Consider the following 57671-nt stretch of genomic DNA (forward strand, 5'->3'; position numbering starts at 1 on the left):
ATAAGGTTGCTCCTGTCTTGTGTGTTCGCTTTAAAGGCTTTATCAAAAGGGCTAGTGAGATCATTAACCTTATAGCCGTTGTGCATGCTCACCGCATAGTATTGTAAATTCACATCAACGCTAGCAAAAGAACCCCATTTATAGCCCAAGTGCAAGTTAATGGATCTTTCGCTCGCTCTGGTGGCGTAAGTTCCAAAAACAATGGCTCAATTCTACCAAGCCTAACTAATAGGGTTTAAAAAAAGAATTTCACGCTAACTATAAGGTTGCTCCTGTCTTGTGTGTTCGCTTTAAAGGCTTTATCAAAAGGGCTAGTGAGATCATTAACCTTATAGCCAGTGTGCATGCTCACCGCATAGTATTGTAAATTCACATCAACGCTAGCAAAAGAACCCCATTTATAGCCCAAGTTCAAGTTAATGGATCTCTCGCTCGCTCTGGTGGCGTAAGTGTATCTGCCTAAAATACCCCATAAAAACCCTCTATACACCCCCCCACCAAAGACATATCCGCTAACAGAGTCTGCGGTAACAGCGTTACTAAAAACCAAACCATAAATGCTGTTACTTCTTATGTCAAAAGGGATCGGGTTACCATACCAGCCAATCCTTGCGTTAGCGTTGCCAAAATTTTGGTAATAACCAAAGCCAAAGTTAAACTCGTTGTAGTCAAAGCGTTGGTGGATTAAAAGCGATGAACCCCACTCGCCAATCTTAGAGTTACGCCAATACACATCGTATAAATCTTTAGCATAAACGGGGAAAATCACATTGATAAGGGTTTGAGATCGCAACCCTAAACCCCTAAATTTCGGGTTGCTATCAATATGGATTTTAATCCCGGGTGCTTCGTAAGTCTTAGGTGAAAAATAAAAAAAGGGCGTGGCTTTAACATGTTTGCTAGAAAAATAGAGTTGCACCGCATGGATGCCATCATCAACATCTTTTCTGCCGTCTTCAGTAACAATAGGGGCATACCAATCTCGTATCCATTGCCCCGCAGCTAAAGCCCTCCCAAAAGAGCTGAACCATTTTAACGCTACTTTAGAATGGATTTGATAATCCACTTCAAAGCCTTGCGTATAACCGCTCATAAAATCCATGTTAGAAAGGTAACGCCCCAGTTTGATGTGGAATTTATCGCCGTAAGAATAAAACAAATAGGAATTATACAGCACATAATTACGGGTGTGAGCGTCAGATTCTATACGGGAGTCTTTCCAAGGAGCGTTGCCTAAATACCCCCACCAACGCCCTATGAAGTAAAAAAGTTCTGAGCCATAGACTTGGTGCGTGGCTTGGTCTATGAGCGTTTTGGTGGAATCATAAGCGAGCGCTCCTAAAATCCCGCCAACGCCTATTTTTAAGCTGTGTTTTTCTATGTTTTTAGGGAGCAGATTGGAATCCACTTGAAGCTTGATCGTGGCGGTTACAAAAGTGGCTGTAGGGAAAATCCCTTCTTTGGAATTGAGTTTGGAATGGTTAAACCCCACTTTAGAAAAAGATTCCGCTACCCCGCTAAACTTATAATCAAAAGCCAATAAAGGGCTTTGATTGTAAAGAATGGAAACAAACAATAGAGATAATTTTTGAAATTTTAACACAGAATAACCCTTGTTTAATTTTCGCTCGTATCATATTCCAATTTTATTAAAAACCCATTAAAAATAAAAGTATTCAAATAATTATCTCAATATTATTCTTTTTTTGTTCCGCTTTCATTTTTTATCGGCTCAAAAGAATACCCTAAAGCCTGATAAATTTGATTGTGGTAACGGACTTGATTGTCTTCTAAACTCTCTTGAAAAGACTTTTTAAAATGCGGATCCAGTGTGTTTAAAAACACCTCTAGCCCGATTGTGCTGGAATAATTCACCCAATCATGCCTTAAATCGCTCTCCAATAAGGAGGCGTATTCTATAAGCGTTTCATCGCTGTTTTGCAAGGCATTGACAATGAATAAATTCTTTCTGTCTTTAGGCTGGGTGAGTAAGAGTAGAGAGGGGTTGAAATTGATTTGTGTGGAAAGGATTTTAAAGGGCTTGTATTCTAAAAGCCCTATTTGAGAAAGGATCAGGCCGCTTTTAGTGGTGGGGGTGTTTAAAATCAAGATAGAATTTTTAAAAAACGCATCGTTTTTTCTAAAATTTTTAGAAAAGCTCGTGGCTTGCTTGTAAGAGATATTTTCTTGGTGTTTGACTTCAATGTTTAAAGACTCCGTGATTTGCCTCAAGCGTTCGCCTATTAAGCCATCGTCATCGTATTCAATCACGGGCGAATTAGGGTTAATGAAAGTTGTGAGCATGCCTAATTGCTCTTTATAGTCAATCCCCCCAAAATACAAGCGCTCGCTTAAAGAAGGCTCGGTATGATTTGCTAATTGCGTTTTATTCACCGTAGGCACATAAGTAGGGGTGCTGATGGTGGTGTTTTGGAGCAAATTTTCCACGCCCTCTTTAGTCAATAAGGCTATCACAAAAGGGAATTTTTCTTTTTCAATTTCTTTATAGGTTTGCTCTAATTTTTCAGGGCTTTCTTCATCGCTGTCAAAGACTTGGATATTGAAATCGTTGTTTCTGGTGTTCAAATACGCTAAAAGGGTGTTCATCACCGAAATCGCATAACGCCCCACGACCTTTTTAGGCAATAAAACCGCTAATTCAATCTTAGGCTCATAGCTTTCTTTAGCTGGGTTTTGAGAAGCGATGAATGCGGGGTTGAGTTTGTTTAAGATGTCCTTGTAATAAGTTTTAAGGCTCTCATCTTGGTTGTTGTCATCGTATTGAGAAACAAAAGAAAAGATTTGATTTTGCAGCATCAAGTCTTTCAAGCATTCCAAAGAGCAAGGCTCTGTCTTAATGATTTGTTGGTACGCTGGAGGCAAAGGGGAAAACAGATAGCTTTTAGCACTCAAACTTATCGTGCAAAAAGTGGAAACAATCAGCGCAAGGCGTTTGAAAAATCTTTTTCTTAAGGCGTATGGCATTTTTTAATATCTTTAAACTGAATTTCCTAAAATTTTATTATTATAGAATAATTAACCCTAACAAGGGGACTGATTTTACCCCTACAAAACTTGAGAGAACTTTTTTCAAGGCGTGTGGGATTAAACGCACTTTTAAACACTCAAACTCTATAAAATCCCCATTATAAGGGCACAAAGCGAGAACCAAACCCCCACCAACTTTAATTTTCAACCATTAAAGGATTGCATCAAAGGAACAAATGGCGCATGCTCTCATGCTTTGATGATCCCCTAGCGCCAATTATAGATATAAGGCCTTAAGCTAATGCAATAATCCCTAGTGCTTAATATATCCTTACGCATATCCCCTAATTGCCCAGACAACACTTCTTGCACCTTTCTTAATTGGTTAATCTCAGTGTTTTGCGCGCTGATGACTTTTTTTAAATCCCTTATTTCTTTAATCAAATCCGCATTACTGATCGTTTTATTGGCTTGCACTGGATCCGCGCTTAAAAAAGCCAACGCTGCACACCAACTCACAACGATTTTTTTCATCGCCACTCTCCTTTTTTATCCTCTTCCAACACTCAGCCATAGCCAAATAAAAGGGATCACCCCTTTTAATGGAAACAAAACTAGAGCCTGAAATTCTCCATTAAGTTAAAGTTCATGTAGCGATAGATCTTGTCTTTTTGGCTCTCTAGCTTTTCACTCACTAAATTCATGTATTCTTCTTTAGTGGGGATTCTCCCTAGTAAAGCACACGCCGCCCCAAGCTCCGCACTGCCTAAATACACTTTAGCCCCTCTACCCATACGATTATCAAAATTCCGTGTGGAAGTGGAAAAGACAACCGCATTATCTCTAACCCTCGCTTGATTGCCCATGCACAAGCTACAGCCTGGAACTTCAGTCCTTGCCCCGGCAGCCCCAAAAATCGCATAATAGCCCTCATTAATAAGCTCTTGTTCGTCCATTTTACTGGGTGGCACTACCCAAAGGCGTGCTTGACTGGGAGGAGCGTTTTTAACGATTTCACCAAAGGCTCTAAAATGCCCGATATTCGTCATGCAAGATCCAATAAACACTTCATCAATAGCGTGGGGTCTTTTGCCGGTCGTATCCGCTAAAACTTCGCTCAAAGTAGCGACATCATCAGGGTCATTAGGGCAAGCCAAAATAGGCTCCGTGATTTCTGCCACATCAATTTCAATGACAGCGGCGTATTGGGCGTTACTATCTGGCTCTAACAGAACCGGATTATCCACCCAAGCTTGCATCGCATCTCTGCGTTTTTTCAAAGTCTCTTTATCTTCATAACCGCTCGCAATCATCTCATCAATGAGCTTGATATTGGATTTCAAGTATTCAATCATCGGTTCTTTATTCAAACGCACCACGCAAGCTGCTGCGCTCCTTTCTGCGCTCGCATCGCTTAATTCAAAAGCCTGCTCCATTTTAATATCAGGCAAGCCTTCAATCTCTAAAATACGCCCGTTAAAGACATTGATTTTACCCTTTTTCTCCACCGTGAGTAACCCTTTTTTAATCGCATAATAAGGGATCGCATTCACTAAATCCCTTAAGGTGATCCCAGGATTCATTTCCCCTTTAAAACGCACTAACACGGATTCTGGCATGTTCAATGGCATCGTGCCTGTAACCGCTGCAAAAGCGACTAGCCCGCTCCCTGCTGGGAAACTGATGCCTAAAGGGAAACGGGTGTGGCTATCCCCCCCTGTGCCTAAAGTGTCAGGCAATCCCATGCGATTCAGCCATGTATGGATCACGCCATCGCCCGGATGCAACGCCACACCGCCTCTTTGAGTGATGAAGCTAGGCAAGGTTGCATGCAAACTCACATCGCTAGGTTTTGGGTAAGCGGCGGTATGGCAAAAACTCTGCAACACAAAAGGCGCATCAAATTTCAAACTCGCTAATTCTTTAACCTCATCTCTAGTCATCGCCCCTGTGGTGTCTTGACTGCCTACAGTGGTAACCTTTGGCTCACAATAAGCGCCAGGTAAGATCCCTTTTACCCCACAAGCATGGCCTACAATTTTTTGGGCTAAAGTGTAGCCTTTAGCGTCGCTTTTAGGAGCGGATGGCTTTTTAAACGCTTCCGATTCGCCTAGCCCCAAGAATTTACGCGCTTTATTGGTCAAACCCCTACCGATGATTAAAGGGATACGCCCAGAAGCCCTAACTTCATCTAATAAGGTTTCAGGCTCTAGCTTAAAGGTGCTAACTACCTTATCGTTTAGCGTGATTTCGCCTTTATAAGGATAGATTTTAATCAAATCGCCCTCTTTTAGATCCTTAACATCAGCCACAATGGGTAACGCCCCGCTATCTTCACAAGTCGCAAAGAAAATCGGAGCGATCACCCCCCCAATCACAATGCCTCCACTCCTTTTATTAGGCACAAAAGGAATGTTCTTACCAAAATGCCACATGATAGAGTTTGTTGCGCTTTTTCTAGAGCTTCCTGTGCCAACCACATCACCCACATACGCCACAGGAACGCCTTTAGCTTTAATGGCTTTGATGCGTTGTTCGTAATTTTCAATCCGGTTTTTTAGCATGGCTTTGGCGTGTAAAGGAATATCGCTTCGTGTGAAAGCGTCGCTCGCCGGGCTTAAATCATCGGTATTGGTTTCGCCATCAATCTTAAACACGCACGCTTCAATGCATTCACTCAAAGGCTCTTTATTCAAAAACCATTCGGCGTTCGCCCAAGACTCTAACACTTCTTTAGCCAGAGCGTTAGTTTTACTCATTGCAGCGATTTTATCAAACGATCCATAGACTAAAAGGGTGGTTTTTAGAGCTTTCGCACTCTCTTTAGCGATGTTTTTATCTTGACTTTCTAATCCCATAATCAAAGGCTCTACATTATACCCCCCAAGCATCGTGCCTAAAAGAGTGGTCGCTTCTAAAGCGCTAATGTGCGTGCATTCTAGTTTTTTTTGAGACAATTGGGCTAAAAATTCCGCTTTGACTTTCGCCCCCTCATCAACCCCAGGGCTTACCCTATGAATGAGTAACTCTTTAGCGAAAGCGGCGTTTGTGGGATCTTTTGTTAAAATCTCAACGACGGCTTGAACTTGTTTAGCGTTTAAAGGGAGTGGCGGAATATTCTCACTTTCTCGTTCTAAAACGCTTTTTTTATAATCTTCTAAAAAATCTTTCATCATTTCTCCTTTTTAATAGCATTATTGGCTAATGCCATAATCATTTGCCCCATGATAACAAAACTCTTTTTACTTTTAGTTAAGTTGTAAGAAACTTTAGCTACCATGCGATGCAAAAAAGGATTTTAAGTGCGTTTTGGTAAAATTGATTATTTGAACATGCTCCCTTTTGATGTGTTTATCAAATCCTACCCCACCCCTTGTTATTTCAAACAATTCTTACGGCTTAAAAAAACCTACCCCTCCAAACTCAATGAGAGTTTTTTATTCAGGCGCATTGATGCGGGGTTTATTTCTTCTATCGCCGGCCATTCATTCGCTCTTTATCCTTATTCTCTAGGCATTGTCGCTTATAAGGAAGTTTTAAGCGTGCTGGTTGTGGATACAAAAAACGCTTTTGATAAAGAAAGCGCCTCTTCAAACGCCCTCTCTCAAGCGCTAGGATTAAAGGGCGAAGTGTTAATCGGCAATAAAGCGCTGCAATTTTACTATTCCAACCCTAAAAAAGATTTTATAGATTTAGCCGCTCTTTGGTATGAAAAAAAACGCTTGCCGTTTGTTTTTGGGCGTTTGTGTTATTACCAAAACAAGGATTTTTACAAGCGCTTGTCTTTAGCTTTCAAACATCAAAAAACAAAAATCCCTTACTACATCCTTAAAGAAGCCGCTTTAAAAACCAACTTGAAACGCCAAGATATTCTGCATTACTTGCAAAAAATTTACTACACTTTAGGCAAAAAAGAACAATCAGGCCTTAAAGCGTTCTATCGTGAATTGTTATTCAAACGCATTCAAAAACCCAAGCGTTTTTAGTTATTCGCCAAGAACAGAGGCTTAAAAATTGGGTGTTTTTAAGCGAGATTAGGTTACAATCATAAGTTTTATTAAAGTTTTATTAATTAATTAAGAAGGGATCATGCAAGCAAAAATAAAAAACAAACGGGTTTTGGTGAAATTTTCTGGGGAAGCGTTAGCTGGGGACAACCAGTTTGGGATTGACATTCATGTGTTAGATCACATCGCTAAAGAGATCAAAAGTTTAGTGGAAAACGCTATTGAAGTGGGTATTGTGATTGGTGGAGGCAATATCATTAGGGGGGTTAGCGCGGCTCAAGGGGGGATTATCAGGCGCACCAGTGGGGATTATATGGGCATGTTAGCCACCGTGATTAATGCGGTGGCCATGCAAGAAGCTTTAGAGCATATCGGCTTAGACACAAGAGTGCAGAGCGCGATTGAAATTAAAGAAATTTGTGAAAGTTACATTTACAGAAAAGCGATCAGGCATTTAGAAAAGGGTAGGGTGGTGATTTTTGGCGCTGGCACGGGGAACCCGTTTTTCACTACGGATACGGCGGCCACTTTAAGAGCGATTGAAATTGGATCGGATCTAATCATTAAAGCGACTAAAGTGGATGGCATTTATGACAAAGATCCTAACAAGTTTAAAGACGCTAAAAAATTAGACACTTTAAGTTATAACGATGCCTTGATAGGGGATATTGAAGTGATGGACGATACCGCTATTTCTTTAGCTAAAGACAATAAGCTCCCCATTGTGGTGTGTAACATGTTCAAAAAAGGGAATTTGTTGCAAGTGATTAAGCACCAACAAGGCGTGTTTTCTATGGTAAAATAAGCCCTTTAAAATTGGATAGAGCTCAAAATAAAAGGATCAGTTTGAAAAAAGAGAGAACAGAGAGTTTAGTCGCTCAAGCCTTAAAAAATATTGGGAACGACCGCTACATGCTAGATAATTTAGTTTTCGCTCGGGTGAAGCAATTAAACGCCGGAGCCAAAACTTTAGTGAATATGGACCCTAAGCGTCATAAATTAGTGGATATTGCCATTAGAGAAATCGCTGAAGGGAAAATTGATATAGACAGGATAGATGAACGAAATTGATAAATCCGTTGATATCGGATTCTTACGGATTCTTGATGTTATTAAAAAAGTTACGACCCCAAAGGGTGGCATTGAAATTTTAAGGACTTTAATTGATTCCACGCCCAAAATTGAAAACGCCCTAAATTTAGCGGCCAAAAGCCACAAGGGGCAATACAGAAAAAGCGGCGAGCCTTATATTGTCCATCCTATTTGTGTGGCAAGCTTGGTAGCGTTTTGTGGGGGCGATGAGGCGATGGTGTGTGCTGCACTTTTGCATGATGTGGTAGAAGACACGCCCTGTAAAATTGAAACGATTGAGCAAGGATTTGGGCAAGATGTGGCTAATTTAGTGGATGCACTCACTAAAATCACTGAAATCAGGAAAGAAGAGTTAGGAGTGAGCTCTCAAGATCCCAGAATGGTGGTTTCAGCGCTCACTTTCAGAAAGATTTTAATTAGCGCGATACAAGATCCAAGAGCCTTAGTGGTAAAGATTAGCGATAGGTTGCACAACATGCTCACCTTAGACGCCTTGCCTCATGACAAGCAAGTGCGTATTTCTAAAGAAACTCTAGCGGTGTATGCCCCGATAGCGAGCCGATTGGGCATGTCTTCAATCAAAAATGAATTAGAAGACAAGAGCTTTTATTATATTTATCCAGAAGAGTATAAAAATATCAAGGAATATTTGCACAAAAACAAGCAGTCTTTACTCTTAAAACTCAACGCTTTTGCGAGCAAGTTAGAAAAAAAACTTTTTGACAGCGGGTTTAGTCATTCAGATTTCAAACTCGTTACAAGGGTGAAGCGCCCTTATTCTATTTATCTTAAGATGCAACGAAAAGGTGCGGTCAATATTGATGAAATTTTAGACTTGTTAGCCATTAGGATTTTATTGAAAAACCCGATTGATTGCTATAAGGTTTTAGGGATTATCCATTTGAATTTCAAACCCATTGTCTCTCGTTTTAAAGATTACATCGCTTTGCCCAAAGAAAATGGCTATAAGACGATACACACGACCATTTTTGATGAATCTTCTGTTTATGAAGTGCAGATCCGCACCTTTGATATGCATATGGGGGCGGAGTATGGTAATTCAGCCCACTGGAAGTATAAAGCTGGGGGTGTGGACAATGAAGATCATCATGAGGGCATGCGGTGGTTGCAAAATTTTAAATACCATGACAGCGATCTAAAAAACGACCCTAAGGAATTTTACGAACTCGCTAAGAACGATTTGTATCGTGAAGATATTGTCGTTTTTTCGCCTCATGGGGACACTTACACCTTACCGGTGGGAGCGATCGCTTTAGATTTCGCTTACATGGTGCATAGCGATTTGGGCGATAAAGCCACGGACGCTTATATCAATAGTAAAAAAGCCTTACTCAATCAAGAATTAAGAAGCGGAGATGTGGTTAAAATCATTAAAGGCGATAAAGTAATACCTCGTTTCATTTGGATGGATCAGCTTAAAACTTCTAAGGCTAAAAACCATTTGCGCATCCAAAGAAGAAACCGCTTGAAAGAAATTGACACTAAGAGCATGATCAATATCTTAGCGACTTTTTTTGGGCGATCTGTTTTTGAAGACGTGGATTTGAAAGATTATAAAAACTTTGAAGAAAAATTAACAGATTGTGGGGTGGAGACCACCTTAACAGAAGCGATGAAAAGCTTTGAAAATTTGGCCAAACTCACTGAAGAAATTGAAAATAAGGTGTTTTCTTTAAAGGAAGACGCGATTTTAGAATACCAAGAGATGAGTTTATGGACTCGAGGTTTGAGGTATTTGGGTTTTAAAACCAATGTTTTGAATTTTTTAACCCCAAACCGGCAGTGGCAGTGTAAGGAATTAGAACATTTTAGCGTTTGTTCAAGCAACGCTTTAGAAATCAAACAGGTGTTGTTGAATGATTGTTGTTACCCTAAATATGGCGATGAAATCATTGCGATTGTAACGGATTTGAAAGATCCAAAAGCGGTTGCGCACCATAAATTTTGCAAAAAAGCGATAGCGGAAGTGGATGCTAAAGCGCCTATGGTTTATATAGAATGGCACAAGCGGGATCGAACGATTTATAAAATGATGTTTTATTTAGGCGAAAAAAAGTCGGTTTTAGCGGGTTTGTTAACTTTTTTAAACAGGAATGAATGCAATATTGTGGGCGTGTCTTACTTAGGCTATAAAGACAAGTATTCTAGCCATTGTGAAGTGAGTTTTGAAATAGCTACGGATAAGGCAGATTGGATCAGGGCCTTAATCAATCGCAAATATCAAGATAGGATTGTAGAATTATCCAGTCTGGATGATGCTTATGAATTATAATAAGCCCTAATTAAGGAATGAACATGGAACAAAAAATCGCTATCGCCTTAAAAGAGATCGCTAGAGGCGCTAATGAAATCATTGGATTAGAATATATTGAAAAGCTGGTGAGAAAATATTACGAAACCAATGAACGCTTTATCGTTAAAGCCGGGTTTGATCCTACCGCTCCAGATTTGCATTTAGGGCATACGGTATTGATCCAAAAATTGGCTTTATTGCAGCAATATGGGGCTAGGGTTAAGTTTTTGATTGGGGATTTTACCGCTATGATAGGCGATCCTACAGGGAAAAATGAAACCAGAAAACCCTTAAACCGGGAGCAAGTCTTAGAAAACGCTAAAACTTATGAAGAGCAGATCTATAAAATTTTAGATGAAAAACACACCGAAGTGTGCTTTAATTCCACTTGGTTGGATGCTTTAGGTGCAAAGGGCATGATAGAATTGTGTGCAAAGTTTTCAGTCGCTAGAATGCTAGAAAGAGATGATTTTACCAAACGTTATAAAGAAAACCGCCCCATTAGCATCGTGGAATTTTTATACCCTTTATTGCAAGGCTATGATTCAGTGGCGATGGATGCGGATATTGAGCTTGGGGGCAATGATCAAAAGTTTAATTTGCTGGTAGGGCGCTTTTTGCAACGGGCTTATGGCTTGAATAAAGAGCAGTCTATCATTACCATGCCTTTATTAGAGGGGCTTGATGGGGTGCAAAAAATGAGTAAAAGCTTGGGGAATTATGTGGGGATCACTGAAGAGCCTAATGCGATGTTTGGGAAGATCATGAGCGTGAGCGATGATCTCATGTGGCGATACTACACCCTTTTGAGCGCTAAGACTTTAGAAGAAATTGAAGACTTAAAACATGGTATTTTAAATCAAACCTTGCACCCTAAAGCCGTTAAAGAAGATCTCGCTGGTGAAATCGTGGCTCGTTATTACGATAATGATCAAGCCATCAAGGCTAAAGAGCAATTTTCTAAAGTGTTTAGCGCAAACCTTTTGCCTGAAATTTTATTAGAGAGCGATTTTGATGAGGGGGTGGGGATTTTAGATGTTTTAAAACAGATTGGCTTTTGCCCATCCACTTCACAAGCCAGGCGTGATATTCAAGGGGGAGGGGTAAAGATTAATCAAGAAGTGGTAAAAAATGAGAGTTATCGTTTTGTTAAAGGAAATTATGTTATACAGCTTGGTAAGAAAAGATTTATGAAATTAAATATTAATTAAGGAAAGAGCTATGGTATCAACACTCAAACCGCTAAAAATCGGTAAGCACACCATAAAATTCCCTATCTTTCAAGGGGGAATGGGTGTGGGGATTAGCTGGGATGAACTAGCTGGAAATGTTGCCAAAGAAGGGGCTTTAGGAGTGATTTCAGCCGTAGGGACTGGTTATTATAAAAACATGCGTTTTGTAGAAAGGATTGTGGCTAAAAAACCCTTTGAAGTCTTGAATTTTTACTCCAAAAAAGCGTTGAATGAGATTTTTGCAAACGCTAGGAAGATTTGTGGGAACAAGCCTTTAGGAGCGAATATTTTATACGCTTGCAATGACTACGGCCGTATTTTAAGGGATGCTTGTGAAGCGGGAGCGAATATCATTATTACAGGGGCTGGTTTGCCCACTAACATGCCTGAATTCGCTAAGGGTTTTAGCGATGTGGCGCTCATCCCTATTATTTCTTCAGCGAAGGCTTTAAAAATCCTTTGTAAAAGGTGGAGCGATCGGTATAAAAGAATCCCAGATGCGTTTATTGTGGAAGGGCCTTTGAGTGGGGGGCATCAGGGCTTTAAATACGAAGATTGTTTCAAAGAAGAATTCCGATTAGAAAACTTAGTGCCTAAAGTCGTGGAAGCTTCTAAAGAATGGGGGAATATCCCTATCATCGCCGCTGGGGGGATTTGGGACAGGAAAGATATAGACACCATGTTAAGTCTTGGAGCGAGTGGGGTGCAGATGGCGACTCGTTTTTTAGGCACGAAAGAATGCGACGCTAAAGCGTATGCCGATCTTTTGCCCACGCTCAAAAAAGAAGATATTTTACTCATTAAATCGCCTGTAGGCTATCCGGCTAGGGCTATTAACACTGGGGTGATCAAACGCATTGAAGAGGGTAACGCGCCCAAAATCGCATGCGTGAGCAATTGTGTAGCGCCTTGTAACAGGGGTGAAGAGGCTAAAAAGGTGGGCTATTGTATCGCTGATGGTTTGGGGCGCAGTTATTTAGGGAACAGAGAAGAGGGGCTTTATTTTACCGGGGCTAATGGCTATAGAGTGGATAAGATTATCAGCGTGCATGAATTGATTAAAGAGCTTACAGAGGGTTAATTTGTAGTGCTTGTGAGGTTAGGGGTTGTTGCATGTCTTTTGTGGTTGCATTTTGCTTGTGCTACAACCCTTAAAATTACCAACATTGTGCCTTTTGGCTCTAGCAGTGTTAAAATCTTGTTCAATCAAGAGGTTAAAAAATTCAAAGAAGTTTCGCTCAAAAATTTCAAGAGTTATTTGGAATTAGAAGCCGTTTTAACCATTCCTAAAAAGCATTACCAATTTTCCAAGCAATCTTTTATCACGATCGCGCAATTCAGCCCTAAATTAGCGCGAGTGGTTATCGGCTACGCTCCTAAGATGACTTATGAGATTAAAATCCTTAAAAACAAGCTCTATATTTCTATCGTGGAGAAAAAGCCCTTAACAAGGCATCAAATGGTGCCAAAACACCAGGCGCCAAAACCACCCAAACACCGGACGCTAAAACACCAAGCGCCAAAACCTGCCCCTAAATCTATTAAAAAAGAGGCTAAAGAGATTAAAGAGAAAACACCAACTAAGCATGCGTATTCAAAACATGTGCATTCTCAATGGAACGAAAGGAGCGCTAAAAAAGAAATCCCTAAAAAAGAAGCAGAAAATGAGAGTAAGAACCAAGTCTTTATAGCAGAAAAAAATGAAACTCTCATCAAAACCAAGCGCAAAAAACACAAAAAGATCGTTTTAGACGCCGGGCATGGGGGGAAAGATTGTGGGGCGATGAGCGCGAATTTGGTGTGTGAAAAAGACATTGTTTTAGAAGTGGTGAAGTTTTTACATAAAGAGCTTAAAAAAAGAGGCTATAGCGTTTTATTGACAAGGGATAAGGATATTTATATTGATTTAGTGGCTCGCACGGAATTAGCCAATAAAAAAAGCGCGGATTTATTCATCTCAGTGCATGCCAATTCCATTCCCAAGCATTCCACTTCTAACGCTCATGGCATAGAGACTTATTTTTTATCCACCGCAAGGAGTGAAAGGGCTAGGAAAGTGGCTGAGCAAGAAAATAAAGACGATGTGAATTTAATGGATTATTTTTCTAAAAGTTTGTTTTTAAATTCATTGAACACGCAGCGATTGATCGTCTCCAACAAACTAGCGATTGATGTGCAATACGGCATGCTCCAAAGTGTCCGCAAAAATTACCCTGATGTGGTGGATGGGGGTGTTAGGGAGGGGCCTTTTTGGGTGTTGGCCGGGGCTTTAATGCCTTCAATTTTAATAGAAATTGGTTATAATTCCCATGCGATAGAATCTAAACGCATCCAAAGCAAACCGTATCAAAAGATCTTGGCTAAGGGCATTGCTGATGGCATTGATAGTTTCTTCAGCAAGAATGATTAGGCAATGATTAGGTTGTAGATGAATTTTTATCAAAAAATATACACGCATAAAGTCGTTTTTTCTTCATTGTTTTTTTTGTTGTTTTTGTTCAATGTGGAAACTTTGTTGTTTTCGCATTTCAGCGATGATTTTTCGCAATTGTTTTTTTTGTTTGAAAACCATGTTTATGATTTCATTGTCAAATTAGATTACTTGGGGCTAATAAGCGTTTCTTTGATTTATCTGCTTGTGCTTATTCTAAAGCCTTTCACTCTCACGCGCCAAAAATGCGCTTGCGTAGGGATATTATGCCTTTCTTTCTACGCTTGGAATTTTCCTGTTAAACATTCTTTAATCGTGCTTTATCTTTTCTACTTTGCACTGTTAGCGACTTTATTGTGGCGTTTTTTAGGGGCTAGCATGAAGCAATCTTTCTTACCCTCTATGAATATTTGCATCGTGTGGATTTTTGCTTCTTCTTTACAGAGTTTTAGATTTTTAAGCGTGTCTGATTGCGTGGATTTTTCCCTTTTTACACTCGCTCTTATTTTATTGATACTGGTTTTAATCTATCACAAACGCCTTTTTGGGTTGTATGAATACGCTAACACGCTTATTTTGATCGTGGGGCTTTGTGTGGTGGTGCTATGCTCTAGCATGTTCATTCAAACTAAAGAATATTACGGCATGCGGTTGGGTTTTTATTTTTTAGGCTTGTTAGGGTGGCTTTTAGAATATGTGCATAACACTTTAAGGCGTTTGGAGCATAAAATTTAAAGCTCAAGTAGGGATTGTTAAAGTTTTTTGAGTGTCTTTGATTGAGTGTCTTTTTGGGGCTTAAAAGCGGTTTTACAAAAATCTTAAAGAGATTTGATGATCTTTTGTTTTTGGCGTTCTTGTTCTAATTTGGCCACTTGAGCGAAGACAATCGCTACCGCTTCAAACAATTCTTCTGGTATGGCAGCGTTTAATTTCACATCCCTATAAAGCTCTCTAGCGAGCGTTTTATTTTCTATAATTTCTATATCATGCTCTCTGGCGATACCCTTAATCCTAATGGCTAAATAGTCCGTGCCTTTAGCCACCACCACAGGCACAGGGTGTTCTTCATCAAATTTGAGAGCGACGGCGTAATGGGTGGGGTTAGTAACCACAACATTAGCTTTAGGGATTTCTTGCATCATTTTATTCGTGGCGTTTTTTACCATCATCTGGCGGATTTTGGCTTTGATTTCTGGGTTTCCTTCTTGCTGTTTGTATTCGTCCTTAACTTCTTGTTTAGTCATTTTTAAAGAGTTAGTGTATTGGCGGCGTTTGATGATTAAATCCACAAAAGCCAAGACAAAAAATAAAAATAAAAGCGAAGAAATGAGTAATAACGCCTTGCTTTTAAACCACAACAACTGGCCTTGCAAATTCAAAAGAGCCGCATGGTTTAATTCCCCTAAAAATAAAGAAAAGATGAAAAACCCTAGGAAAAAAGCTAAAAAAACTTTTAAAGTGATCAAACTCCCATCAAGGAGCTTTTTTAAAGAAAAAAGGTTTTTGACGCCATTGATAGGGTTGATTTTAGAAAATTTAGGCTCAATGACTTTAGGGGCAAAGAGCCAGCCAAATTGCAAGACATTGGATAAAAACGCCACTACCATTAAAATGATTAAAATCGGTAAAAGCAATAAAAAAGTGTCTTTAGCCAGCTGGTTAAACAGCTCTTGAACGCTTTCTTTACTGAAATCTAGGGAAAAATCTTTCAACACATGGCGATACATTTCGCTAAAGCCATCCACCCACCATATAAAAAAAACAAAAATACTCATTAGCCCGGCCAATAACCCTAAAAACCCCACCACTTCCATGCTCTTAGGCACATTGCCTTCTTCTCTGGCCTTTTGGATTTTTTTCGCGCTAGGGAGTTCGGTTTTTTCTTCTTCAGCCATTGGCCCTCTTTTTTAAAATTTGAACGGCTAATTCATAGTCTTTTAGGGTGTTTAGGTTTAAAAACTCTTCTTCTTTATCAAAATGGATAGCGGTTGAAGAGGCGTTTTTGATAAGATCGCTCAAGCGATAATTTTGTGTTTTAAGGGCGTAATTAAGGGCGTTAAGGATACTTTGATGCCACAAAGAAATCAAATAATGTTCTTTTGTGGGGCTTTTAGCATAGACTACGCTAAAGTTTTTAATTTCACAAAGAGCCTTGATGCTCTCAAAGGACACTAAAGGCGTATCTATGGCGATAAAAAAAATATAAGGGGTTTGCAACGTTAAAAAAGCGTTATGAATGCCAAAAAGGGGTGAAAAAAGACCGCTTTCTCTTTCTAAAAGATAGGGAGCGTTTAATTCATACGATTTCTTAGCACTGATAATGACTTGTTTGAAAAGTTTTAAAAGGCGCGAGTATTGGTATTCTAAAAGGCTAGAATACGACTCAAAAGGCATGAGAGCCTTATTGATTTGAATGTTATTGATGGTAAAACGAGAGCTTTTGCCCCCAGCTAATAAAACGCAAGGAATGTTATCAATGATAGGGTTTTTCAAAAGATCTATCCATGTTGATGTTGTTAAGTCATTGTTTATCATGTTACACTAAAAGATTAAATAAAGGGCATAAGGGATAAAGGGAGTGTTAGTAGATAGTTTTAATAGGGTTATTGACTATATTAGGGTTTCTGTAACCAAGCAATGCAATTTTAGGTGTCAGTATTGCATGCCTGCTACGCCATTAAATTTTTTTGATGATGAAGAATTATTGCCTTTGGATAATGTTTTAGAATTTCTTAAAATCGCTATTGATGAGGGCGTTAAAAAAATTAGAATCACGGGTGGGGAGCCGCTATTACGCAAGGGTTTAGACGAGTTTATCGCTAAACTACACGCTTACAATAAAGAAGTGGCGTTAGTTTTAAGCACTAATGGTTTTTTACTCAAAAAAATGGCTAAGGATTTAAAAAATGCCGGGTTATCACGGGTGAATGTTTCATTGGATTCTTTAAAAAGCGATAGGGTTTTAAAAATCTCTCAAAAAAACGCTCTTAAAAACACGCTAGAAGGGATTGAAGAGTCCTTGAAAGTGGGTTTAAAACTCAAATTAAACACGGTTGTGATGAAAGGCGTTAATGATGATGAAATTTTAGATCTTTTAGAATACGCAAAAAATAGGCGCATACAAATCCGCTACATTGAATTTATGGAAAATACGCATGCTAAGGATTTGGTTAAAGGCTTGAAAGAGGAAGAAATTTTAGATTTGATCGCTCAAAAATACAAAATAATGGAGACAGAAAAACCCAAACAAGGGTCTTCTAAAATCTACACGCTAGAAAATGGCTATCAATTTGGCATTATCGCTCCGCATAGCGATGATTTTTGCCAATCTTGCAATCGTATCCGTTTGGCTTCTGATGGCAAGATTTGCCCATGTTTATACTATCAAGACGCCATAGACGCTAAAGAAGCGATCATAAATAAAGATACAAAAATGATGAAAAGGCTTTTAAAACAATCTGTCATCAATAAACCAGAAAAAAACATGTGGAATGATAAAAATAACGACACTTCCACAAGGGCGTTTTACTACACAGGGGGGTAGGGGAAAATATTTATTATTTTAAATCTTTTTATAAAAATAAGGCGGTTTGTTTAGGATTTTTGGTTATAGTGGCTAGGATCAAACAATAAGGAGTGCCTTGTGGAAAAAGTTCTAGCGTTTTTTATCCCTAGCTTTTTTATTTCCGGCTTTTCTGGGGGGGGGGGTTTATAAGCCTACCCTAAACCTTTTAAAATCCCCAAAATCTCTCGCTTTTTTTAAAACTCACCTATTAACACCGCTAAAGAGAGGGTAATTCATGTTAGAAAACATGCAAGATATTCCGTTACAAAGCTCTCATGAAGCAGGGATGCATGCTTTAGAGCTTGAATTCTTGAATTTTTTTGTTTCATTAAAGAGTATCTATGAATGTCAAAAAAAAAGGAAAAGACTACAAAGAAGCGTTCAAGTGCACCATTAAGACTACTTTAAAGAATGGGGTGCATAGTTATGGTATTGCATTTGGGGGCTCGTTGTTAGGGGATATGATACAAAATAACCCTAACAAATTCATCCAAAGCGTTGGTAATAGTTCAGTGCCTACGATGATTGTAGGGGGTAGTGTGGTAAATTGCAAGGTTTTAATTGATTATTTTCGTGGAAAGCGTAGAGAGATTGATAGGGTGGAGTGTTTGGAGAAACTTGGGAGAGAAAACATTACTTTTTTAAGCGGTATAGCTATGGGGAGCATTGGTCAATTAGCGATCCCCATTCCTGTGGTTGGGGTGCTGGTTGGGGGCTTTGTGGGTGCGATTCTGAGTGAAACTTGTTTTAACGCTTTTCTAAAGGCTCGTGAAGAGACTAAATTGGCGCGCCAAAGGCGTATTGAGATTGAAAGAGAATGCCATGAACTCATCAAGCTGTTAGAGGCGTATCAAAATCAATTTAAGGAGGTGTTTGAGCAACATTTTCATGAAACCACCAAGTTTTTCAATCAGAATTTTGATGCGCTTTGGAGAGCAAGTTATATAGGGGATGCAGATCTAGGTATAGGAGTCAATAATAAGATTCAAGAAAAACTAGGCCAAAAGGCGTTATTTGATAATTCCAAAGAGGGTTGGGATTTCATAACTAGCCGTGGAAGAACAGAAATTTAAAGGAGAAGTGTGATAAAGTCATTTGTAGCCACTGTGATAGAGTCATCTATAACCGCTATGATAGAGTCATTGGAAAATGGTGGTTCTTTCAATCAAAGAGATCGTGAGAAATTCATGCAAACCGCTAGAACGCTTGGGATTGAAGATAGCGTTATTGAAGAAATGATTGATATTTATCAAACGCTTCATTTTACCTATCTCCATGAAGATCTGATTGATGCAAGCGATTTGCCAAGAGAACAAAAGAAAACCGTGCACGCTGAGCTTCAAAAAAGCATTAATGAAAATCTAAAATCTTTAGAGAATATCAAAAATAACATTTAAGGAGAAAACATGCCATTACCATTTATTTTAGGGGGGCTATCCCTAGCGGCAGCAGGATATGGGTTTAAAAAAAGTATTGATGCAAGCGACACTGCTGATGAAATTAATATAGTTATCAAAAAAGCCAACGATTTAAAAGAGGAAGCAATTAAAAAGGCTGAACCTGTGGAGTCTGATTGTAAAAATGCTCTTATGAGATTGGGTGAGAAGAAATCCCATGTCCAAAGTTATAGCATGTCAAGTTTTGTGAAAGAGTTCAATCAATTGAAAGGTCGTGAGTTTGTCGTCAAAGTTGCCGACATGCAAGATCTCTCAAATGCACAAAATTTATTTAGCCAACTTAATACCAATGGTATGACTGATGAGAGTATTATAGAGAAAATGCTTATAGGCTATGGTAGCTTAGGTGTTTCTAGTTTTACTACTGGTGCTATTATGGGTGGAGGGCTTGCTGCCATGGCAGTATTTGGAGGGCTTATAGCCGGACCCGCACTCGCTATTTTGGAGGCTGTGAGAGCTGATGGCATGGAAGAAAAGCTAGAAAACGCCAAGGCTTATTGCTCTCAAGTTGAAGCAGCCGTCAAAAAAGTAGATGTGATGATTGATGATCTCAGATCCGTTGAGAAAATGGCAAAGCTTTTCACTAGGCAAATCACAAAGTTTGATGCGCTGTTTTTCTCGCTTTCTCAAGAGGCAATCGCCACGATGAAAAAGCATAACTATGATACCTATCGTTACAATCAAAAAGAAAAAGATCAACTCAGCGTTACCGTTTCAACGCTCTCGACTTTGAGCGCTTTTTTGAAAGTGCCTATCATGGACGAACACCAAAAGCTCAATGAAGCTACACAAAGTAAGCTAGAGTTTATGCAAAGGGAGATGAGTAGCCTAGAAACTAAACATTATGATTCAGTTAAAATCAAATTTGGATTGGCACGCAGATTATTTGAATTTTTTAGATCGCTTTTGGGAAAAAATGGAAGAATCCAAAAAGCAAACAACCCTTAATCGTTTCCCTTGCACCTCTTGTGGGCTTTGCTGTAAAAATATCGCCGGGATTATTGAGCTTACTGAGTTTGATGCTGGCAATGGGGTGTGCAAGTTTTTGGATTTAGAAACAAATCTGTGCAAGATTTATGAATCGCGTCCGTTAATTTGCAGGGTTGATGAAGCACACAAAAAGCTTTATTCCCATATCCCGCTGAAGGAGTTTTATGCCAAAAACGCAGAGATTTGTAACGCTTTACAAGAAGCGAACCATATGGATAAGAGCTTTAGGGTTATTATTACGGAATAGACTAAAAATAGCTCTATTTTCATTAAATATGAACACTCAAAGTCTTATTATTAAAAAAAGGGGTTTTAGTTATTCTATTTTATGATAAAACTCATTCTCTTAAGGGGATAGGGGTATTTTGAAATAATTCCCCCTACAACCCCCAACTAAAAACCCCTAATTCAAGAAGACCGCTTTTTAGAGCTATCACTTGACTAGCATCAAGCTCTTTACTATTGATTGTAAAAAATGCTAATAACTTTTTAAATTTGGTTATTGATACCCTATAAAAACAAACCCTATTTCACCAATGTGTTCTATAGATTATAAGCAATAATTAATTGAAGCATAAAAAATCTATAAGTTTGACTTCTTACAAAAAATTTATTATAATAGACAGCATATTACTCAACTAGGGCATTCTTTCTTTAATCCTGTAACCCTAGTTGTCCACATAAAAAGGATAAAAATTATGAACCATACACAAAAAACAGCAATTTTCGTTGATTTTGAAAATTTGAGAATAGGTGTTTTTGACAAAACATGGAAAAAGAAAAAACTCTTTTTTGATTACAACAATAATCCACAGAAAGTTGTAGATTTTTGTAATTTATGTGTTTTTGACAGTTACCATGATAAAGACTTGTTAAATCTATATAGAATATTCTTTTACACAGCAAAACCACTAGATAGCCATTCTAAAAAGAAAGATATACTGAATTTTTTGTCAACACTAGAATGTTTAAATCATACTGCTTTGAGACTTGGGAAACTTGTTAAGCGTGGTGATGTAGAAGTTCAAAAACAAGTAGATATGCTCCTTGGGATAGACATGCTAGAAATTTCCTTAAAACATTTTGTAGAAAAAGTAGTTTTAATAGGATATGACTCTGATATGTCTCCGGCTTTAAAATTGGCTAGAACAAATGGAATTCAAACAGAAATTATCCTTTTTGAAGATCTCGAACAAAAAATAGAAAGTAGCCTTACTAAACATTGTGATTTTATCAAAAAAGTAAGAATAGAAGATATATATAATAAATTAGGCATTAAAAACGACAATATTAATTAATAGGTGCTCAGAATAAGGTTATAGGAGTTTAAAACTCCTATTTTACTATATTGGTAATAACTTCTATATTATTTTTGCAATGTTTTAATCTTAATTCTTCGAATAAATCTTTCAAAAGGTGCTTTATCATCGCTCTTATAGAAAACATTGAACTCATCATAAAGTTACTTGACCATACTGTTTATGTTATACTCCATGTTCCTGGCATGGTTGTATTTTTTATTGTTCCACAAACACCGCATCAACCAAGTCTTCTATAAAGCGTTCTTCATCAAAAGCGATCAAATCGTCTTCTTTTTCGCCCATTCCTAAATAAAGAATGGGTAATTTCAACTCATACAGCACGCTTAAAATCGCTCCGCCTTTAGAAGTGCCATCAAGCTTAGTCATGATCACGCCGTCTAACGCCAAAGTCTCATGGAAAATTTTGGCTTGCGTTAGCCCAGAACTCCCTTGCGTGCCGTCTAAAATAAGGAATTTATAAAAGGGGGCGTCTTTTAAAACTTTAGAGCAGGTGCGCGCGATTTTAGAAAGCTCGTTTTTAAGGTTGGTCTGGTTGTGTAACCTCCCGGCGGTGTCTATAAAAACTTCATCTATATTTTTAGCGATCGCGCTTTCTATGGTGTTATAAGCTAGAGAGCTTGGATCGCTCCCTTCTTTAGCGCTAATGACTTGAATGTTAAGCTTTTCGCCCCATAGCTGGAGCTGTTTGACCGCGGCCGCTCTAAAGGTATCGCCTGCCCCTAAAAGCGCTTTTTTATGCTGTTTTAAAGAGAGCTTGGCGAGTTTGGCGATCGTTGTGGTTTTGCCCGCCCCATTAACCCCCACGATTAAATGCACTAAGGGTTTTGTGGTGATGGTTTTTAGGCGGGTTTTATCATAATAGCTTTCCCCACGCACGAAACGCAACAAAGCGACTTCTAATTGCTTGGGCGTAACTAAATCGCCTAAATGATTTAACAAGCTCTCTATCAAATCGTATTGAATGTCAAAGCCAATCAAGATTTCTTCTAATTCCTCTTTAGGAACGCTTTGGCGCTTTTTCTCTTTAGCCTCTTCTTTAACCTCTTCACCCTTAATTTTATTGACAATTTTTTTGAAAAAATTAAACATGGTTTTTTAATCCTTTAAATTGGAAATATCAAATTGGAGCATTTCTATTGGCACGATCCCCTGATACATTTTGATCAATTGGTGTTTGTGATATAAGAGCATGTTAAAAGAATGGTTTAAAGAGTCATGCTTTAAAGGATCAAAAAGAGCGGTATCTTTAGGGTTTAAAATCATAAAATCAGCTTGAGAATGCGTATTAAAGTCTTTGATTTCATCGCTTGAATAGGGTTTATTGAGTAAAATAAGCACCCTCAAACGATCTTTAAAAGTTTTTTTTAAGATGTTAAAGCTGGGGGTGTAATCTTTTAAAAAATTATCTAAAGCGCTTAAAACTAATAGGGTAGGGGCGTTAGAATCCGGGCTGATATTTAGAGAATCTAAATCTCCTGTGATGGTGTATTCTTGGTTATTCAAATCCATAGCGGTGTAGGTTTTGGGGCTATCTTGTTGGGTGGTATTGTTTTGAGAATCTTGAGATTTTTGAGAATTTTTACAAGCACTAAAACCTAACAAAACGATCAAAACCAGCGCGATAAAACGCAAAAAATAAGCCTTAATTCTCATTATAAACACATCCTTAAGAATAATAAAATGGTAACTAATAACCTAAAATTATACTATAATGTAGGTCTAAAATTTAAGGATTATAACCATTAAAACGATTTTTAGAGATTTTTGTAAAGAACGCTTGAAAAGGGCTAAACCAACCAAAGATAAAGCGCTCAAGGACAAATTGGCTTGCAAGCTTTTATTTTTGAAACTCAAAGATTATCAAAATATTTTATTGTATAGCCCATTAGGGCATGAGCTTGACATTAGGCCTTTGATTTTGAAGTTAAGACAAAAAAATAAGCGCGTGTGGTTGCCTAAAAGCATCAAAAAAGGCGCTAATTTTTCTAAAGAGGGTTTCACTATCGCGCCCTTTAGGTTGCCCTTAAGGCGTTTGGGGTGGTTTGATGAGCCGAGCTTGTCGCGCTATTATAAGCAGGAATTAGATTGTATTGTCGTGCCGATTTTAGGGATGGATACAAGCTTTAGGCGCGTGGGTTTTGGGCTAGGCATGTATGATAGGAGTTTGCCCCAATTATTCAAAAGGCGGCTAAAACGCCCCTTAATCGTGTTTGTGAGTAGGGAATTAGCTCTAGCTAATGGTGTTCTTACAGACGCCTATGACATTGAAGCGGATCTTTATATGAATGCTCGTATCGTTATGAAGAATAATAAAAGGAAACATTATGAGCAGCGGGTTAATTTACATTTCATTAGAAGTCTTAGTAGCGTGTTTGATTACCGCTCTAATCATGTATTATGTGATGAAAAAGATCTATTATGCTAGAGAGCAAACCATTTTAAAAGGCGCTTCAGCTAAAGCCAAATTAATGGAGTTTCAAGCGAAATCTTTTGTGGAAGCTGAAGAGATACGCATGAAAAGCCGAGAATGCAAATTGCAGAAACAATACGAAAACAAAAATTTGCAACTTCAAACCCATTTTGAAAAAAAAGAAGCGCATTTGAAACATTTAGAAGCGCAGCACAAAGAATTTGTAAGAGATGAAAAACGCTATTTGGAAAAGGAAAAACAAGAGCTTGAAAAAGAACGCCAAATTTTAGAACAAGAGAGGGAAAATTTTAAAAAACAGCGCGCTGTTTGCAAAGAAGCTCAAGCCAAAGCGCTAGATGCGATGCTCAATTACATGGCTTACACCAAAGATGAAATTAAAAACATGATTTTAGAGCAGTTAGAAGAAGAATTAGAAGCCCAAAAAAGCGCGTTAATCAGGCGTTATGAAAAAGAAGCCAAAGAAGAGGGCAAGAAAAAATCGTATGCCATTTTAGCGGAAGCGACAGCCCGTTTTGCGGGTAATTATGCGGCAGAGAATTTAACAACTCGCATTGCTTTGCCTTGCTCAGATTATATCGGTCGTGTGATAGGCAAAGACGGGAAAAATATTGAAGCGTTTAAAAAGGTCAGCGGGGTGGATATAGAATTTAGCGAAGATAGCAGCGAATTGTGCTTGTCCAGTTTCAATATTTATCGGCGTGAAGTAGCGAGCGAGACGCTTAAGATTTTAATAGAAGACGGCCGTATCCAGCCTAACAGGATTGAAGAGATTTATCATAGAGTCGCACGCAACATGGAAAAAGAATTGCTTTCTGAAGGGGAGAGTGTGGTGTTGGAATTAGAGCTTGGAGCTATGGAAGATGAGCTTAAAATTTTAATAGGCAAAATGCGTTATCGTTCTAGTTTCGGGCAAAACGCCTTACAGCATTCTAAAGAAGTCGCCCTTTTAGCCGGCTTGATTGCAGAGCAGCTTGGGGGGGATAAAAAACTCGCTAGAAGAGCGGGTATTTTGCATGATATTGGTAAAGCGCTCACCCAAGAGCTTGGGAGAGACCATGTGAATTTAGGGGTTGAGGTGTGCAAGCGCCATAAAGAAGACCCGGTTGTGATTAATGCGATTTATGCCCACCATGGGCATGAAGAAATCATGAGCGTGGAGTGCGCGAGCGTGTGCGCGGCTGATGCGCTTTCAGCAGGGCGTCCTGGGGCTAGGAGAAAGAGCGATGAAGAATACGCTAAACGCATGCAAGCTTTAGAAGAGATCGCGTTAGAATTTGATGGGGTGGAAAAGGCGTATGCGATGGAGAGTGGGCGAGAATTAAGAGTGATTGTCAAATCCAACCAAGTTAGGGACAATCAAGTGCCAATTATTGCCAGAAAGATCGCTAAAAAGATAGAAGAGAGCACTCAGTATGTGGGCGAAGTGGGCGTGCAAGTGGTGCGAGAAAATCGTTTCAAAACGACCGCTACGCTCAAGCAATGATTAAGCCTTTTTCCCGCACCTTTTCCAAATGCCTTTAGAAAAAACTTTATAGTAGATGAATGAGCGCAAAAAAGTTTCTAATGCGATCACTACAAAAATAAATTCCACCTTAAAATGATAGATTAAAAGCAAGTAAATAGGCATGATCCTTAACCCCCATAAGCTTAGGGTGTTAATGTATAGTGAGACTTTAGAAATGCCAGCCCCTCTAAAAACTCCATCTAGCACAAAATACCCAATTAAGGGGGCTTGAGAGAGGCCCACAGCGATCAAATAAGATCGCGCCACTTCCAAGACTTCTTCATCTTGAGAAAAAAGGCTCGCAAATTCTTTAGCGAATAAGACTAAAACAATCCCTAAAACCCCCATTAAACCCATAGAGATTTTTAAAATCAAATGCGCGTATTCTGTGGCGATCTTTGGCTTGTTCGCCCCTAAATTTTGCCCTGTTAAAACCATCGCTGCGATCATAAACCCAAATCCAGGCATGAACGAAAAGGTTTCAACCCTAATGCCTATTTGCATGCCCGCTAACACCTTATCCCCATAGCTCGCTACAAATTTGGATAAGAGGATTAAAGAAAATAAACTCAATAAGCGCTCAAACCCGGCCGGCCAACCCACTCTAAACATGGTTTTTAAAAAAGAAAAATGAAAGGTTATTTTGAATTTTAAAGGGATTTTTTTGATTTGTATCCAAACGCCAAGCGCGAGTAATTCCCAATAAGAGACAACCACATTCGCTAAAGCAGAGCCTACAATCCCCATTTTTTTAAAACCAAAATCCCCAAAAATCAAGGCTTGATTCAAAAAAATGCATGCGATGACCATGATGATTTTAACAATAAAGGGGGTTAGGGTGTCTGAAAAGCTAGCGAGCGCTGAAACTAAAACATTTTTTAAAAAAACACTCGGTAGTGCGATAACTAAGACTTCTAAATAATCTTGCGTCAATTGGCGCGAAGGATCTTGTAATTGCATCCAATTTAAAAAAGGCTCAATCAAAAAATAAGAAACAAACAGCACGCCTAAACAGATCACAAACGCCCCTATAAAAATACTGGAAAAAGCGTGGTTGATTTGAGTAAAATCCCTAGCCCCCACAAGCCTAGAAAGAATGGCGTTAGTGCCGGTGTATAAAATCGTGTTGATGCCATAAAAAAGCATCAAAAATTGCAAGCCCACCCCTAAAGCCACGATGTGATGGTGCGAAATCTTACCCACAAAAAAAACCGAGAGCGCGACCACCAGCACATCTAAAAAAGCATTGACCCCAGAGGGTAAGGCTAAAGAAAAGATTTTCTTAACTTGATAGATTAGCCTAATAGTAACGCTCCAAGAACTCCAAAAACAATCAAAGGAAGGTTATAGACTAGAAAAGTCGGCACGCATGTGTCATAGATATGATTGTGTTGGTTGTCTGCGTTAAGCCCGCAAGTAGGCCCCATGGTGCTATCGCTAGCTGGTGAGCCTGCATCGCCTAAGGCTGCGGCTATGCCGATGAGTAAAATCGTAGATTCTATGCTGAATCCTAATTTTGTGCATAAAGGGACATAAAACACAGCGATGATAGGGATAGTGCCAAAAGAAGTCCCTATCCCCATAGTGATAAACAGCCCTACAACAAGCATTAAAAAAGCCCCTAAAAACTTCCCTTGGATTATGCTTGTGATCGCATTCACTAAGCCATCTATCGCATGCACTTTTTGCAACACTTCTCCAAACCCGCTAGCCACTAGCATCACAAAAGCGATAAACGCCATCATTTTCACGCTATCGTCCATTAAAGAGTCTGTTTCTTTAAACTTAATACCACGGCCTAGTAAGATAATCGCTAACGCTAAAAAGGCGGCTAAGGGCATCGAATCGGTGGCTAGTTGGATCGCAAACGCCACGATAATCCCTATAAAAGTCAAATAGTCATGGTAGTTTAATTGAAGCGAGGCGTAATTTTCTATATCAAAAGATTTTTCTTGGTAGTGCCTGGGTTTTTTGTATAGCGTTAATACAGCGGCAAGCAGCCCAATAACCATCGCTAACCCCGCTATCCACATCACTCCCGTGATTTGCGCTATGGTGGTGCTAACTCCATTAGCTTTCAATTGCTCTAAAATGGTGGTTTGAAAAATCAAGCCAAACCCTACAGGAAGCACCAAGTAGGGGGCTTGCAAACCAAAGGTTAAAGCGCAAGCGACCGCTCTTCTATCCAATTCTAGCCGGTTCATTAAATGCAAAAGAGGGGGGATTAAAATAGGGATAAAAGCGATATGCACCGGCACTAAATTTTGCGAAAAGCATGCGATGAAAGCGATCAAAAAGCAAAAAGTGGATCGCTTGTAATCCATTAAGCCTATTAATTTACTCAAAGCGACTTTAATGAGATTGCTTTTAGCGATCGCTACCGCTAAAGCCCCTAAAAGGATGTAGCTTAAGGCGATGTTTAAATTGCCTTTCATGCCGTCTATCATCACATTAAAACTCTCTGTGATTCCAAGCCCTCCCATAAGCCCTGCTATGAGAGTCGCGCTAATCATAGAAAGCATGACATTGAGCCTTAAAAGGCTAAGAACGCACATGCAAATGATGGCCACAAAGGCAGGATTGCTCCATATAGAGCTATTTTCTAGCATTTTTGCTCCTTGTTAAAATGAAAATACCGCGCAAAAATGATAGAATTTTTGCACTTGTTTAGCACAAAAAATTACACCTACCATGTTCAATCCTTTCTAACCTTAAATCTTAAATTAATTGACTGATTAAATATAGCGTTTCAACAAATCGTTATAAAAATCAATGCGCCTGTCTCTTAGAAACGGCCACATTCGGCGCACTTCTTCGGTGCGTTCTAAATCAATTTCCGCATACAAAATCTCTTCTTTATCGCTCGCTTTAGCTAAAAATTCGCCCAAAGCCCCCACCACAAAACTAGAGCCAAAAAAAGTGATACCCCCCTTAATCGCGCCGCTAGGATCTAACTCCACGCCCACCCTGTTAGTCGCAATCAAAGGCAAGCCATTAGCGATCGCATGCCCTCTTTGGATCGTCTCCCATGCGTTTTGTTGACGCTTTTTTTCTTCGTTAGAATCTTCTTCTAAAAACCCTATCGCGCTAGGATAGATTAAAATTTCTGCCCCTTTTAAAGCCATGATCCTTGCTGCTTCAGGATACCACTGATCCCAGCACACCATAAGCCCTAATTTGCCAACGCTTGTAGTGATAGGCTCAAAGCCCAAATCCCCCGGCGTGAAATAAAATTTTTCATAAAACCCTGGGTCATCAGGAATGTGCATTTTGCGATACACTCCAGCGATTGATCCATCTTTTTCAAACACAACAGCACTATTGTGATACAACCCTTTAGCGCGCTTTTCAAACAAAGAAGCGACAAGCACCACTTGAAATTTTTGAGCTAAAGCGCTAAAAAAAGCCTTATCTTCTTCAAAATATTCGCCCAAATCAAAAAATTTAGGGTTTTCGCTCTGGCAAAAATAACTATAAGGGTTCAATTCTTGCAACACCACTAAATTGGTCTTAGGGTGTTTTTTTAGCGCTTGTTCAAGCAAGTTGGCTGTATGCTCTATAGTCTTTTTTCTAGAGCCGCAATAAGCATGCTGGAGGACGCTCGCATAAATCATTTTTCACTCTTCTTCATAATCAGAGTTATAGTCTTCATAATCGTCATCATCATAGACATTCTTATAATCATTATACTCTTCATCTTCTTCTTCAAAGCCCTCTAATTCTTCTTCTTCAAAATCTTCCAATTCGTCTTCGTAATCTTTCATTCCACTTCCTTTCATTGTTGATAATGTCTTGCACGACTTCACTCGCTATTTGCAAACCAAAACTCGCCGTAACCGCATTAAAACTCCCAAGCTCTATGCAATGCGGGACTTCAGGGCTAAAAACCACTTTAAAATCCCCTTTAAAACGGCGTTTTTTTAAAAAATCCCTAAATTTACGCCCGAATTTATCGCCATAGCTTTCCCAAACGCTCCCCACTTGGATGTGTTTAGGATTCAAACGCTTCGCGCTCCCCATAGAGCTGATAAACTTCCCGTAAGCGAAATTCTGGCATTTTATCGCCAAGCTTGTTTTAATAGGCAAATCGTCCATGCAATCTAAAATGTAATCATAATCTCTAAAATTAAATGAATTTAAAAACGCTTCATCTATATGCAAATTCAAAGCTTGAATGCCCTTATAGAGATCTTGCAACACCAACACTTTAGATTCTCCTATCCTTTCTGAGCCAATCTGGCGGTTTTGATTGGTAACATCAAACACATCTTTATCAATGATAGTGATTTGCCCTATCCCCACACGATACAAAGAATCTAGTGCAAAGCCCCCAACGCCCCCCACGCCACAGATTAAAACCCTTTGTTGGCGGATTTTTTCAAAATCGTTTTTAAACAACCACCTTATGCGCGTGAATCTATCTATGGGTTCAGACAATCTTTAGCCTTCAATAAAAATAGTGCTTTTATTGTATCGTAGTTTAAAAAATCTAAGACAAAAATTTTTGAATCTTCTTAGCCTTATGCATTTGTGATTGCAGTTCTTCTTTTTCTTTTTCCAATAATTCAATGCTTTGGGCTATCATTTCCTTAAGGCTTAAAAGCGTGTCTAAATCCAAGCTTTTTATTTGCTCTAAAGAAAGGCGCTCTATCAACAAAAAGGCTTGCTTAGAATCTTTTTTAATGAGAGCGATTTTAAAGGAATCTAATAACATGTCAGGCGAGTCCATCTGAATGGATTTCCCTCCATGCTTCTAGTAACCCCCTAGCCACATTCAACACCAAATCAATCTTACTCGCATCATTTTCCACATTGGCCTGCGTTAAAACTTTGATTTGATGGGTGTATAAGCCTGTAAGATACACCGCCACTTCCCCCCCTTTTTCATAATCTAAAATATTCAACAATTCCGTGAAAATATCCGTAACCCTATTAATATAATAAATCTTTTTTTCAATGTCTTCATTTTCAATACAGCGTTTGGCTTGCGAAGAAAATCTTAAAATCCCTTCATAAAGCATTTCAATGAGTTTTGCCGGGGATTCCACACTCACTCGGTTATGCTGGTAGGCTTGATAAGCGTTAGCGTATTGCATAATGTTCCTTTATCCTTTAAAATTGATAACTCTTTTTTTAATTCTTTTTAATTCTTTTTAATTCTTTTTAATTCTTTTTAATTCTTTTTAATTCTTTTTGGCCGCCGCTTGATCAATCATCATTTGCACGGAATTGAATTTTTGATTCGCTTTAGAAATTTGGCTATCATAAGCTGCAAAGCGCTCTGCCATGATGTTGTAACGGGTTTTTAAAAGCTCTTGAGCGTTTTCTTTGTCTTTGGTCAAGCTTTTAGCGTCTCTGTCTAGGGAATCTTCATAAATCTTTAATTTAGCGTTCCCTCCATCTATGAGATTGGCGATGACTTGATTGAATTTAGAAAAAATGCCCTCTTGGTGGATTTCCCTGCCCCCCATATCCTTGCTATCGCTTCCATAGAAAAAATCTTGAGTCGCTTTAGGGTTAGAATTTAGTGCACTACTCAATTTAGCCTCATCTAAACTCATCACGCCCTTATCGTCTAAACTAAGCCCGTATTTCATCAAGCTTTCTACCCCATTATCCGTATGCACGCTATAAGAAAACACGTTATTAAGAGAAGATCGGATCGCGCGAATATCGCCCACGCCGTTAAAAATCCCAGCGATTTTAGTGTCAGCGTCATAACGCGTGTCTTCATCTAGTTTAGGGATAAGCTCATTATAGGCTTTGACAAATTCTTTAAGGCTGTCTATAATGGTTTGATTGTCCCTGCTCACGCTAATAATGGCAGGTTTATTAGGCTCTGTGGTTTGCTCTAAAGTGATATTAACCCCGCTGATCACATCATTGACCTCATTAGTGGGGCGCGTGATGCTCACCCCATTATAAGTGAATTCTGAATCGCTCGCTTTTTGCAAATTTTTAGACATAAAAAGCGTGTTTTGTGAAGCTTCATAAGATTGCATTATGCCAGCGTTCAAACCCAAATCCTTCAAACTGGCCTTGCCTAAAGCGTCCTCGCCCTTAATGGTGAGCATTCCGGTTTTAGAATTGATCACAAGCTTGCCTTCGGCGTTTTTGAATGCATTCAAGCCTTCTTTAGCGTTAATCGCTTGAATGATAGCGTCTGTGTTTTCTTCGCTGGTGTTGCTCTCTTTGGTTAAGGCTTTTAAATCCAGTTTTTGGCCATTCAAGCTAATTACCCCTTCTAATTTACCCTCTTTTATGGTGCGAGAGCTTTTTAATAAATCGCTTTCTTGGGTGGCGGTTTGCAAAAACCCAAGCTCTTTAGCCTTGCTCCCTTTAATTTCAATGTTTCCCCCACGCCTGTCATTAATGATTAAAGATTCCCCCCCATGAAGAGTGTCTATGGAAATATCCCCATTAGCGATCAAATCTTTAAAATTAGGGTCATTTTCTAAAGCCTGCTCTATCGCTTTTTGGATCGCTGTGTTTTTTTGTTTGATAGAAGCGCTTTCAGGGAGCTCTAGCATGATAGGGACTTCATGCATGTTCCCATCAGCCCCCTTTAAATTCAAACTCAATTCGCTTTTCCCGGCTCCATCAAGTCCCAAAGAAAGGGCGTTCTTGTTAGTGAGCGTGGATTGGAGGTGTGAGCCAAAATAGATGCGGTTGTCTTCGCCGGTGTTTTTGGTATTCACCATTAATTGGTAGGGGTCATTCCCTCCTGTTTTCATCACAATGCCCATCACTTCGCCATTGGTAGCGTCCGTGATGCTTTGAGCCACATCGCCTAAAGTCATTCCTGCTTTAATACCAACGGCGTAGTCCTTGTTTTGCGTGTAAAATTTGAGCGTGGTATCCACTTGGCTAAAAATATCATCTCTTGAAGAAAATTTCGCCCCTAATTCGTTAATATCGCCTTGCGCTAAATTTTGCACATCCACTTTAATATCCTGGATAGGCACGCCAGCCCCCACGCTCGCGCTCAACGCATCGCCTGTAACATTGCTTTTTCGGCTGATATAAGTGGAATAATCTGAAAGCGTTTTAACCGGGCCTTTTAGAGATGAAAGGAGCGTTTTAATTTCTACAAGGGCTTTTTGCTTTTCAACATTTTGCTCCATTTTCTTGTCTAAGGGGGCGATTAACGCTTTTTCATCAGCATCCTTAAGCTTGTCAATCACATCGTAATTCAAAACCTTACTGCCAAGCCCTAATGAGCTTAATGAACCTATTGCCATGTCTAACCTCTAAACTTTCAAAACTTTTGATTAGCCTTTTTAGCCTCTCTTATCAAAGATAATGCCTATCACATCGCGCATTCTTTGCATAAGCTCCACAGCTTCTTTAGAGGGTATTTCTCTTATCACCTTATCCCCATTAGCGTCTTTGACTGAAACCACTAACCCTTTGATCGTATCGTTATAACTAAAATTAATATCCGTGCCAATGCGTTTCATTTCTTCATTCAGACGCTCGCTCAATAATTCTAGCTTGGGTTTGTATTGATCAGGGTCTATTGTTGTCTTAGATTCATCTATAGTGTTTTCTATAGTGTTTATAGTGTTTGCACGACTGATCTCTTTTGTGGGGGTTGTTTGAACGCTTGTGTGAGATGTGGGAATCCCAATCCCTTGAACTTCATTGACCATAAAAACCTCCAAATTTTTCCATGCCTACAAGTATAATGATTTATTTGTTTGCATAAGCTCTTTAGCCAATATCGGCAATAAAAATGATTTGTTTAATTGCGTGCAATGAGTTCTAAGGGGTTGATGTGCTTTTCTCTCATGGTAACTTCAAAGCCCAAGCGTTGATCAATGCGCCCTAAAACATAGCCTTTTTGGATCCGCATGCCGCTTTTAATGGTGGGGGCGATTTTATCCAGTTGAGAATAAATCGTGCGGATGCCGTTTTTATGCTCAATGATAACGACTTTTTTAAGCATGTTGATTTCTTTAGCGAACACGATTTTCCCGTCCAAAACATTACGCACCAAAGCGTTTGGGGTTTTTGACACTAGCGTGATAGACTCGCTAAAAATTTTTAAATTATAAACCGGATCAATATAGGGGCCAAATTTTTGCACCACTTCATAATCGTTCAAAGGAGCGATCGTTTTTGGCCCGTTATAGCTCGTGGTGTTGATATTTTGATAAGAGCTCGCTACTTGTTTGACTTCTAAGGCTTGAGAAGATTTTTTCAAACTGACTTTTTCTTCATTTTCTCTATTCTGTTTGATGATATTCAAGCGTTTTAAAAGAGCGTTCAAGTTCTGGCGCTCTTTTTCTAAAAGGGTTAGGCGTTGGTTATAGATCGCATAGTCTTTTTGCATGCTTAAAATGAGCTTATTTTGTTCGGTTTGCAAGGATTTTAAGGTTACTTCACGAGTTTTTTGCTCATCTATGACAGATGAGATTTTTTGAATGCTGCTTTTGACTTTTAAAGCTTGCGCGTTGAGATCCTTTTCTTCTTGGCTTAGTTGCGACATTTTATACAGAGTGTTTTGGTGCAAGTTTTCAAACGCTACTTGTAAAATCACATCATTAGAAGAGGCTAAATTCTGCCCCTTTAAGGCTTGTGAGAAAAGAAAATCCTCTAAAAGCGTATCAAACACCCTCTTTTGTAAAAACGATCGTTGTTTTTGCAAATGATCTAAAGACTTGCGGTAGTTAGTTAGGACTTTTTCTTGAGCCAAACTTTCGTTACGATTTTTTTCAAGACTCTTTTTTAAAGCGATCATTTGACGCTCCATCTCAGCTTTTTGAAGCTCTTTAGAGCGGATCGCTTCGCCTAAAGAACTCAAACGGCTGTTCAGTTGGTTTTTTTCTTCATGGGTTTTTTTCAAAAGGGTTTCTTTGTGTTGGATATCTTTAGCAATATCGCTCACTTTTTGCGTGTTAGCCAATAGTAAGGTGGCTAATAAAAATATTCCTAATTTATACATGTCTAGTCCTCCAAGCTACAAGTAAAACAGAAACAAATGAGACCACAAGGCTAAAAAGCAGTCCCCATAAAAAATGGTTTAAAACAAACGCGCCTCCTATAATACCCAAAGTATCCATCGTTTTTTCAAAACCTTTTTGCGAAGTGATATAAAGCATGAGCATGGGGGCTAAAAAACTAGCGATTAGAGAATCCATTAAAGCTATTTTATACAAAAACCCGTTTTTAAAAGACACTGAAGCCCCTAATAAATCCATGATCTCTAACCTCTCATGATATTGATAGATCCAGATACGGACTTGCTTGAACATCAATAAAACCGATAAAACAAAGACCACTAACGCAAAGATATAGACCGCTGCTTTAATAAAACTCAAGAGATCATACACTTGCATGTAAGTTTTGGCAAAGACTTCAACTTTTTGAACGCCAGGGATTTTGAGCAATTTTTCTTTAATGTTTTCTAAACGCTCTTGAGTGGGGAATGTGGAAAGTTGTAAAGAATAAAAAAAGGGTAAATTTTTTTTTAATTCCTTAAGCCCGTCTGTGCCTAAGGTTTTTTGAAGAGGCTCTAAAGAATAATTAGGATCAATTTCTTTTAACGCTATGATTTCGTTAAAATTTTGACGCAACAATTCCAAGCTTAATTTTTGCGTGCTGGCCAACACGACTGAATAATCTTCAATCAATTTTTTTTCTTTCTGTTCGATCGCTTGATTGATAAATAACACACACTCCAAGCTAAACAATAACGCTACTAGGGGAATGATAAAGGCTAAATGCTTTTTAAGAGTATTCATAAACTTCCCCATCTTCTATGTAAAATTTTCGGTGATAAGCACTAAAATTTTTAGGGAATTTGTGCGTAACCACCACGATCGTAGCGTTTAATTGCGTGTTCATGCCTCTTAATAGGCTCCAGATTTTATCGCTAGAATAATCGTCTAAATTCCCGGTAGGCTCATCGGCTAAAATGAGTTCAGGGCAGTTCGCCATAGCCCTAGCCATAGCTACTCGCTGTTGTTCGCCCCCACTGAGCTCTTTGGGGTAGCGGTTAGCCTTATGGCGTAAATCAATATGCCCTAAAAGTTTTTCTAGCTGCAAATGGCATTCTTCTTTTTTAACGCCACAAATTACCATCGGTAGTTTGATGTTTTGCTCAATCGTGTAATCTTGGATCAATTTATAATCTTGGAAAACCACGCCAATATTTTTACGCAAATCTAAAATCGTTGATTTTGAAGCGTTATTCATGTTGATATTGCAAACTTCTAATTTACCGCTAAAAAGTTTTAAATCCCCATAAAACGAACGCAAAAGCGTGCTTTTACCGCTCCCGCTAGGCCCTGAAATGAACACAAAGTCTTTTCGTTTGATGCGCAAATTGGCATGCTTAATGACCGGTTCGTTTTGCTGGTATTGTAAGCATAGATTGTTCGCTGCGATGATCACACTCATCCAATTCCCTTTTGGCTTAGGATATTTTGAAGCAAAAGATGCGCTTTGTGGTTGTTTAAGGTTTTTAAGGGGCTTTTATTGAGGTAAAAAATCTGATTTTCTGCCAATAAAACAAACAAACGCACAGGCCAATCAAAATCCCCCATGCTCAATTCCACTAAAAAATCCCCCTTATTCTCATAAATATTACAAACATGCACAAAATACCCCTCTTTAATAATTTTTGGGGTTTTTAAAATCGCTCCAACGCTCTTTTTACTCATTGTTATTGTATCAAAAGAAAAATCAAATGCATGGTTATCAAAAGGGGTTTCATTCGATTCTAAAGAATAAATTCTTAAATCATAAATATCTTTTTTGAGTTTATTCCAACGCGCCTCATACTTGCTGATAACCGGGATTTGAGCGTTTTTTTTGATTTCTATCTCGCATTGAAAGTTTTTTAGGGCTAATTTTAGGCTGTCTTCAAAATAAAGGCTATCATCGGTGCGTAATTCCAAAAACCCTCTAGGCTTTAAAACCCTTAAAGCTTCGTTTAAAAACTTTTCTCTTAGCACACGGCGGTGTTTTTTCTTATTCCATGGCACAGGGAAATGCACAAAAATTTTCTCGCACCTGTGATTTGGCATGCTTTCTAAAACCAAACGGCCATCGCCTTGCAAGATGTGCAGATTTTTTAAATCCAACAATTCAATTTGTTTTAACGCTTGCGCGATAGAGGGGGTGTGAATCTCTATCCCTAAACATGTTATAGTGGGGTTTTTTTTGGCCAATTCTATCAAATGTCTCCCGCTCCCAAAACCAATTTCTATTAAAATAGGGGCTTGATTGTTTTGGATAAAATCTTCAAAAGTTTCTAAATCAAGGGCTTTTTTTTGGCTCGCATGTTTAGAATTTTCTTGCAAATTATGCGAAATGACTTCAAAAGATTGCGAATAAATCCTTAAAGCTTGTTTTAAAATCTCTCGTTTTAAGGGCGTTGCTTTTTCGCTTTTGATCAAAAAATCACCCTCTCGCCGGATTTTTTGCAATAAAAAAATGCGATCCTTGAAACTCGCATACACACAGCTTTTAGTGGGGTGTTTTAAGCTTAAAAATTCCTTATGAAAACAAAAATCCCCCCTTATTATGGGGTATTCTAAAGGCTTGGAGTCTAGCCTGGCTAAAAAATGGGGCATTAAAACCCTTTTAGCGCTCTAAAAACAAACGCACTTCTTTGCTTGGGTGCGACTCTAAACCATCTTTATCCACGCTCACCACTTGATAGCGGTAAGCCACGCCCACTTTCATGTCCTTATCCACGAATTGGTTTTTGGTGATATTCCCAAAGCGCAAAGGGGTTTTAGAATTGGCTTCAAAACGATACACCGCATAAGTGGCTATTTTAGCGCTTGGGTTATTTTCCCATTGAATGAAAGCTGAAGAATCTTGAATAGTCCCTTTAGTGATGATAGGGGCTTCGGGCCTGTCGGCGGTCTCACCCATGGCAGGCTCTTTGGGTAACGCCCCTTCAAGATGCGTTTTATCAAGGGCGACGACTTTATAATAGCGCGTAAGGTTGTCTTTTTCTATTTTATCCACATAGGAAGTGTTAGTGGTTTGAGCGATGAATTTGTATTTGTCGTTGCGGTTATTGGAAGCGTAAATGCGATAAGCTATCACATCTTCTTGGGTGGATTTATCCCAACTCAATTCAATGTGTCGTGTGAGGTTTTGGCTCACTCTAACATTAGTGATTTCTTTGGGTAAGTCTTTGGTTTTCCCCTCCACTATGACGCTAGGCCTAGATTTATCCCCCATGAAATTTTCAGCGATGACTTGGTAGCGGTATTTTTTCCCGTCTTCTAGATCCTTATCCTTGTCAAAATACTCCACAAACAAGCGGTTTTTTACAGCCCCTACATTCAAAAATTTGCCGTCTTTATTCTGCCTTTGAATGATGTATTTAGAAACGCTGGGATTTGGGTGCGGGCTCCAAAAGACTTTCACGCTTTTAGGGTATTCAAGGCTTGCAAAAACGCTTTCTACAGGATTGATAAAAGAGGTTTTCACTAAAACAGGTTCTGAAAGGTTAGAGATTTTATCGCCCTTGTAAGTGGCGAGTTGGTAAGTGTAAGAACTCTCTGTTTCTAGCCCCTCATCATAATAATGGGTCGCATAAGGGTTTTTAATCGTAGCGATTCTTTTAAGCTTGGAGTCTTTTTTCAAACGATACAAAATAAACCCATCAATGTCATAAGTATCAGCGATTTTAGGCCATTCAAAACCCACTGAACTCACATCGTTAATGGTTTTAATAGAATGGACTACCGGAAGCTTAGTATCTATATTTTCTTGATTATTAAGGGCTGAAAAAGTATGATTCCTGGTAGAAGAACACCCTATAAAAACCGCTAATACCACACTACTTTGCAATAAAAGCGTGAAGTATTTTTTCTTCATCCAAGACCTCATCTAAATTCTCCTTGTCAAAAACTTTTTTAAGATATTCTAACATATCCTTTAATAGGGGAACTTTAAAGCGCAGTTTTTGCTCGCTTCTAGGGTGTTTGAACTCTATCAAATAGGCATGCAGCATGATTCTTATTTCTTCTTTAGGAAGCGCTCCATTAAGCCCGTAAAGATTATCGCCTATGATGTGTCTGTTCAAATATTCTAAATGCGCTCTGATCTGGTGCGTGCGCCCGGTGAATAGTTTAGCCCCTATCAAATCCATGCCATTTTGAGAAGTCAGCAAGCTAGTAAATTCGCTTTTAGAATAGCGGCTTTTTTCTTTTTTAGCCGCTTTGAGCGCTATCATTTTTAAGCGGTTATTAGGGTTTCTTGTCAAATAGCATTCCACGCTCATTTTTTCTTCTTTTAAGGGCGTTGAAAGCAAGGCGATATAGTAGCGCCCCATTGTTTTAGTTTTGAGTTGCTCGCTCAAACAAACATGGGTAAAATTGTTTTTAGCGATGACAATCCCTCCGCTCGTATCCTTATCCAAACGATGCACAATCCCATAGCGCTCTTTTGAGCCCAGATTGGAAAGCTCGTAATTTTGAGATTTTAACCAATCCACTAAAGTAGGCTCTTTCACGCTTGGGGCTTTATGGACGACTAGATTAGGGGGCTTATTTAACACTAACAAGTCTTCATCTTCAAAAATGACTTCTATTTCTAAATCAAGCTCTTTTTTTAAGGGTTTGGGTGCGATTTTGGGCGTTAAAAGCGTGATTTCATCGCCCTCTTTTAAGGCTAGCCCCCCTTTTTTCACCTCCTTTTTTTGACAAAACACCAGCCCCTCTTTAATCAAATTCAATACCTGGTTTTTAGAAATTTGCAATTCTTTGGCTAAAAATTCATCAATGCGTTTGTAATGGGTAGGGGCGATGAAAACTTTTTGCATTCAAACTCTTTTTTGCATTTTTAAAAACCATTATTCTACTCAAAACCTTAAAAAAATCCTATTTCATTATTTGAATACGCTATAATTGGTGTGCCAACATTTTGTGGCTCAAATCATTTTAAAAGGGGTTCTAATGGAACACAGTGGGCATGATAAACTGAACGGCGTTTTGCGTGGCTTTTTAGGCGATGCGTTCACGCTTGATGGGAAAGAAGGAGGATTGAATATGGAAAAATTGCACGAAGCCATCAAAAAAGAAAAACCAAAGATGAACATTTTGCTCATGGGGGGTACTGGGGTGGGTAAAAGCTCGCTCATTAACGCTTTATTTGGTAAAGAAATCGCTAAAACAGGCGTAGGAAAGCCTATCACTCAGCATCTTGAAAAATTCATTGATGAAAAGAAAGGCTTGATTTTGTGGGACACTAAAGGCATTGAAGCTAAAGATTACCACGACACCATGCAAAGCATTAAAAAAGAAATGGAAGATTCTTTTAAAACGCTTGATGAAAAAGAGGCTATTGATGTGGCGTATCTGTGCGTTAAAGAGACTTCTAGTAGGATTCAAGAGAGAGAGAGAGAGAGAGTTATTAAGCTTCGCTAAAGATTGGAATATCCCAACGATTGTCGTTTTCACCAACACACAAGAAAAAGCCGGCGATGCATTTGTTAAAGAATCTCAAAGAATTATAGACGAAGAATGGGGCTTTAAAGGTTTCATCAAAGCCTATGCGAGAGTCAATTCCGTTGCGTTTTCATTTAGAGGTATTGAAGTCCCTGTTGAAGGTTTAAAAGAATTGGTAGATGAAACGAAAAAATGCTTGATAGAAGCTAAGAAAAACAAACAAAACCATTTCTTGCTGATTCAAAAAGCTAACATCCAAGCAAGAAAGCAAGCCATGATAGAGGAATGTAAAACCATTATCCATGTTGCATCCGGTGCTGCAGGAGCGGCTGGGCTTATCCCCATACCCTTTAGCGATGCACTCGCTATTGCACCCATTCAAGCAGGAATGATCTATAAAATGAATGACGCTTTTGGAATGGATTTGGATAAATCTGTGGGCGCGAGTTTGGTCGCAGGATTGTTAAGCGTAACCGCAGTTGCGCAAGTGGGGAGAACGCTCGTTAATGGTTTCCTTAAATTCATTCCTGTTGTGGGGAGTGTTGCAGGGGGCGCAACCGCTACTGTTATCACAGAAGGCATTGGGTTTGCGTATTTGAAAGTGCTAGAAAAGTGCTTTAATGATGAGACGGGCGAAGTGAATTTGCCTGGTGAAGTTGGCATGATCACTTCTCTCTTTAAGGAGAATTATCTCAACTTGGATACAATCAAAAAATTAACGCAATAAGATTAGGGGTTATGAAAAACGCATGGCATTAGACAAAAGGATTTGGATGCATTTTGATCTTTTGCCTTTTGTGTTTATCATCCCCTTGTTGGTGGTTTCTTTTTTATTGATTTTTGAGAGCAGCGCAGTTTTGAGCTTGAAGCAAGGGGTTTATTATGCCATAGGGTTTCTTCTCTTTTGGATCGTGTTTTTTATCCCTTTCAGGAAGCTCGATCGCTGGCTGTTTGTGTTTTATTGGGCATGCGTGATTTTATTGGCGTTAGTGGATTTTATGGGATCGAGCAAGCTTGGGGCGCAGCGATGGCTAGTCATTCCCTTTACCTCTATCACCTTACAGCCCAGCGAACCCGTGAAAATCGCTATCCTTTTGTTATTAGCGCATTTGATTAAAATCAACCCGCCTCCTTTTAAGGGCTATGATTGGGGCATGTTTTTAAAGCTTAGTTTTTACATTTGCTTACCAGCGGCTTTGATTTTAAAACAGCCTGATTTAGGCACGGCTCTTATTGTGCTCATCATGGGTTTTGGGATTTTATTGATCGTGGGTTTAAGGACTAGGGTGTGGCTCCCTCTTTTTATCGCTCTTTTAGTGGCTTCGCCTATCGCTTATCATTTCTTGCATGATTACCAAAAAAAGCGCATCGCAGACTTTCTTTCTGAAAAGCCTAATTACCATGTCATGCAATCTATTATCGCTATAGGATCGGGCGGGTTTTTAGGCAAATCTAAAGAAGCTTGCACACAAACCAAATTCAAATTCTTGCCTATTGCAACGAGCGATTTTATCTTTGCTTACTTCGTGGAGCGTTTCGGGTTTTTAGGGGCTATGTTGCTTTTTGCGATTTATATAGGCTTGAGTTTGCATTTATTTTTTTATCTGTTTGAGAGCAACAGCGATTGGTTTTTAAAGATTGTAGCCCTTGGGATTTCTATTTTAATCTTTGTTTATTCCAGCGTGAATATCGCCATGACTTTAGGGTTAGCCCCTGTGGTGGGGATTCCCTTGCCATTATTTAGCTATGGGGGGAGCAGTTTTATCACTTTTATGATCCTGTTTGGGATCTTAGAAAACCTGCTTGCTTTTCGCTATATTTTTGGATACAATAGCAAACCATCCTTTGGGAATTTTGGATTCTTAGCTCAGCTGGTCAGAGCGCTCGGCTCATAACCGATTGGTCGTAGGTTCAAGTCCTACAGAATCCACCACTCCCGCTTTTCTTTTATCCCCTTTTTTAAGTGAAAAGCGATTGGACGCTTTCGTTATGATAAATCCTTCTGATCACTTCCGCAAATAAGGACGCTACGCTTAAAGTGGTGATTTTATCGCATTTTTGAACTAAAGGGATGGAGTTAGTTACCACCACTTCATCTAACGCGCTTTCTTTAATGCGCTTGATCGCATTCCCGCTCAAAACCGCATGCGTGCCTAACGCCATGACAGAAGTTGCCCCTTGTTCTTTTAAGGCTAAAGCGGCTTTACAGATCGTGCCTGCAGTATCAATCATATCATCCACTAAAATCACATCGCGCTCCTTGGCTGAGCCGATAATATTCATCACTTCGCTTTCATTAGCTTTTTCACGGCGCTTATCCACGATGATCAAATCTAACCCCATTTGATTAGCGAAATACCTGGCTCTTGTAACCCCACCCACATCAGGGCTAGCGATCACAGGATTTTTTAACGCTTTAGAGCGGATATAGTCTCTAAAAACGATAGATCCGTATAAATTATCCACCGGCACATCAAAAAAGCCTTGGATTTGCCCGGCATGCAAATCCATCGTGATGATCCTTTCAATCCCCACTTCTTGCATCAAATTAGCGACCATTTTAGCCGTGATAGGCACTCGTGGAGCCGCTTTTCTGTCCTGTCTGGCATAGCCAAAATACGGCAACACCGCTGTGATAGAATTGGCCGAACTGCGCCTTAAAGCATCTACCATGACTAACAATTCCATTAAATTGTCATTGACCGGCACGCAAGTGGGCTGGATAATAAAAATATCCTTACCGCGCACCGATTCGCTGATTTGGATATTGATTTCGCCATCGCTGAATTTGCCTATCACCGCTTTGGATAAGGGAAAGCCTAAATGCTTTGACACTTCTTTGCCAAATGCAGGGTGAGCGCTCCCTGAAAAAATCTTAAAACCACGCATCTTTGTCTTAAACCCACGCGCCTTCATCGCTGACACTCCCTAAAATGAATTAAAATCAATTGTAGCACACCCAAACTAAAAGCGTTTGTTTTCAATGAAGCTCCTTTTCTAATAAGTTTTTTAAGGTAAGATAGGTTTCATTTAAATCAATCCCACACACCCTGGTTTGAGCGATAACGCTCATAAAATTGCTATCGCCTAAAAACCTAGGCACTAAATGCATGTGCAAATGCTCAGGGATCCCTGCTCCGGCGTTTCTGTGTAAGTTCAAACCTAAATTGATCCCTTGAGCGCCATAAGCATACAACGCTTTTAACACTTTAGGCGCTAATTTATTCATGTTCAGCCAAGTATTCAGATCTAAAAGTTCAACGCTCGCTTGATGCGCATGGGGAACGATCAACAAATGCCCTGGGTTATAAGGGTAGGCGTTCATCACCACAAAGAGATCGCTATTTCTATAAAGCACTCTGTTTTCTGAATCTTTTGTAGGGTTTTGAGAAATTTCACAAAAGACACAACTCTTATTTTTCTCTTTCAAATAACTTTCGCGCCAAGGAGCGTATAAATGTTGCATGTTCATTTCCTAAATGTAATTAGGGGCGTCATTAGCGAATAAAATCAAATCGCCTTGAATCGTGGTGGCTTGTAAGATATTTTCCAATTGCGCCTTATCCTTAAGTAAGATTTTTTGGGGGGTTTTTAATTGGGAAGCAATCGTTTTAGAATTCAACTCCCCTGTGATGATAGCGACATCAAAAACCTCGTCTATTTTTTGCGCTAAAGCCTCATTACTTTCTGTATTGCTTTCCACCAATCCCGGTGTTACAATGACCTTACGCCCTTGATGCAAGCTCGCTAAACGAATGCCCTCTAACATGCCCTTTAAATTCCCATTAAAGCTATCGTCTATGATGATTTTTTGATTCACTTCCAACAGTTGCAAACGATGGGCGATAGGGTTGAGTTCTAAAACAAGCCGTTTGATCCTTTCGGTCTCTAAGCCTAAATGCTTAGCGATTAAAATGGCTGAAGCGATATTATAAGCGTTGAATTTACCTAAAACTTTCGTTTCAAAGCTTTCCCAAACGCTACCTATAAGCATTTCAAAAGAAGTGCCTTTTAAAGTGGATTGGATGTTTTTAACCAGGCTAGAAACATCTATTAAAGGGCTATCTTTAGGGGCATAGGATTTGATTTTTTCTACAGAATAACAAAAGGCTTTTTCTAAGCGCTTGGAATCCAATAATTCCGCTTTAGTCTCGCAAATATTTTCTAAAGTTTTGAAATATTCTAAATGCTGTTCGCCCACTTCTGCGATCACGGCAAGGTGTGGTTCAATAAGGCGGGTGATTTCTTTAATATCGCCCTTATTCCTTGCCCCGGCTTCAGCGATATAGATTTCGCTCCTGTCATCTAAATTCTGGTTAATGTCGTTCGCAAGCCCTAAAAGGGTGTTGACGCTTTTGGGGCTTGCATGCGCGTTGAATGTGGTTTGTAAGATTTGAAGCAAGAAATTTTTGGTGCTGGTTTTCCCAAAGCTTCCGGTAATGGCGATGACTTTTAAATTCTTTAAAGAAGCGATTTTGTCTTTAGCGGTTTGCAAATACTGCTTGGATAAGACTTTTTCAAAGATTAAAGAAGCGCTTAAAACGAATACAAACAAACACAAATAGCCTAGCGCGAGCGAAATGCCATTCAAAGGGACTAATTCTGTATTTAAGATTTCATGCAAGATTAAAAAGAGTAATAAGAAAATGAAAAAGCGCTTCACCCTTGGCGTGAAAACTAAAGGCTTGTCGTTGCGTTTGGCCCAAACAATGAGCATGGGCATTTGAATCACGCCGCAAAAGAAATCAAAAACAAACGGCATTTTGAAAGCATACGATAGGATAAACACCCCTAAAGGCAATAAAAAATAAATCCCATGCCAACGCATTTTGTGGTGCTTGGTTAAGATCCTAAACACGCTGTAATGATACCATTGCAATAAAGTCATTATATAATAGCCAAGCCCTGTTATAAAGAGCCAACGAAACGCTAAATTCAGCCAACTAAGACTTTGCATGATGATGATTCTCCACTAGTTTTTCAATCTCTTTTGCTTGGTTTAAAAAAAAGAAATGATCCCCTTCTAAAACGAATAATTCGCTCTTTTTCAATAAGGTTTGCATTTTTTGAGCGGAGCTTAAGGGGGTTGCTTTATCATCTTTGCCCCAAAATAATAAAACTTCCTTCTCGCATCGTTTGAAATGATCGCTAAAGTCTTCGCTAACGACTTTTTTAAAGGTTTCATACATCGCTTGATTAAGCCCCATAGCGTCCTTACTCCTCAAAAACCCTAAATTCAAGCCTAATTTTTTAAAGATTTTAGCTAAAAGGATTTTACAACGCACTTTTAAGGGTTTTGGCTCTAAGATTCCAGCGCTGCTCAATAAAACCATCCGTTCGTTTTCACACAAGATCGCCACTTTCCCTCCAAAACTATGTCCAAAAACGACATGCGCTTTTTTACCCACGCTTTTTAAGAATAAATTAATGATATTAGCATAATCTTTAGTCTCTAAAATTTTTTCATCGTTAGGGCTTTGATTGAAACCGGGTAAATCCACATACAAATGGTTGTAATTCAAAAAACAGCCTTGAAACGCTTGTTGCATGATTTCTTTAGAGCTCCCCCAGCCATGCAAAAACAAGGCGTTTAAAGGGCTATGGTGGTCTATAAAAGTGTAGGAAATGTCAAAAACGCTATCCAAATAAGCGATACTGCGTTTAGCCATTACTTATTCTTTTGGATTTGCAACAAATAAGAGTTTTTGATTTGGATTTTAGGGGTTTTGGGTAACGATTGCGCTAAATTTTCTAGCGTTGTTTTAAAATCATCAAACAAATAATTGGCTAAACTGCCAGGAATGGGGTTGATCTCATTGAGATACACTTCATTTTCTATGACAAAAAAATCGCAACGAATGATCGCGCCATCAAACAAATCGTTATAGAGTTTTTTAAAATTTTCTTTTAATTGTTCTTCTAGGGCGTTAGAAAGGTTCGCTTTAGGGGCTTTGGTGCGTGAAAAATCCAAATATTTTTGTTTGAAATCTAAAAATTCCTGTTTGTTAGGCTCTTCCACATAGGAAAAACAAAAATCCTTTTTGATCTTACAGCCGGCCAAATTGTATTCTTTCACGCCTTGAATGAAAGGCTCTATTAAGACCTCTTTAGAATATTCAAACGCGCTGTCTAAAGCGTAAATCAATTCTTTTTCTTCTTTCACAACATTCACCCCTAAAGAGCTCCCGGCGCTATTAGGCTTGATTATGAAAGGAAGATTAAAGTTCATCAAATCCAGGGCGTTAGTGCGGTTTTTTTCATTCACAAGCGCATAATCTAAAGCCTTTATTCCCAAATCTTTAGCATAAAGCTTGGTTAAATATTTGTTGTAACTCAGCACGCTCGCTTCAATCCTAGGGCCTATGAAAGCGATACGATAAAATTCTAACAAGCTCGCTAATTTCCCGTCTTCGCCATCGCCCCCATGCACAAGATTGATCACTAAAGGCAATTCTATTATCTTAGCCCCTAAAAACGAGTTTTTAAGCAAGCCATCGTGTGTGAGGATTAGGGGGGGTAATTTTTTTTCTTTGATTTGAGCGAAATATTTTGAATGCATGTTGGATTCTTCAATCAAGTAAAAATGATGGTTTTCATCTAAAAAAATAAAATATTTAATCCTATCTTTTAACACCCCTTTAAGCGCAATCGCGCTCACAATGCTGATCTCATGCTCAAAACTCGCCCCACCAAATAAAACGCAAAACTCCACGATCAAACTCCCTGAAAACGATTACAATCAAGTCTGTCTATTTTACCTAAAAAAAGGCTTTTGAATTTTCTTAAAATTAAAGTTTAATGTTAAAAAATCCTAAAACATTGATGACTAATAACGCGCTCAATCCGGCTAAAACGCCCGCTAAAGCGTCATCAGCCACCACCCCCAAGCCTCCTTTAACTTCTTTGTCTATTTTGCCAATGAGTGAGGGTTTAGTAATATCATAGATCCTAAAAAAGATAAAACTCAAAACCACACCCGCTAACGATAGCCCGCTAATCGCCATCGCCAACCACATGCCCACTAATTCGTCTATCACAATGTAAGAGCTGTCATGCCTTTTAGTCTCTTCTTCTTCCTTATCTATTTGAGCGATAGCGATAAGCCCAACAAAAATCGCCCCTAAAAACAAAGTGTTAGCCGAAAAAATCAAAATAGGCAAGCCTAATAACAACGCTACTAAACTCCCTATCGTTCCAGGAGCTTTTTTGGAATACCCACTAAAAAAAAGGGTTAGAAAACACGCGCGAAGACTAAATTTATCCAATCATTGCCTTAAATTCTTTTTAAATCATGGCATTTTAGCATTTTATTTGCATTAAAAAGCGATTTTTTTAAACAATAAGGCTTAATTTTAAGCGCGTTTTAGTATGATAACTTTTAAATTCTCTTTAAAAATTAAAGGTTAATTTTAAAATGTTGCTTTTCACTCCAGGCCCTGTAGCCATTAGCGAAGAGATGCGCTCAAGCTTTTCTCAGCCAATGCCCCACCACCGCACCAAAGATTTTGAAAAGATTTTCCAAAGCGTGCGAGAAAATTTAAAAAAAATGACCGGTTTAGAAGAAGTTTTGCTTTTAAGCAGCAGCGGGACGGGGGCTATGGAAGCGAGCGTGATTTCCTTGTGTCAAAAAGAGTTGCTTTTTGTTAATGCGGGTAAGTTTGGCGAAAGGTTTGGCAAGATCGCTAAAGCCCATTCCATTAAAGCCCATGAATTAGTCTATGAATGGGACACACCGGCTCAAGTAGATGAAATATTAAACGCGCTTAAAGCCAACCCTAACATTGATGCGTTTTGCATTCAAGCATGCGAGTCTAGTGGGGGGTTAAGACACCCTGTAGAAAAAATCGCTCAAGCGATCAAAGAAACTAACCCGAATGTTTTTGTAATAGTAGATGCGATCACCGCTTTAGGGGTTGAGCCTTTAGAAATAACGCATGTTGATGCACTCATTGGAGGGAGTCAAAAAGCGTTCATGCTGCCTCCTGCGATGAGCCTAGTCGCATTGAGTCAAAAGGCGATTGATCGCATAGAAGAACGCAATGTGGGGTTTTATTTCAATTTGAAGAGCGAATTGAAAAACCAAAGAAACAACACCACAAGCTACACCGCTCCTATTTTACACACTTTAGGGTTGCAACGCTATTTTGAATTGGTGCAGAATTTAGGGGGCTTTGAAGCGCTCTATAAGGAGACTAAACGAGTCGCTTTAGCCACTCAAAAAGCCGTTTTAGCGCTGGGTTTAAAGATTTTCCCTAAAAGCCCGAGCTTGAGCATGACAACGATTGTTAATGAGCATGCCAAAGAATTGAGAAACCTTTTGAAAGAAAAATACCAGGTGCAATTTGCGGGCGGTCAAGAGCCTTATAAAGATATACTCATTCGCATCAACCACATGGGGATCATTCCTGTTTATAAAACCGCCTACGCCTTAAACGCCCTAGAATTAGCCCTAAACGATTTGAATTTAAGGGAATTTGACGGTGCGGCGAATACAACCTTTTTGAAGCAATATTACGAAATTTAAGGATCACAATGCATTATTCTTATGAAACCTTTTTGAAAGACAGCCTGGAATTAGTAAAACAAGTGGAGCGAATTTGCGGTGTCCCAGAAGCCCTTGTGTGCGTGATGCGAGGGGGCATGACTTTGACGCATTTTTTGAGTTTGCATTGGGATTTAAGGGAAGTTTATGGCATTAATGCGATTTCTTATGACACCACCCACCGACAAAACGCCCTAAAAATTGAAAATATCCCCACGATCAAAGAGCGTCTAAAAACCATTTTGGTGGTAGATGAAATCGTAGATAGCGGTAATTCTTTAGAAGCGGTGCTTAAAGTGTTAGAAGAAAAACACCCTGATAAAAAGTTTTATAGCGCGAGTTTGTTCCAAAAGACAAGCGCAAAATACAAAGCCGATGCGTTTTTAAAAGACGCTCCTGAATGGATTGATTTCTTTTGGGAAGTGGATTTGAAAAACTTAAAAAGCCATTAACATGCAAGTTAAAGAAAACAAACAACTTTGCCTAATCTCATTAGGTTGCTCTAAAAACTTGGTGGATTCAGAGGTGATGCTAGGCAAGCTTTATAACTACACGCTCACTGATGACGCTAAAAAAGCCGATGTAATCCTTATCAACACTTGCGGTTTTATTGAAAGCGCTAAACAAGAGAGCGTTCAAACCATTCTCAACGCCGCTAAAGACAAAAAAGAGGGGGCGATTTTGATTGCGAGCGGGTGCTTGAGCGAGCGCTATAAAGATGAAATCAAAGAGTTGATCCCTGAAGTGGATATTTTTACCGGCGTGGGGGATTATGATAAGATTGATATAATGATTGCTAAAAAACAAAACCAATTCAGCGAGCAAGTGTTTTTAAGCGAGCATTATAACGCGCGCATCATCACGGGATCGAGCGTGCATGCTTATGTGAAAATTTCTGAGGGTTGTAACCAAAAATGTTCTTTTTGCGCTATCCCTAGCTTTAAGGGGAAATTGCAAAGCAGGGAATTGGACTCCATTTTAAAAGAAGTGGAAAATCTGGCTCTTAAGGGTTATAAGGATATGACTTTTATCGCTCAAGATTCTAGCTCATTTTTATACGATAAGGGGCAAAAAGACGGCTTGATCCAGCTCATTAAGGCGATTGACAAACAGCAAGCCTTAAAGAGTGCCCGTATCTTATACCTCTACCCCTCTAGCACCACTTTAGAGCTGATTGGCGCGATTGAAGACTCGCCTATTTTTCAAAATTATTTTGACATGCCCATCCAGCATATCAGCGACTCCATGCTTAAAAAAATGCGGCGCAACTCCAGCCAAGCGCACCATTTAAAGCTTTTAAACGCCATGAAGCAGGTTAAAGAAAGCTTTATAAGAAGCACGATCATTGTAGGGCATCCAGAAGAAAATGAGGGCGAATTTGAAGAATTGAGCGCGTTTTTAGACGAGTTCCGGTTTGACAGATTGAATATTTTTGCTTTCAGCGCTGAAGAAAACACGCATGCCTATTCTTTAGAGAAAGTGCCTAAAAAAATCATCAACGCCCGCATTAAAGCCTTGAATAAAATCGCTTTAAAACACCAAAACCATTCTTTTAAGGCTTTGTTAAATAAGCCCATTAAGGCGTTAGTGGAACATAAAGAGGGCGAGTATTTTTATAAAGCAAGGGATCTCAGGTGGGCGCCTGAAGTGGATGGGGAAATCTTAATCAACGACAGCACCTTAACCACCCCTTTACAACCCGGGCATTACACGATTGTGCCTAGCGCCTTTAAAGACAATATCTTACTCGCTAAGGTTTTAAGCCCTTTTTAAAAGTTAGCCATAAGACTAAAAGCGCGGCTAGAGCGTAGTTAGAGCGTGGGGGTTTGCGTTTTTTTTTTGTTAAAATGCACGAGAAAAATCCGCTTGAGGCATGCAAAAATGAAAGACATTTATCTTGGCGTAGAAAAGAGCATTAAAGATCTTCAAAGTATTTTTAAAAACACTGATGATAAAGATAAAAAACTAAAGCGATTCAATCAAGAAGCGTTGGAGGTGTTTCAAAAATTAGAGCGTGAAAGTTTAAAAGAGCTTGAAAGTTTAAAAAATAATGAAGAGTGGGAAAATTTTACCATTGCTTTTTATGGGGAAACCGGTGCGGGGAAATCAACCCTCATTGAATGCTTGAGGATGTTTTTTAAAGAACAAGGCAAAGTAGTTCAACAAGAACGATTCAAGCGGCTTTATTCCAATTACCAAAACAACTATCAAAATGATGAACGCAACAAACAAGCTATTTTAAACGAACTTCATTCATTGCAAGATGGAGCGATCATAGGCGATGGGAGGAGCGATTTCACTTTAAAAACACGATCTTATTCTTTCCAATACAACCATCAAAATTTTGTTTTGTTGGATGTGCCAGGGATAGAAGGCAATGAAAAAAAAGTGATCGATCAGATTTCTAACGCAACGCAAAAAGCCCATGCTATTTTTTATGTTACCAAAACGCCTAATCCTCCGCAAAAAGGAGAAGAAGGGAAAAGGGGAACGATTGAAAAAATCCAAAGACAACTCGGTTTGCAAACAGAGGTATGGGCGATTTTCAACAAACCGATTAATAGCCCAAGAGCTTTAAAAGATAGGCTTATTAATGAAAGCGAAAAAGAAAGCTTAAAAATTTTAAATAAAAAGATGAAAAACATTTTAGGCGAGCACTACAAGGGCTATAAAGCAGTGAGCACCCAAGTGGCTTTTTATGGCCTTTCACAGGCTTTGATCCCAGGGACTGATTTTGATAAAAACAAACAAAAATTTCTAAAAGATTTTAAAGCAGAAGAATTATTGTATCAATCCCATTTCAAACCATTAGCAGAATTTATAGCCGAAGAGCTTCTTAAAAACTCGCGCGCCAAAATCATTCAATCAAACTGCAATAAAGCCTTAAAAGTGGTAGAACAATTGCAAAAGGCGATCGAAATTACGATTGAAAAACGGATCGATCCAATGATTAAAGAAGCACAAGAACACCAACAAGAAGTCCGCTATAATCTGGATCGTTCTACAGAAAAATTTATATTAAATTTAACCAATTCAGCGTTCTACGAAATCGATCAATTCAAATCTGACTTGAGAGAAAAAATGTATGCGCATATTAACAAAAATATTGAAGATGAGGAATGTAAAGAAATTTTTAAAAATGAACTCATTCAAGGAATTGAAATATTGTGGGGAAACATAAAATGGCGGTTTAAAGAATGTGAGAAACGATTTGATGGAGAGATAAAAGAAGCTATTAAACAACTTGAATACAGAATTAAAGATTCTCTAATAACGTTAGAGCGCATCAGTATTGATAGAGGCTTTAATCTTAATTTTGATACTGATAGCGGCATTGATGGAACAAAATTAGCCACTTCAATAGGAGGTTTGGGTTTGCTTGGGATATTTAACGCTTGGAATCCTATGGGTTGGTTTACTCTGACCGCAGGGATTATTACAGGATTAGTTGGAATAGCCAGATCAATATGGAGCTTTTTTAGTTCAAGATATCAAAGATCCCAACAAAAAAAAGAAGTGGATAAGAATTTGCATCAAATTTGTGAAAAAATTGTGCAGGATGTGAAAAGCCGACTTGAAAGTCGCAAAAAAGACATATGGGAAAAGATTGAAAAACTCAAAGCCAATCTTAGACCTGTTGATAATTACGAACGCATGAAAAGACAATTGGAAGAAGCCCATGAAAGATTAGGATACATCTCTCATAACATCAAAACAAGGAGCATGCAATGAAGAATGAAGCACTAGAACAATTTAAAAGAAATCAAAAGAGGAATCAAGAAAATCTTAAAAAATTACTTGATTTTGTCTGTACTGGCGAAGAATACGGCATCAAGATTAAAGAGTCCCTCAAAGAAAAAATCCGTAATGCGATGGAAAATGTTGCCGGTCAAAAACTGAAAGTGGCGTTGGTGGGAGGTTTTTCTGAAGGGAAAACATCCATAGTGGCAGCTTGGATCGAGCGGCTAGACAAGAGCATGAAGATAGACCATCAAGAATCAAGCGATGCAGTTAAAATCTATGACATAGATGATGAAATTGAGCTGGTTGACACCCCGGGACTATTCGGGTTTAAAGAAAAAATAACTGATAGCGGCAAAATAGAACGCTATAAAGATATTACGAAAAAATATGTCAGCGAAGCCCATCTCATTTTATACACGCTCAACCCGTCAAACCCTATCAAAGAAAGCCATAAGGACGATTTGAATTGGTTGTTCAGAACGCTCAATCTTTTATCCAGGACGATATTTGTCATCAGCCGTTTTGATGAAGAAGCGGATATTGAAGATGAAGAAGATTACAACAAAAGATTTAAGATCAAAAAAGAAAACATCCAAAACCGACTGAATGAGCTGATTTCTTTAAGCGAAGAAGAAAAAGAAAGTTTGATTATTGTCGCTGTTGCGGCAAACCCTTTTGATTTGGGGGTGGAACACTGGCTAAAGCATCAAGAAGAATTCCAAAAGCTTTCGCACATCAAAACTCTGCAAGATGCGACGCAAAAAAAGATTAAAGAAAATGGAGGGAAATTAACCATCATAGAAGAAGCCAAAAAAAGCGTCATTCAAGATGTGGTCTATAGGCAAATGCCGCCCGCAAAACAAGCGTTGCAAGATATTAATAGAGAAATGGAATATTTGAATAAAACGCTTGAAAAAAGGCGAAAAGAGATTCAAAAATTAAGTGGAGAAATTTCTCAAGCCCGCATTCATTTAAGAGAATTTATAATAAGGTATTTTAGCGATCTCATCCTTCAAGTTTCTGGCACTAGCCTAGAAACCTTTAATGATTTTGTTATAAGAGAAATAGGCGATAAAGGTATCAATATAGAAACAAAAGTCCAAAATGCATTTGAAAGGCAAACGCAAGGGATTGTAAATGAAATTTCTAAAATTGAAACTGGTTTTAATGCCGATATGAGTTTTTTTGAAAAGCATGCCGGAGCATTTGGAAAAATTGGAATCAATCTTTTAAAACAAAGCGGTTTTATCAATGCAACTAACATTAAACTGGCTAGAGACGGGATAGTGGCTGCGGGAAAATTTGTGGGCATAGATTTGGCTTTGAAATTCAAACCTTGGGGCGCTGTCAAATTGGCAGGCAATTTGAACAAAGCTTTGCCGCTTATCGGTCTTGCTTTTGAAGTGTGGGATTCTTGGAAAGAAAGCCAAAAAATAGAAAAACTTGAAAAAGCTAAAGAAGAAATGAAATCTAATTTTGACGGACAAAAACAAGAAATCTTAGCTCTCATCAATGATGAAACCAGATTCAAACAAACATGTTTCCCAATGGTGTTTGAACTGGAAGAATGTATTCAAGCATGCGAAGAAAGCGTTAAAAAAACGCAAGAGTGCACTCAAGGTCTGGAAAAATGGATTCAAACTGGCGAAGATTTCATCAAGGGTGAAGATTTCATAGATGTTGAGCCTGAAGAGGAATGAACTGAATTTATGTTAGAATTTCAAAAACGCATCAAAAAAGCTTTTTAGCTAGGCTTGAAACGGGCTAATCCAACAAGCGGTATTTTAAATATTTCAATAAGGAAAGGCGATGTTTTCTAAAATTTGCGCATCTTTTAAGCTTGCCAACGCATTCAAAGGCTTTATATTCAAACGCATTTCAAGCCCCATGCAAAGCGCTCGCATTACCAAGATGGTTTTGGGTATCAAAGACGCTTTCAATGACGATAAAGATCCATTGAATAACGCTTGTGAAGCTTTGGATTTGGTAGTGAAATTTAAGAAAGAGCACCCGCAAGATTTTGACGAATTGTTTGAAATTTTAAAAGATCTCATCCAAGAATACGAACAAAATCCTGACGAGATCAAACAAAACCTCAAAGAAATCCTAAAATAAGACAAGGCATGAACCACCTTTTAATCCTTTATAACCCTTATTATCAAAAAGATGTCATCCAACAACATTTAAGCGTTTTACAGGAAAAATCCCAAGTGGGCTTTGGTAAAATCCGATCAAAGCTCAACGATCAAGAAAAGCACGACTCTTTAGAAGAAATTTACAAAGCCACCAATGAAAAAAATTTTTTGCAGCTTTTTTTGACCGATTACGCTAATTTATTTGCCGCTAAGGTGATAAAGGTTTCTAAAGAGATTGATGAGAGTTTGATCCCTAGCTATTATGAAGAAAAAAATTTGGAAGTGGAAGACTTTTTTGTTATCAGCGATTTAAGGGAATTAGTCAGGGAAGACTTCAGCCTTTTAAGGGATCAATTTTTAGTCAATTTCATCGCGCCAAACAACCACACTTACGCTATTTATGGGAATAATTATGTCTATCCTTTGCCGGTAAAGTTAAAAGAAGAGCGTTCTTATTTTTTAGGCGATGAAAAGCATTATCTGAGCGTGTATAAAAGCAAAGAATATTTAACCATGCAAGAAAATTTCATGCGTTTTGTTTTTGGCAAAAGGCTTTTTTACCTCTTACACCCTGATAGCATCAATAACATCATTCATGCCGAATTAGAGCTTTTACAAAGCGAAAACGATCTTTTGAATGATTTTACCAGCATCATCGTCAAATACTCCAAAACCTTAGAATACGAAATTTATACTTTTGCCAAACAAGTTCTTTTAAAGGCTTGCAAAAACGATCCCAGCCTTTATGATTTAGCTTATAAAGTCCAAGGAAAATCTTTGATACTTGAAGATTTCTTCACTCAAAAGCCTAATCTTGGGAGCGTTAAATTTTTACTCAGACACGAAAAAATCCAATGCCATTTAGAAGAAAACTTAAAAAGATTCATCAATTATCCTTTTTCAAGAAGCCTAAGTCTCATTCAAGAGATCCGCAATGAAGCCGTCCATAAAAAAGCTCCGAGTTTGCATGAAGTGGAAAAACTCAGGAATGAAATTTTAGGCATAGAAGGCACAAGCTTGTTGAAGAGCATTCTGACTCGCAAGGAAATGGCATGAAAAATTGCATGAAAAAAGACGCTCTATCAAGCCCAGTGCCGATCGTGTAATGCGAGATTTTAAAACCTATTTAGAGCCTTTAAGAGAGGGGAAAAATTTATTGGGTTTTTCGGGTGGGTTGGATTCTACTTGCTTGTTTTTTCTTTTAGTTGGAGAAAATATCGCTTTTGACATCGCTTTAGTGGATTATAACACGCAAAAACAACGCCTTGAAATCATCCAGCACGCTCAAAAACTCGCCCAAACACACCATAAAAAATGCCATATCCATTACGCTCCAAAGATTGAGCGCAATTTTGAAATGCAAGCGAGAAAGATCCGTTATGATTTTTTTGAAACCCTAATGAGAGAGCATTCTTACAAGCATTTGATTTTAGCGCACCATTTGAATGACAGACTGGAATGGTTTTTGATGCAATTGAGCAAAGGCGCCGGATTAAACACGCTTTTAAGCTTTCAAGCTTATGAAAAAAGAGGATTTTATGCGATTGTTCGCCCCCTGCTTTACACCCCTAAAGACACCCTTAAAACGCTCGCTAAAGATCAAAAATTTTTTGAAGACGATTCTAATTCTTCTTTAAAATTCAAACGCAATTTTTTCAGGAAAAATTACGCTAACGCCTTGATGCAAGATTATTCTAAGGGCATTATCCAAAGTTTTAAATTTTTGGATCAAGAAAAAGAGCGGCTTTATCCTTTGACGCCTATTTCACAAATGCATGGGATCACTTTTTTTAAGCGTTCGCAAAACGCGCTGTTTATGGTGGATAAAATCTTAAAGCAAAAGGGGTATGTGTTGAGTTTTTCTCAAAAAGAAGAAATCAAGCGCCATTTTTTTAGCTTAGAAATCGCTCAAAAATTCATCATTGAAAGCGATAAAGAGCATGTGTTTATCGCCCTTAAACCCCCAAAAACTTTAAGCATGCCAAAGGATTTTAAAGACAGAGCCAGGAGGTTGGATATCCCTAAACGCTTACGGCCTGTTTTATACGCAGAGTTTTTAAAACAACCAACGCATGATTTTTTAACCCGTTTCAAACAGAGTTTAATCAATCTATAAAAAAGCTTCATTTTAATCAAGCGCTAATTTTTAAAGCGCTTTTTAACCTTGATTGTGTCAAAATACAGCAAAAAACTTTGGTATGAGAGCGAATGGACTTTAAAAATAAAAAATGGCTTTTTCTAGCCCCTCTAGCAGGCTATACGGATTTGCCTTTTAGGAGCGTGGTGAAAAAATTTGGCGTGGATGTTACCACAAGCGAAATGGTGAGCTCGCATTCGTTGGTGTATGCGTTTGATAAAACTTCTAAAATGTTAGAAAAATCCCCTTTAGAAGATCATTTCATGGCGCAAATTTCAGGCTCTAAAGAGGGCGTAGTCAAAGAAGCGGTGGAGAAAATCAATGCTTTAGAGCATGTGAGCGGGATTGATTTTAATTGCGGTTGTCCCGCTCCTAAAGTGGCTAATCATGGTAACGGGAGCGGGCTATTAAAGGATTTAAACCACTTGGTGAAGCTTTTAAAAGTGATTAGAGAAAACACCAATAAAAAAATCACAAGCGTGAAAGTGCGTTTAGGTTTTGAAAAAAAAATCCCTAAAGAAATCGCTCATGCCTTAAATGATGCGCCGGTGGATTATGTGGTGGTGCATGGGAGGACACGAAGCGATAGGTATCAAAAAGACAAAATAGATTATGAAAGCATCGCTTTAATGAAAAAGATTTTAAAAAAGCCTGTGATAGCTAATGGCGAAATTGACAGCGTGAAAAAAGCCTTTGAAGTTTTGCAAATCACGCAAGCGGATGGGCTAATGATAGGGCGAGCGGCCTTAAGAGCCCCATGGATATTTTGGCAAATCAGAAACAACACCACAAAATTGCCCGCAGTCGTGAAAAAAGATCTGGTTTTAGAACATTTTGATAAAATGGTGGAGTTTTATGGGGATAGGGGGGTGATCATGTTTAGGAAAAACTTGCATGCTTACGCTAAGGGCGAAATGCAAGCGAGCGCGTTTCGTAACTGCGTCAATACCCTTACAGAAATAAAGAGCATGCGAGAGAGCATAGAGGAATTTTTTAATCAAGAAATGTTGCAAAGTGAAGTGCCATTATGGGTAGAATTGAATCAAAAAAGCGTTTGAAAGCGCTTGTTTTTTTAGCCAGTTTGGGGGTTTTGTGGGGCAATAGTGCTGAAAAAACGCCTTTTTTTAAAACGAAAAACCACATTTATTTGGGTTTTAGGCTAGGCACAGGGGCTAATACGCGCACAAGCATGTGGCAACAAGCCTATAAAGACAACCCCACTTGCCCTAGCAGCGTGTGTTATGGCGAGAAATTAGAAGCCCATTATAAGGGGGGTAAAAACTTATCTTATACCGGGCAAATAGGCGATGAAATAGCTTTTGATAAATACCATATTTTAGGCTTAAGGGTGTGGGGGGATATA

At 38.8% G+C, this 57671-nt stretch carries 59 protein-coding genes and 1 tRNA gene (1 of these 60 running past the window's edge); 30 read left to right on the forward strand and 30 right to left on the reverse strand.

Annotated elements, in window-relative coordinates:
- The 5 genes from I6852_RS04465 to acnB form a co-directional block, all read right to left on the reverse strand.
- A partial coding sequence (locus I6852_RS04465) for an outer membrane family protein (RefSeq protein ID WP_414735871.1) occupies window positions 1-203 on the reverse strand: 203 nt, incomplete at its 3' end.
- A gap of 32 nt (window positions 204-235) precedes the next feature.
- Entirely contained in the window at window positions 236-1603 is a 1368-nt protein-coding gene (gene hofE, locus I6852_RS04470; protein WP_197291282.1) for an outer membrane beta-barrel protein HofE, read from the reverse strand.
- 92 nt (window positions 1604-1695) lie between these two features.
- Window positions 1696-2985 (reverse strand): IS701 family transposase, encoded by a 1290-nt coding sequence (locus I6852_RS04475; RefSeq protein WP_197291281.1) that lies wholly within the window; start codon window positions 2983-2985, stop codon window positions 1696-1698.
- Between the two features lie 270 nt (window positions 2986-3255).
- On the reverse strand, window positions 3256-3522 hold the full coding sequence (locus I6852_RS04480; RefSeq protein WP_156548915.1) for a hypothetical protein: 267 nt from the start codon (window positions 3520-3522) through the stop codon (window positions 3256-3258).
- A gap of 80 nt (window positions 3523-3602) precedes the next feature.
- Window positions 3603-6161 carry a bifunctional aconitate hydratase 2/2-methylisocitrate dehydratase gene (gene acnB / locus I6852_RS04485; protein ID WP_197291280.1) on the reverse strand — a complete coding sequence of 853 codons (2559 nt, stop codon included), beginning with the start codon at window positions 6159-6161 and terminating at the stop codon, window positions 3603-3605.
- 129 nt (window positions 6162-6290) lie between these two features.
- Between acnB and I6852_RS04490 the strand changes: the two genes are divergently transcribed.
- The 8 genes from I6852_RS04490 to I6852_RS04525 all read left to right on the forward strand — a co-directional run bounded on the left by I6852_RS04490 (window position 6291) and on the right by I6852_RS04525 (window position 14799).
- Window positions 6291-6974, forward strand: coding sequence for an MqnA/MqnD/SBP family protein (locus I6852_RS04490; protein ID WP_001210683.1), 684 nt, complete (start codon window positions 6291-6293; stop codon window positions 6972-6974).
- Between the two features lie 103 nt (window positions 6975-7077).
- Window positions 7078-7800, forward strand: coding sequence for a UMP kinase (gene pyrH, locus I6852_RS04495; RefSeq protein WP_001148049.1), 723 nt, complete (start codon window positions 7078-7080; stop codon window positions 7798-7800).
- 41 nt (window positions 7801-7841) lie between these two features.
- Complete coding sequence (locus tag I6852_RS04500) at window positions 7842-8066, forward strand: DNA-directed RNA polymerase subunit omega (RefSeq protein WP_000712202.1); 225 nt, start codon at window positions 7842-7844, stop codon at window positions 8064-8066.
- On the forward strand, window positions 8053-10380 hold the full coding sequence (locus tag I6852_RS04505; RefSeq protein WP_197291279.1) for a RelA/SpoT family protein: 2328 nt from the start codon (window positions 8053-8055) through the stop codon (window positions 10378-10380). Before I6852_RS04500 ends, I6852_RS04505 begins: the two co-directional genes overlap by 14 nt.
- Before the next feature lie 23 nt (window positions 10381-10403).
- On the forward strand, window positions 10404-11612 hold the full coding sequence (tyrS, locus tag I6852_RS04510) for a tyrosine--tRNA ligase (RefSeq protein WP_197291278.1): 1209 nt from the start codon (window positions 10404-10406) through the stop codon (window positions 11610-11612).
- A gap of 10 nt (window positions 11613-11622) precedes the next feature.
- Window positions 11623-12714 carry a decanoate oxidase/trans-2-decenoyl-[acyl-carrier protein] isomerase FabX gene (gene fabX, locus I6852_RS04515; RefSeq protein ID WP_197291277.1) on the forward strand — a complete coding sequence of 364 codons (1092 nt, stop codon included), beginning with the start codon at window positions 11623-11625 and terminating at the stop codon, window positions 12712-12714.
- 6 nt (window positions 12715-12720) lie between these two features.
- Window positions 12721-14043 (forward strand): N-acetylmuramoyl-L-alanine amidase family protein, encoded by a 1323-nt coding sequence (locus I6852_RS04520; protein ID WP_197291276.1) that lies wholly within the window; start codon window positions 12721-12723, stop codon window positions 14041-14043.
- Between the two features lie 18 nt (window positions 14044-14061).
- Complete coding sequence (locus I6852_RS04525; protein ID WP_197291275.1) at window positions 14062-14799, forward strand: hypothetical protein; 738 nt, start codon at window positions 14062-14064, stop codon at window positions 14797-14799.
- 83 nt (window positions 14800-14882) lie between these two features.
- Here the strand turns inward: I6852_RS04525 and flhB are convergent, their stop codons facing one another.
- Both flhB and mobA read right to left on the reverse strand, forming a co-directional pair.
- Window positions 14883-15959 carry a flagellar biosynthesis protein FlhB gene (gene flhB, locus I6852_RS04530; RefSeq protein ID WP_197291274.1) on the reverse strand — a complete coding sequence of 359 codons (1077 nt, stop codon included), beginning with the start codon at window positions 15957-15959 and terminating at the stop codon, window positions 14883-14885.
- On the reverse strand, window positions 15952-16557 hold the full coding sequence (mobA, locus tag I6852_RS04535; protein ID WP_197291357.1) for a molybdenum cofactor guanylyltransferase MobA: 606 nt from the start codon (window positions 16555-16557) through the stop codon (window positions 15952-15954). Before mobA ends, flhB begins: the two co-directional genes overlap by 8 nt.
- 85 nt (window positions 16558-16642) lie before the next feature.
- On the opposite strand from mobA, the gene moaA reads away from it, so the two are divergent.
- The 6 genes from moaA to I6852_RS04565 all read left to right on the forward strand — a co-directional run bounded on the left by moaA (window position 16643) and on the right by I6852_RS04565 (window position 21374).
- Entirely contained in the window at window positions 16643-17608 is a 966-nt protein-coding gene (moaA, locus tag I6852_RS04540; protein WP_197291273.1) for a GTP 3',8-cyclase MoaA, read from the forward strand.
- Between the two features lie 362 nt (window positions 17609-17970).
- Window positions 17971-18702, forward strand: coding sequence for a hypothetical protein (locus I6852_RS04545; protein ID WP_231626124.1), 732 nt, complete (start codon window positions 17971-17973; stop codon window positions 18700-18702).
- A 57-nt stretch (window positions 18703-18759) separates the two neighbouring features.
- Entirely contained in the window at window positions 18760-19026 is a 267-nt protein-coding gene (locus I6852_RS04550; protein ID WP_197291356.1) for a hypothetical protein, read from the forward strand.
- 9 nt (window positions 19027-19035) lie between these two features.
- The gene (locus tag I6852_RS04555; RefSeq protein WP_197291272.1) at window positions 19036-20034 is read left to right on the forward strand and encodes a sortase; all 999 of its coding nucleotides are present in this window, start codon (window positions 19036-19038) and stop codon (window positions 20032-20034) included.
- Window positions 20003-20323: a YkgJ family cysteine cluster protein gene (locus I6852_RS04560; RefSeq protein ID WP_197291271.1), complete on the forward strand. Its 321-nt coding sequence runs from the start codon at window positions 20003-20005 to the stop codon at window positions 20321-20323. Before I6852_RS04555 ends, I6852_RS04560 begins: the two co-directional genes overlap by 32 nt.
- A gap of 451 nt (window positions 20324-20774) precedes the next feature.
- On the forward strand, window positions 20775-21374 hold the full coding sequence (locus tag I6852_RS04565; protein WP_108253453.1) for an NYN domain-containing protein: 600 nt from the start codon (window positions 20775-20777) through the stop codon (window positions 21372-21374).
- 219 nt (window positions 21375-21593) lie between these two features.
- Here I6852_RS04565 and ftsY read toward each other — a convergent pair whose 3' ends face one another.
- Together ftsY and I6852_RS04575 are read right to left on the reverse strand one after the other, a co-directional pair.
- The gene (ftsY, locus tag I6852_RS04570; RefSeq protein ID WP_000481609.1) at window positions 21594-22487 is read right to left on the reverse strand and encodes a signal recognition particle-docking protein FtsY; all 894 of its coding nucleotides are present in this window, start codon (window positions 22485-22487) and stop codon (window positions 21594-21596) included.
- Window positions 22488-22493: 6 nt separating this feature from the next.
- Window positions 22494-23051, reverse strand: coding sequence for a hypothetical protein (locus I6852_RS04575; RefSeq protein WP_197291270.1), 558 nt, complete (start codon window positions 23049-23051; stop codon window positions 22494-22496).
- A 97-nt stretch (window positions 23052-23148) separates the two neighbouring features.
- Here I6852_RS04575 and I6852_RS04580 point away from each other — a divergent pair, with 97 nt between their 5' ends.
- Both I6852_RS04580 and rny read left to right on the forward strand, forming a co-directional pair.
- On the forward strand, window positions 23149-23823 hold the full coding sequence (locus I6852_RS04580) for a 5-formyltetrahydrofolate cyclo-ligase (RefSeq protein WP_197291355.1): 675 nt from the start codon (window positions 23149-23151) through the stop codon (window positions 23821-23823).
- Complete coding sequence (gene rny / locus I6852_RS04585) at window positions 23801-25312, forward strand: ribonuclease Y (RefSeq protein WP_231626130.1); 1512 nt, start codon at window positions 23801-23803, stop codon at window positions 25310-25312. Before I6852_RS04580 ends, rny begins: the two co-directional genes overlap by 23 nt.
- Here the strand turns inward: rny and I6852_RS04590 are convergent, their stop codons facing one another.
- From I6852_RS04590 to I6852_RS04660, 15 genes are all read right to left on the reverse strand, one after another.
- The gene (locus I6852_RS04590) at window positions 25313-26629 is read right to left on the reverse strand and encodes an MATE family efflux transporter (RefSeq protein WP_331458749.1); all 1317 of its coding nucleotides are present in this window, start codon (window positions 26627-26629) and stop codon (window positions 25313-25315) included.
- Complete coding sequence (locus I6852_RS04595; protein ID WP_197291268.1) at window positions 26629-27942, reverse strand: Na+/H+ antiporter family protein; 1314 nt, start codon at window positions 27940-27942, stop codon at window positions 26629-26631. The genes I6852_RS04590 and I6852_RS04595 overlap by 1 nt, the downstream gene beginning before the upstream one ends.
- A 126-nt stretch (window positions 27943-28068) precedes the next feature.
- Window positions 28069-28947 (reverse strand): carbon-nitrogen hydrolase, encoded by an 879-nt coding sequence (locus I6852_RS04600; protein WP_120865354.1) that lies wholly within the window; start codon window positions 28945-28947, stop codon window positions 28069-28071.
- A 3-nt stretch (window positions 28948-28950) separates the two neighbouring features.
- Window positions 28951-29097, reverse strand: coding sequence for a hypothetical protein (locus I6852_RS04605; protein ID WP_000656207.1), 147 nt, complete (start codon window positions 29095-29097; stop codon window positions 28951-28953).
- Entirely contained in the window at window positions 29063-29770 is a 708-nt protein-coding gene (locus I6852_RS04610) for a tRNA threonylcarbamoyladenosine dehydratase (protein WP_197291267.1), read from the reverse strand. The genes I6852_RS04605 and I6852_RS04610 overlap by 35 nt, the downstream gene beginning before the upstream one ends.
- A gap of 52 nt (window positions 29771-29822) precedes the next feature.
- Window positions 29823-30062 (reverse strand): hypothetical protein, encoded by a 240-nt coding sequence (locus I6852_RS04615; protein WP_197291266.1) that lies wholly within the window; start codon window positions 30060-30062, stop codon window positions 29823-29825.
- The gene (gene fliS, locus I6852_RS04620) at window positions 30049-30429 is read right to left on the reverse strand and encodes a flagellar export chaperone FliS (RefSeq protein ID WP_197291265.1); all 381 of its coding nucleotides are present in this window, start codon (window positions 30427-30429) and stop codon (window positions 30049-30051) included. Before fliS ends, I6852_RS04615 begins: the two co-directional genes overlap by 14 nt.
- An 87-nt stretch (window positions 30430-30516) precedes the next feature.
- Complete coding sequence (gene fliD, locus I6852_RS04625; RefSeq protein WP_197291264.1) at window positions 30517-32574, reverse strand: flagellar filament capping protein FliD; 2058 nt, start codon at window positions 32572-32574, stop codon at window positions 30517-30519.
- Window positions 32575-32613: 39 nt separating this feature from the next.
- Window positions 32614-32985: a FlaG family protein gene (locus tag I6852_RS04630; RefSeq protein WP_000245953.1), complete on the reverse strand. Its 372-nt coding sequence runs from the start codon at window positions 32983-32985 to the stop codon at window positions 32614-32616.
- Window positions 32986-33077: 92 nt separating this feature from the next.
- Window positions 33078-34280 (reverse strand): murein hydrolase activator EnvC family protein, encoded by a 1203-nt coding sequence (locus I6852_RS04635; RefSeq protein WP_197291263.1) that lies wholly within the window; start codon window positions 34278-34280, stop codon window positions 33078-33080.
- Complete coding sequence (locus tag I6852_RS04640) at window positions 34273-35079, reverse strand: FtsX-like permease family protein (RefSeq protein ID WP_025275881.1); 807 nt, start codon at window positions 35077-35079, stop codon at window positions 34273-34275. Before I6852_RS04640 ends, I6852_RS04635 begins: the two co-directional genes overlap by 8 nt.
- Window positions 35066-35737: an ABC transporter ATP-binding protein gene (locus I6852_RS04645; protein WP_000111070.1), complete on the reverse strand. Its 672-nt coding sequence runs from the start codon at window positions 35735-35737 to the stop codon at window positions 35066-35068. The genes I6852_RS04640 and I6852_RS04645 overlap by 14 nt, the downstream gene beginning before the upstream one ends.
- A complete protein-coding gene (trmB, locus tag I6852_RS04650; protein ID WP_197291262.1) occupies window positions 35734-36915 on the reverse strand; it encodes a tRNA (guanosine(46)-N7)-methyltransferase TrmB in 1182 nt (393 codons plus the stop codon). Before trmB ends, I6852_RS04645 begins: the two co-directional genes overlap by 4 nt.
- Before the next feature lie 10 nt (window positions 36916-36925).
- Window positions 36926-38179, reverse strand: coding sequence for a fibronectin type III domain-containing protein (locus I6852_RS04655; protein WP_197291353.1), 1254 nt, complete (start codon window positions 38177-38179; stop codon window positions 36926-36928).
- Window positions 38142-39125, reverse strand: a complete 984-nt coding sequence (locus I6852_RS04660; RefSeq protein WP_197291261.1) for an RluA family pseudouridine synthase — start codon at window positions 39123-39125, stop codon at window positions 38142-38144. Before I6852_RS04660 ends, I6852_RS04655 begins: the two co-directional genes overlap by 38 nt.
- Before the next feature lie 133 nt (window positions 39126-39258).
- Here I6852_RS04660 and I6852_RS04665 point away from each other — a divergent pair, with 133 nt between their 5' ends.
- The 4 genes from I6852_RS04665 (at window position 39259) to I6852_RS04680 (ending at window position 41683) form a co-directional block, all read left to right on the forward strand.
- A complete protein-coding gene (locus tag I6852_RS04665; RefSeq protein WP_197291260.1) occupies window positions 39259-39729 on the forward strand; it encodes a GTPase in 471 nt (156 codons plus the stop codon).
- Window positions 39650-40477, forward strand: a complete 828-nt coding sequence (locus tag I6852_RS04670) for a YcjF family protein (RefSeq protein WP_197291352.1) — start codon at window positions 39650-39652, stop codon at window positions 40475-40477. The genes I6852_RS04665 and I6852_RS04670 overlap by 80 nt, the downstream gene beginning before the upstream one ends.
- Window positions 40478-40499: 22 nt before the next feature.
- On the forward strand, window positions 40500-41645 hold the full coding sequence (locus I6852_RS04675) for an FtsW/RodA/SpoVE family cell cycle protein (RefSeq protein ID WP_080120996.1): 1146 nt from the start codon (window positions 40500-40502) through the stop codon (window positions 41643-41645).
- A tRNA-Ile gene (locus I6852_RS04680) sits at window positions 41607-41683 on the forward strand. Before I6852_RS04675 ends, I6852_RS04680 begins: the two co-directional genes overlap by 39 nt.
- Before the next feature lie 26 nt (window positions 41684-41709).
- Here the strand turns inward: I6852_RS04680 and I6852_RS04685 are convergent.
- The 6 genes from I6852_RS04685 to I6852_RS04710 form a co-directional block, all read right to left on the reverse strand.
- The gene (locus I6852_RS04685; protein WP_000647445.1) at window positions 41710-42666 is read right to left on the reverse strand and encodes a ribose-phosphate pyrophosphokinase; all 957 of its coding nucleotides are present in this window, start codon (window positions 42664-42666) and stop codon (window positions 41710-41712) included.
- Between the two features lie 64 nt (window positions 42667-42730).
- Complete coding sequence (locus I6852_RS04690; RefSeq protein ID WP_078262725.1) at window positions 42731-43216, reverse strand: HIT family protein; 486 nt, start codon at window positions 43214-43216, stop codon at window positions 42731-42733.
- Between the two features lie 9 nt (window positions 43217-43225).
- Window positions 43226-44707, reverse strand: a complete 1482-nt coding sequence (locus I6852_RS04695) for a Mur ligase family protein (RefSeq protein ID WP_197291259.1) — start codon at window positions 44705-44707, stop codon at window positions 43226-43228.
- Complete coding sequence (gene estV, locus I6852_RS04700) at window positions 44694-45419, reverse strand: lipase EstV (RefSeq protein ID WP_197291258.1); 726 nt, start codon at window positions 45417-45419, stop codon at window positions 44694-44696. Before estV ends, I6852_RS04695 begins: the two co-directional genes overlap by 14 nt.
- The gene (locus tag I6852_RS04705) at window positions 45419-46462 is read right to left on the reverse strand and encodes a D-alanine--D-alanine ligase (RefSeq protein ID WP_197291257.1); all 1044 of its coding nucleotides are present in this window, start codon (window positions 46460-46462) and stop codon (window positions 45419-45421) included. The genes estV and I6852_RS04705 overlap by 1 nt, the downstream gene beginning before the upstream one ends.
- A gap of 76 nt (window positions 46463-46538) precedes the next feature.
- Window positions 46539-47015 carry a phosphatidylglycerophosphatase A family protein gene (locus tag I6852_RS04710; RefSeq protein WP_197291256.1) on the reverse strand — a complete coding sequence of 159 codons (477 nt, stop codon included), beginning with the start codon at window positions 47013-47015 and terminating at the stop codon, window positions 46539-46541.
- Between the two features lie 149 nt (window positions 47016-47164).
- Between I6852_RS04710 and I6852_RS04715 the strand changes: the two genes are divergently transcribed.
- The 10 genes from I6852_RS04715 to I6852_RS04760 all read left to right on the forward strand — a co-directional run.
- Window positions 47165-48274, forward strand: coding sequence for a pyridoxal-phosphate-dependent aminotransferase family protein (locus tag I6852_RS04715; protein ID WP_197291255.1), 1110 nt, complete (start codon window positions 47165-47167; stop codon window positions 48272-48274).
- 8 nt (window positions 48275-48282) lie between these two features.
- Window positions 48283-48744 carry a phosphoribosyltransferase gene (locus I6852_RS04720; RefSeq protein ID WP_079358299.1) on the forward strand — a complete coding sequence of 154 codons (462 nt, stop codon included), beginning with the start codon at window positions 48283-48285 and terminating at the stop codon, window positions 48742-48744.
- Window position 48745: 1 nt separating this feature from the next.
- Window positions 48746-50065, forward strand: a complete 1320-nt coding sequence (rimO, locus tag I6852_RS04725; RefSeq protein ID WP_197291254.1) for a 30S ribosomal protein S12 methylthiotransferase RimO — start codon at window positions 48746-48748, stop codon at window positions 50063-50065.
- 108 nt (window positions 50066-50173) lie between these two features.
- On the forward strand, window positions 50174-52024 hold the full coding sequence (locus tag I6852_RS04730; protein WP_197291253.1) for a GTPase family protein: 1851 nt from the start codon (window positions 50174-50176) through the stop codon (window positions 52022-52024).
- On the forward strand, window positions 52021-53736 hold the full coding sequence (locus I6852_RS04735; RefSeq protein ID WP_197291252.1) for a LeoA/HP0731 family dynamin-like GTPase: 1716 nt from the start codon (window positions 52021-52023) through the stop codon (window positions 53734-53736). Before I6852_RS04730 ends, I6852_RS04735 begins: the two co-directional genes overlap by 4 nt.
- A 163-nt stretch (window positions 53737-53899) precedes the next feature.
- Window positions 53900-54151, forward strand: a complete 252-nt coding sequence (locus tag I6852_RS04740) for a hypothetical protein (protein ID WP_331458662.1) — start codon at window positions 53900-53902, stop codon at window positions 54149-54151.
- Between the two features lie 8 nt (window positions 54152-54159).
- Window positions 54160-55227 (forward strand): HP0729 family protein, encoded by a 1068-nt coding sequence (locus tag I6852_RS04745; protein ID WP_197291251.1) that lies wholly within the window; start codon window positions 54160-54162, stop codon window positions 55225-55227.
- Between the two features lie 49 nt (window positions 55228-55276).
- Complete coding sequence (tilS, locus tag I6852_RS04750; protein ID WP_197291351.1) at window positions 55277-56287, forward strand: tRNA lysidine(34) synthetase TilS; 1011 nt, start codon at window positions 55277-55279, stop codon at window positions 56285-56287.
- A gap of 92 nt (window positions 56288-56379) precedes the next feature.
- A complete protein-coding gene (locus I6852_RS04755) occupies window positions 56380-57366 on the forward strand; it encodes a tRNA dihydrouridine synthase (protein WP_197291250.1) in 987 nt (328 codons plus the stop codon).
- On the forward strand, window positions 57336-57671 hold the beginning of the coding sequence (locus I6852_RS04760) for an outer membrane beta-barrel protein (protein ID WP_197291249.1). Its footprint extends 582 nt past the window's final position; 336 of the gene's 918 nt are visible here — the first part of the coding sequence; its start codon is at window positions 57336-57338; its stop codon lies off the right edge, out of view. The genes I6852_RS04755 and I6852_RS04760 overlap by 31 nt, the downstream gene beginning before the upstream one ends.

The sequence above is a fragment of the Helicobacter pylori genome, from assembly GCF_015904775.1.
GTDB classification, from domain to species: Bacteria; Campylobacterota; Campylobacteria; order Campylobacterales; family Helicobacteraceae; genus Helicobacter; species Helicobacter pylori_DM.

Bases quoted from the DNA above. Each gene is read 5' to 3' on its own strand.
- I6852_RS04685 (WP_000647445.1), bottom strand. From the start codon at position 42,666: ATGAAGGCGCGTGGGTTTAAGACAAAGATGCGTGGTTTTAAGATTTTT.
- rimO (WP_197291254.1), top strand. From the start codon at position 48,746: ATGCAAGTTAAAGAAAACAAACAACTTTGCCTAATCTCATTAGGTTGC.
- tilS (WP_197291351.1), top strand. From the start codon at position 55,277: ATGCGAGATTTTAAAACCTATTTAGAGCCTTTAAGAGAGGGGAAAAAT.
- I6852_RS04665 (WP_197291260.1), top strand. From the start codon at position 39,259: ATGGAACACAGTGGGCATGATAAACTGAACGGCGTTTTGCGTGGCTTT.
- I6852_RS04575 (WP_197291270.1), bottom strand. From the start codon at position 23,051: ATGAGAATTAAGGCTTATTTTTTGCGTTTTATCGCGCTGGTTTTGATC.
- pyrH (WP_001148049.1), top strand. From the start codon at position 7,078: ATGCAAGCAAAAATAAAAAACAAACGGGTTTTGGTGAAATTTTCTGGG.
- I6852_RS04645 (WP_000111070.1), bottom strand. From the start codon at position 35,737: ATGAGTGTGATCATCGCAGCGAACAATCTATGCTTACAATACCAGCAA.
- I6852_RS04755 (WP_197291250.1), top strand. From the start codon at position 56,380: ATGGACTTTAAAAATAAAAAATGGCTTTTTCTAGCCCCTCTAGCAGGC.
- I6852_RS04525 (WP_197291275.1), top strand. From the start codon at position 14,062: ATGAATTTTTATCAAAAAATATACACGCATAAAGTCGTTTTTTCTTCA.
- I6852_RS04555 (WP_197291272.1), top strand. From the start codon at position 19,036: ATGCCATTACCATTTATTTTAGGGGGGCTATCCCTAGCGGCAGCAGGA.
- I6852_RS04720 (WP_079358299.1), top strand. From the start codon at position 48,283: ATGCATTATTCTTATGAAACCTTTTTGAAAGACAGCCTGGAATTAGTA.
- I6852_RS04505 (WP_197291279.1), top strand. From the start codon at position 8,053: ATGAACGAAATTGATAAATCCGTTGATATCGGATTCTTACGGATTCTT.
- I6852_RS04565 (WP_108253453.1), top strand. From the start codon at position 20,775: ATGAACCATACACAAAAAACAGCAATTTTCGTTGATTTTGAAAATTTG.
- I6852_RS04675 (WP_080120996.1), top strand. From the start codon at position 40,500: ATGGCATTAGACAAAAGGATTTGGATGCATTTTGATCTTTTGCCTTTT.
- fabX (WP_197291277.1), top strand. From the start codon at position 11,623: ATGGTATCAACACTCAAACCGCTAAAAATCGGTAAGCACACCATAAAA.
- I6852_RS04550 (WP_197291356.1), top strand. From the start codon at position 18,760: ATGATAGAGTCATTGGAAAATGGTGGTTCTTTCAATCAAAGAGATCGT.
- I6852_RS04655 (WP_197291353.1), bottom strand. From the start codon at position 38,179: ATGAAGAAAAAATACTTCACGCTTTTATTGCAAAGTAGTGTGGTATTA.
- I6852_RS04635 (WP_197291263.1), bottom strand. From the start codon at position 34,280: ATGTATAAATTAGGAATATTTTTATTAGCCACCTTACTATTGGCTAAC.
- flhB (WP_197291274.1), bottom strand. From the start codon at position 15,959: ATGGCTGAAGAAGAAAAAACCGAACTCCCTAGCGCGAAAAAAATCCAA.
- I6852_RS04480 (WP_156548915.1), bottom strand. From the start codon at position 3,522: ATGAAAAAAATCGTTGTGAGTTGGTGTGCAGCGTTGGCTTTTTTAAGC.
- I6852_RS04715 (WP_197291255.1), top strand. From the start codon at position 47,165: ATGTTGCTTTTCACTCCAGGCCCTGTAGCCATTAGCGAAGAGATGCGC.
- I6852_RS04560 (WP_197291271.1), top strand. From the start codon at position 20,003: ATGGAAGAATCCAAAAAGCAAACAACCCTTAATCGTTTCCCTTGCACC.
- I6852_RS04745 (WP_197291251.1), top strand. From the start codon at position 54,160: ATGAACCACCTTTTAATCCTTTATAACCCTTATTATCAAAAAGATGTC.
- acnB (WP_197291280.1), bottom strand. From the start codon at position 6,161: ATGAAAGATTTTTTAGAAGATTATAAAAAAAGCGTTTTAGAACGAGAA.
- I6852_RS04695 (WP_197291259.1), bottom strand. From the start codon at position 44,707: ATGCAAAGTCTTAGTTGGCTGAATTTAGCGTTTCGTTGGCTCTTTATA.
- trmB (WP_197291262.1), bottom strand. From the start codon at position 36,915: ATGCCCCATTTTTTAGCCAGGCTAGACTCCAAGCCTTTAGAATACCCC.
- I6852_RS04730 (WP_197291253.1), top strand. From the start codon at position 50,174: ATGAAAGACATTTATCTTGGCGTAGAAAAGAGCATTAAAGATCTTCAA.
- I6852_RS04595 (WP_197291268.1), bottom strand. From the start codon at position 27,942: ATGCTAGAAAATAGCTCTATATGGAGCAATCCTGCCTTTGTGGCCATC.
- I6852_RS04475 (WP_197291281.1), bottom strand. From the start codon at position 2,985: ATGCCATACGCCTTAAGAAAAAGATTTTTCAAACGCCTTGCGCTGATT.
- I6852_RS04605 (WP_000656207.1), bottom strand. From the start codon at position 29,097: ATGAAAGATTACGAAGACGAATTGGAAGATTTTGAAGAAGAAGAATTA.
- I6852_RS04690 (WP_078262725.1), bottom strand. From the start codon at position 43,216: ATGCAACATTTATACGCTCCTTGGCGCGAAAGTTATTTGAAAGAGAAA.
- ftsY (WP_000481609.1), bottom strand. From the start codon at position 22,487: ATGTTTAATTTTTTCAAAAAAATTGTCAATAAAATTAAGGGTGAAGAG.
- estV (WP_197291258.1), bottom strand. From the start codon at position 45,419: ATGGCTAAACGCAGTATCGCTTATTTGGATAGCGTTTTTGACATTTCC.
- I6852_RS04600 (WP_120865354.1), bottom strand. From the start codon at position 28,947: ATGATTTATGCGAGCGTCCTCCAGCATGCTTATTGCGGCTCTAGAAAA.
- tyrS (WP_197291278.1), top strand. From the start codon at position 10,404: ATGGAACAAAAAATCGCTATCGCCTTAAAAGAGATCGCTAGAGGCGCT.
- I6852_RS04735 (WP_197291252.1), top strand. From the start codon at position 52,021: ATGAAGAATGAAGCACTAGAACAATTTAAAAGAAATCAAAAGAGGAAT.
- I6852_RS04630 (WP_000245953.1), bottom strand. From the start codon at position 32,985: ATGGTCAATGAAGTTCAAGGGATTGGGATTCCCACATCTCACACAAGC.
- I6852_RS04545 (WP_231626124.1), top strand. From the start codon at position 17,971: ATGAATGTCAAAAAAAAAGGAAAAGACTACAAAGAAGCGTTCAAGTGC.
- fliD (WP_197291264.1), bottom strand. From the start codon at position 32,574: ATGGCAATAGGTTCATTAAGCTCATTAGGGCTTGGCAGTAAGGTTTTG.
- I6852_RS04615 (WP_197291266.1), bottom strand. From the start codon at position 30,062: ATGGACTCGCCTGACATGTTATTAGATTCCTTTAAAATCGCTCTCATT.
- I6852_RS04670 (WP_197291352.1), top strand. From the start codon at position 39,650: ATGTGGCGTATCTGTGCGTTAAAGAGACTTCTAGTAGGATTCAAGAGA.
- I6852_RS04660 (WP_197291261.1), bottom strand. From the start codon at position 39,125: ATGCAAAAAGTTTTCATCGCCCCTACCCATTACAAACGCATTGATGAA.
- I6852_RS04640 (WP_025275881.1), bottom strand. From the start codon at position 35,079: ATGAATACTCTTAAAAAGCATTTAGCCTTTATCATTCCCCTAGTAGCG.
- fliS (WP_197291265.1), bottom strand. From the start codon at position 30,429: ATGCAATACGCTAACGCTTATCAAGCCTACCAGCATAACCGAGTGAGT.
- rny (WP_231626130.1), top strand. From the start codon at position 23,801: ATGAAAAAGATCTATTATGCTAGAGAGCAAACCATTTTAAAAGGCGCT.